Source organism: Roseibium algicola, assembly GCF_001999245.1.
GTDB lineage: Bacteria > Pseudomonadota > Alphaproteobacteria > Rhizobiales > Stappiaceae > Roseibium > Roseibium algicola.
The window spans coordinates 5,769,150-5,826,820 of record NZ_CP019630.1; the positions used below are offsets into that span (position 1 = coordinate 5,769,150).

A 57,671-nucleotide genomic window follows, 5' to 3' on the forward strand; every position below is an offset into this window, starting at 1 on the left:
TTGGCATCACGGTTCTTGCGACCGACAGCGACATCACTGACACGGTATCCTACTCGGTAGACGATAACCGTTTCACGGTGGACGAAAACGGCGTTGTCCGCGTTGCAGATGGTGCTTCTTTCGACTTTGAAAGCGAACCCAACATCACTCTGACGGTGACCGCGACGTCTTCCGACGGCTCCACGTCTTCGGATGCATTCTCGGTTTCAGTAACCGACGTTGCTGAAGACTATCAGCTCGAAGACGGCGGCCAGACCTTCACCGATGTTTCTGTCGCTGAAACCAGCATCACTGGCGGCTCCGGTGACGATACCATTGTGGCACACGCCGACGGTGGCAACGTCGATGGCGCAGATGGCAACGACACGATTTCCGGAATCAATGCTGCCGATACTCTTGCAGGTGGTGCGGGTGACGACACGATCGAAGGTGGCGCCGGGAATGACACGATCTATGGTGAAAATGCACCTGTGTCCGGCACCTGGCACTACCAGGTTTATGACCACAACTTCAGTGGCGATGCCGGCCAGACTGTCGACATCTCCTCAGGCACGTTGATCGACGAGGGAACGACGGATGCGTTCGACCTGGACACAATTGTCCAGGGTGCGCGCGGGTCAACTGATAATCCTGAAGATTTTGGTGTCATTCTGACGTCCAACTTCACCGCCACAGATGGCGGCACCTATCGTTTCTCCACCCGCTCGGACGATGGATCCACCATCGAGATCTTCGATGCCTATGGCAACCGACTGACGTTCACCAACCAGAACGGTACGCAGACCGACTATCTCGACAATGATTACCACCAATCAGCGACCACCCGCTGGGCGGACGTTGATCTGGAACCGGGTGAGATCTACACCATTGTCGTCAAGGTCTGGGAGAACCAGGGAGAAGAGGTTCTCGATGCAACGGTAACGCCTCCAGGCGGAACGTCAGTAGACCTGTTCACCTCCGATTTTGTCAGTGCGGCCGCGGTTATCCCGGGGGACGACACGCTGACGGGTGGTGCCGGCGACGATATGATCGACGGCGGGCTAGGTACTGACACAGCGGTCTACAGCGGCAATTTCGCTGACTACACCATTACCGAGAACGAAGGCATCTTTACCGTTACGGACAATCGTCCAGGTTCTCCCGATGGTACCGACACCGTCGTGAATGTTGAAAACTTCCGGTTTGCCGATGGCGATGTTCTTTCGGGCGATTTGATCGCGCAGGATATTTCTACCGTTACCGACAAGGACAGCAGCGCAAACACGGTTGCGGAAGACGCTACTGCAGGAACGGCTGTCGGCGTCACCGCGTTCGCTGAAGATGGAAACACGTCTGATACTGTGTCCTACACCGTAGATGACGATCGCTTTGTCGTGGACGAAAACGGCGTTGTCCGGGTTGCGGATGAGGCCAGCTTCGACGCGGAAACCGAAGGTTCCATCGACATCGTTGTAACCGCCACGTCTTCCGATGGCTCGGCTTCCGAAGAGACATTCACGATTGCCGTGTCCGACGTTAACGAATACGACGTCTCAGCCGTTTCCGACACCGACGCCGCGACGAACACGATTTCCGAAGACGCATCTTCCGGGACACAGGTTGGCATTACAGCACACGCGAGTGACGCGGATATCACCGCGTCTGTGAGCTATTCCGTCGATGACAGCCGCTTTACTGTCGATGCGAATGGCGTCGTCCGTGTTGCCGATGGCGCCAGCTTCGATGCAGAAACCGAAGGTTCCATCGACATTGTCGTGACTGCCACCTCCTCTGACGGTTCCACGTCGCAGGAGACCTTCTCGATTGCCGTTTCCGACGTCAACGAGGGCGCCGTTTCAAACGTCACCGATACGGACACCTCTGATAACACGATTTCGGAAGCAGCAACTGCCGGCACTCAGGTTGGCATCACGGCCCTGGCAACAGATGCAGATGCCTCTGACACGGTTTCTTACGCTGTTGATGACACGCGCTTCACAATCGATGAAAACGGTGTGGTTCGTGTTGCCGATGGTGCCAGCTTCGACGCAGAGACCGAAGGGTCCATCAACGTAACCGTGACCGCGACGTCTTCTGACGGCTCGACTTCAACGGAAACCTTTACCGTAGCGGTGTCTGATGTCGACGAATTCGACATTTCCAGCGTGTCTGACGCAGACATCTCGGCAAACACAATCGCAGAAGATGCGGCCGCAGGCACACAGGTTGGTATCACGGCGTCGGCAAGCGATGCCGATGTCTCTGATACGGTTTCCTATGCTGTCAACGACAGCCGCTTCACCGTGGACGAAAACGGCGTGGTTCGGGTAGCGGAAGGTGCGAGCTTTGATGCGGAAACCGAAGGGTCAATCGACATCATCGTGACGGCAACTTCAACCGATGGCTCAACCTCGGAAGAAACCTTCACGATCGCCGTTTCCGATGTCAATGAAGTTGCCGTATCCGCGGTGACCGACATCGATGCGACGGCCAATGGCTTCGCGGAAAATGCCGGAGAAGGCACCGCAGTCGGTATTACTGTTCAGGCAACGGACAGTGATGTGACCGACACAGTAACCTATACGGTGTCCGATAACCGGTTCACCGTTGGCGACGATGGCCTGGTAACGGTAGCCGCCGGAGCAACGTTTGACTACGAGAGCGAACCGACCATCAACCTGACGGTGACCGCGACGTCTTCTGACGGCTCCACGTCTCAGGAAACCTTTGCTCTTTCGGTTGCCGACGTCGCTGAAGCCTATCAGATGGCGGAAGGTCAAACTACCTTCACCGATACCGGCGTCGCCGAAACATCCATCACCGGCAACGACAGTGCCGACACGATTACCGCTCATGACGACGGCAGCACCATCTACAGCGGTGCGGGCGACGACACGATCTATGGCGGCGCAGGCAATGACACCATCATGTTCGGCGAAGGCAACGACGTCGTTTACGGCGGTGCGGGCGACGATTTCATCGATGATGAGCGTGGCACCCAGCCGAACACCGGTGACAACTACCTGGATGGCGGCGAAGGTAACGACACTATCTTTGGCGGCAGCGGGAACGACACACTGATCGGTGGCGCAGGCAACGATAGCCTGTCCGGCGAAAATGACGACGACACCCTTCAGGGCGGCTCAGGCAGCGACAAGCTGTACGGCGGCGCCGGAAACGACACGCTCGAAGGTGGGGCCGGCAACGACTATATCGACGGCGGAAGCGGTACGGACACCGCAATCTATTCCGGTAACCGTTCCGACTATACCGTTACCGAAAACGCGAACGGCACCTACACGGTCGTCGACAACCGCTCCGGCTCGCCGGACGGAACCGACACTGTCGTCGGAGTTGAGAATTTCCGCTTCGCGGATGGCGACATTCTTGCAGGCGATCTTGTCGCGAAAGATATTTCTGCGGTTTCGGATACGGACGCTGCCGACAATACCGTCAACGAAAGTGCAAGTGCAGGATCAACCGTTGGCATTAAGGCATTTGCAGATGACGCAAACGCGTCCGACACCGTTTCCTATACTGTCAACGACAGTCGTTTTACAGTAGATGCGGACGGAACGGTTCGCGTCGCGTCCGGCGCCAGCTTTGACTACGAGAGCGAACCGCAAATCAGCATCACCGTAACCGCGACGTCGACGGACGGGTCCTCTTCGAACAAGAGCTTCACCCTGACTGTTTCCGATGCTGCAGAAAATCTGCAGCTCGCCAATGGCGGTGTGACCTTTACCGATACCGGCGTTGCTGAAACTTCTGTCACTGGTGGCACGGGCGACGATTCAATCACCGCTCATAGCAATGGTGGCAATATAGACGGCGGAGAAGGCAACGACGTTCTCACCGGCTCTTCTGGAAGCGACAAGCTGCAGGGTGGTGCCGGAAACGATACGCTGACAGGTGGTGCTGGCGCAGACCTTCTTCAGGGTGGCGAGGGAGATGATACGTTCCAGATGGGCGGTGACGGCACTTGGTCCGGCTATTCGGCGGTCAACACAGTTACTGGCGAAACTGTTTCGATTGCAGGTCGCACAATGAACTCGGACGTCTTCCAAGGTGGAGACGGTACAGACACGCTGCTGGGCACCGAAAGCTCCGATGCAATTTTCCTGGACGACACTTTTTCAGGCATGCACTCAGAAGCTTCCGGGCCACGTATTGACAGCATCGAAAGCGTAAATCTGGGCGCCGGTGACGACATACTGGACATGACCAGCGACACCTACACTTATACCACCGATATGACGATTGACGGTGGGACTGGAAACGACGTCATCTGGGCAGGAGCAGGCAACGACACCATACTTGGTGGCGAAGGCAACGATACTCTTTTCGGTGGTGCTGGCAACGACAGCCTCGACGGTGGCACTGGAACGGATACCGCCATCTATTCCGGTAACTGGGAAGACTATAACATCGTCCAGAACGAGGATGGCAGCTACACGATTTCCGATCTTCGCTCCGGCGCTCCTGACGGTATCGATACGGTGTCCAACGTCGAGAACTTCAGGTTTGCCGACGGAGAAATCCAATCGGAACATCTGATCGATCGCCCAATTAGTGATGTGACCGATACCAACGCGTCCGCCAACACAATCCACGAACTGGATGGTGCCGGCACACAGGTTGGGATCACCGCTTTTGCCGACGACCCGAACGGCGATGCAGTTACCTACACTCTGAGTGACGACCGCTTCGAGATCGATGCCGACGGCAATGTCACAATTGCAGACCATGCGTTCTTCGACAGCGAGATTGAAAATTCGATCGATCTGACGATCACCGCAACTTCCGCGGATGGATCCCAGTCGAGTGAATCCTTCTCGATTGCCGTTACCGGCGAATATGACGTCACCTACAACGATACTGACGAAAGCAATACCGGCAGCGGTGCAGGCTACGACTATACGTACCACCTTGACGGCGCCGGTGGTGATGACGTTATCGAAGGCGGTTCAAACAACGACAGGATCGAAGGCGGCACCGGTAATGACAACATTTCGGCAGGTGACGGCCGCGACCTTATCTTCGGTGGCGACGGGCACGACAACATCAGCGGTGGCGCTGGAGATGATGTGATCATCGGTGGTCTTGGCAACGACAACCTGAGCGGTGGTGACGGGTCAGACCTGTTCATGTACGGCCTGGGCGACGGCAGTGACACCATCAACGCAGGCATGGGGGCCGGTTGGACAGACGTTATCGATCTGGGTGGTGGTCCAGGGATCACTGCCGCCGGCGAATACGGTACGGACTGGACAGTGACGATCACCAACGGCTCGATCGAGACAACAGACCTTGAAGGCGGCAGGCTCGACCTTTCCCAGGATGCCGACGGCTACATCGACTTTGCAGACGGCAGCCGTGTCAACTTCAACGATGTTGAGGAAATCCGCTGGTAGCTGATGTCACCGGACAGCGGTGACTGACGAAAAGCCCCGCCGGAAACGGCGGGGCTTTTCATTTATCTGCCAGTGACAGAATTCGGAAAATGGGATTTGGATATGACCCGGCTCAACGTTCGCTGAGCGGATCTCCGATTGCGCGGGTGACCGGCTTCAACATGTACTGGAGCACGGACTTGGACCCTGTGACGATCTTTGCGTCAACGACCATGCCTGGCGAGATTGTTTCAGCGCGCGCACCCTGCCCGATCGTGTTGGTTTTCAGCGGGATCATGGCCTTGAAATAGTAGTTGCCGTATTCATCCCGAAAACTTGACGCCGAGATCACGGAAACTTCCCCCTTCAAGGTACCTTCGATATTCGGGTCGAAGGTCGTAACGGCGATTTCTGCCTCGTCACCGACATCCACATGGCCGATATCGCGCGGTGAAACACGAACCTCGGCAACAAGATCGCTATCGCTCGGCACAATTTCAGCAACCACATCGCCAGGCGCCAGTACACTGCCCGAACCTTTGAGATAAAGCGCCTTGATGTGCCCGCTGACCGGAGCTCGCACGAACAGTCGGTCGTACCGGTCTTTCTGTTTATCGGCTTCGAAAGTCAGCTCACTGCGCTCCTGCGCAACCCGGCTGCGCTCTACGGCCTGCTCCTCTTCGGCTACGGCAATCGAACGTTCCAGGCTGGCGGTTGCCTCCGTCAACTGTGCTCGAACGCTGCCGCTCATACCGTTCAGTTCGCTCAAAAGGCTCTGGGCATTCTGAAGAGACGACTTGGCTTCCAGAAAGCGCCGCTTGGATGTGTAACCCTGTTCGAAGAGGTTTTCCTGGATCTTGTACTGTTCCTGCTGGATCTCGATCTGGGTTTCCTGCAGGGCTATCCGTTCCAGAATACTGGCTAGCTCTGCCTGCTTTTCGCTCACCCTCGCCTTCAAGGCCTGCTGTTCTTTTTCCAGTGCCAGGCGTTGCGCGTCATAGGCAGCCTGTTGCGCTTCGCTGAAGCCTGCATCGGCACCTAGTCTCAGGCCGTTGGCGGCGCTGCCAAGACCCGGATTTCCGAGCCGCTGCTCTTCGGTCGCCAGAAACTTCAAGCGAGTCTGGACCTTCTCGAGATCACTCGACGCCGCGGTTTCCTGCAACCGAACGATGGGGGTGCCTATTTCAACCAGTTGGCCTTCCTGAACCAACACTTCTGCAACGATGCCACCTTCCAGGTGACCGACAGTCTGCACCTTGCCTGCCGGAACAATTTCCCCTGTCGCACTGGCGACTTCACGCACCTGTCCGATTGCCGCCCACGCTAGAAAAGCCGCCGCAGTCAGCGATAAAACCTGCAGAACGCGCCGGTACGCGACTGGCGGCGGGCCTTCCTCAAGTTCCAGAGGAATGTCCAACGAAAAATTGTCAGCGGTGGTTTTACGGATAAACATGTTGCCCTAGCGCTGGCCGAAACTGGGCTAACTATTGACGATTAAAGTAAATATCAGCTGAATCGGGCTGACCATATTTTAAGCGCCTTTTCTCACAAGAGTTGAAAAGCGGACGTGTTGCCAGTGGCGAACCGACCAAAGTGATTTGGCGTACCGGAAAACTGCATTCTGCCTTTGACCAGAACGTTTCGTCGTGCATTAATGTCACAACATTATCGTTTTTCATGCAAAAGGTGTGATGCTTTGGGAGGGGCGCATGACAGACCGTGATACTGTGCTCGCTGAACAGCGGGATGGCTGTCTTTTTCTAACACTCAACAGACCGGACCGGCTCAATGCCTTCAACGAAGCCATGCATCATGCGCTTCGCAAGCATTTGACCACCGCAACGGAAGACAGCTCAATCAGGGCTGTGCTGCTGACCGGGGCCGGCCGCGCTTTCTGCGCTGGTCAGGACCTTTCCGATCGCGACATGCGCGGAGGTGGCGAGGCACCTGATCTCGGCGTAACACTCGAGACACTTTACAATCCCCTGGTTCGGCAAATCAGGGCTCTCAGAAAGCCTGTCATCTGTGCGGTCAACGGCGTTGCCGCGGGTGCAGGCGCCAATGTAGCGCTTGCCTGCGATATCGTCCTCGCCGCCCAGTCTGCCCGTTTCATCCAGGCTTTCTCCAAGATCGGCCTGGTTCCCGATTCGGGCGGCACATGGTTGCTGCCACGCCTGATTGGAGAAGCCCGTGCGAAGGCACTCGCCATGACGGGCGAACCGTTGGGGGCCGAGACAGCTGCCTCTTGGGGCCTCATCTGGAAGGCAGTTCCGGATACGGACCTCATGACGGAGGCCGGGACGCTGGCAACGCAGCTGGCCGCGGGGGCAACCACCGGCCTTGCGCTTACCAAGGAACTGATACAATCGGCAGCAGACCAGTCACTCGATCGGCAACTGGACGCCGAGCGCGATAGCCAACGTCAGGCAGGACGCACGAATGATTATCGGGAGGGCGTCACCGCTTTCCTTGAAAAGCGGTCCGCCCGATTTACCGGCGCTTGAATGAGGCACAGAATGACACCGGATGAATTTGCGCGCGCCTGCGCCGATCGCATGTGGTCGCAGGATACGGCGACACAGCACCTGGACATGAAACTTGAAGATGTACGTGCCGGACATTCGTCGATGGCGATGACGGTTACGAAGGCCATGACCAACGGCCACGGCATTTGCCACGGCGGCTATATCTTCACGCTCGCCGACAGTGCCTTCGCTTTTGCCTGCAACACGTACAACCAGGTTACGGTTGCCCAGCATTGCGACATCACGTTTCTGGCACCGGCCCATCTCGGAGACCGCTTGACGGCTACGGCCAGCGAGAAATCGCGTACCGGCCGATCCGGCCTCTACGACGTGACGGTGGCCAACCAGAATGGCACTGTCATTGCCGAATTCCGCGGCAATTCCAGAACGACCAAAGGTACAATCTTGCCGGAATGACGGCGAGCGGCCAGACGGGCTGCTCAAGGGAGGAAAATATGGAAAATCTGGCTCCGCGACCGGGAGATCTTGAGCCTATTGAAACAGCCAGCCGGGACGAATTGTCGGCCCTGCAGCTGAAGAGACTGCAATGGTCCCTCACCCATTCGTATGAAAACGTTCCGCTTTTCAAGCAACGCTTCGACGAGAAAGGCGTACACCCTTCCGACCTGAAGACCCTCTCGGACCTGTCGAAATTTCCGTTTACGACCAAGAGCGATCTCCGGGACAATTATCCGTTCGGTTTGTTCGCTGTCCCGCGCGACAAGATCGTACGCGTACACGCCTCCTCGGGCACGACCGGCAAACCGACGGTGGTTGGCTACACAGCCAACGACATCGACATGTGGGCCGGTCTCGTCGCTCGCTCCATTCGAGCCTCTGGTGGCCGTCCGGGTGACATCATCCATGTTGCTTATGGCTACGGTCTCTTTACCGGCGGACTGGGCGCCCACTACGGCGCAGAAAAGCTAGGCTGCACGGTTGTTCCGGTCTCCGGTGGCATGACGGAACGCCAGGTGACACTTATCCAGGACTTCAAACCGCGCATCATCATGGTGACGCCGTCCTACCTCCTGTCCATTCTGGATGAATTCCGGCGGCAAGGCATCGATCCTCGGGAAACGTCGCTTGCGACGGGGATCTTCGGCGCCGAACCCTGGACCAACGCAATGCGCAAGGAAATCGAAGACGCGTTCGACATGCATGCTGTCGACATCTACGGCTTGTCGGAAGTGCTTGGACCGGGCGTTGCCAACGAATGCGTTGAAACGAAGGATGGTCTCCACATCTGGGAAGACCACTTCTACCCGGAAATCATTGATCCGGTGACCGGCGACGTTCTACCGGACGGCGAAATTGGAGAGCTGGTCTTCACCACGCTTACCAAGGAAGGCCTGCCAATGGTCCGCTACCGCACGCGCGACCTGACCAGGCTACTGCCCGGCACGGCCCGGTCCATGCGGCGAATGGAAAAAATCACCGGTCGATCTGACGACATGATCATTCTGCGCGGCGTCAACGTATTCCCGACCCAGATCGAAGAACAGATCCTGAAATGCGAAGGCCTGTCGCCGCATTTCCAGATAGAGCTTTCCCGGTCCAACCGCCTGGACGTCATGACAGTGCACGTCGAAGCCCTGCCGACAGCAGCAACAAGTGACGCACGTCAGGCATCGGCGAAGGAACTCTCTCATCACATCAAGAGCGTGGTCGGCGTATCCGCAAGGATCGATGTTGCCGAGCCCGGCAAAGTGGAACGTTCCGCCGGCAAGGCAAAGCGGGTCGTCGACAACAGACCCAAGGAATAAGGAAACACGCAGGCCAGGTGTCCGGAGGACGTTTCTCCAAGACATCAAAATCAGCCGGTCCTTTCCAGACCTTTCGCCAAAGAAAAAGGCCACCTGATCAGGTGGCCTTTTTCATTTGGATATGTGGTCGGCTTACGCAGACATCGGCCATTCCTTGGCGACCAATGTCAGAACGTCGTACTGGGCAACAGCTTCATCATTCTGGTTGGTCACAAGACAATCCCACCGCACTTCGCCATAGTCTGCTGAAATACGCGGCGAAATCTCCTTGGCGGTCAACTGAACCTTGAGTGCATCACCTGCGTTCACCGGCGTCATGAAACGCAGATTGTCAACGCCGTAATTCGCCAGCACCGGACCTTCATCAGGATCGACGAACAGACCCGCTGCGAAGGAAACAATCAGATAGCCATGTGCCACGCGGCCTTCGAAGAACGGGTTCCGTATCGCGGCGGCTTCATCCATATGCGCATAGAAGGTGTCGCCGGTGAACTTGGCAAAATGCTCGATATCTTCCAGGGAAACTTCCCGTGCCCCGGTGTTCAGCTGATCGCCGATCTTGAGGTCGGCCAATGACTTGCGGAACGGGTGCCGGCTGTCTTCCTGACCTGGTGCACCGGAAATCCAGCGGCCGGTCACTGCGCCCAGCAAGGCGGGCGTTCCCTGGACCGCCGTCCGTTGCATGTAATGTTTGACCGAGCGCAGGCCGCCAAGTTCTTCGCCACCACCTGCCCGGCCCGGTCCGCCGTGCACAAGCATGGGCAAGGGAGAACCATGTCCGGTTGAAGACTTTGCACTCTTCCGATTGCCGATCATGACGCGTCCATGGAAAGGAGCCATGCCGAGAACGGCTTCCTCGGCAACCAAGGGGTCGTTTGTAAACAGCGAGGCAACAAGAGAGCCCTTGCCCTTGTGGGTGAGTTCGACCGCTTCCTCCAGCTCGTCGTAGGGCATCAATGTCGCAACCGGTCCGAACGCTTCAACCGAGTGAACCGCTTCTGCGCTCATCGGGTTGGCGCAATGCAAAAGTACGGGAGCCGCGAACGCGCCGGTTGCGGGGCTTGAGCCTGCAAGATCGGAAACGATCTCAGCTTCCACCTTCAGATCACTTACGCGCGCAAGCACTTCCTCACGCTGACCGGCTGAAGCGAGTGGCCCCATCGACACCGCTTCGTCTCGCGGATCTCCGATCACGGCCTTCCCAAGCCTCTTGCCGAGCGCATCAGCAACCGCATCGGACAATTTACGCGGCACGATGACCCGGCGGATCGCAGTGCACTTCTGCCCTGCCTTCACGGTCATTTCCCGGGCAACTTCCTTGATGAAGAGGTCAAATTCGGGATCTTCGGGGCTGACATCCGGGCCCAGAACCGCAGCATTGAGGCTGTCGGCCTCCATGGAGAAGCGAACGGAATTCTGCACGATTGCCGGGTTCCGACGCAGCATTTGTCCGGTGGCGGCGGATCCGGTGAAGGTAACAACATCCTGTCCCGTGACATGGTCGATCAGATCACCCGCCGACCCGCAAAGAAGCTGAAGCGAGCCTTCAGGAAGAATGCCGGTCGCCAGTATGTGGCGAACCATCAGCTCGGTCAGATAAGCAGTCTGGCTGGCAGGCTTGACCAGGCAGGGTACGCCCGCGATCAGGGCGGGGGCGATCTTTTCCAGCATTCCCCAGCAGGGGAAGTTGAAAGCGTTGATATGAACGGCAATACCGCGCAGTGGTGTCAGCACATGCTGCCCTGAAAAACTATTGTCCCGCGACAGTGGCTCCACTGCACCTTCGACGAACACCCGGGTGTTCGGCATCTCGCGACGGGCCTTGGAGGAATAGGCGAACATGGTGCCAATGCCGCCTTCAATATCGATCCAGCTGTCCTTGCGCGTTGCCCCGGTGGCAAAACTCTCCTGGTAGAAGATTTCCTTTTGCTCGGTCAGCGCCTGCGCCAGGGTTTTCAGCATCAAGGCGCGCTCGTGGTAGGTCATCTTGCGCAAGGCCTTGCCACCGGTGTCACGCCCCCAGGCAAGGGCCTCGGCAAGGTCCAGACCGGATGCGTCAATCGCGGCGACAGGCGCACCGGTTGCAGCGTCAAGCAGCGGCTTTCCCTCGGCCTTGCCTTGCCTCCAGCTGCCAGCGAGATAACTTTCCAACACGCGGACTTTTTGCGGATGAACGGTCATTTTGAATTCCAGTTCTTGAAACGGAATGGTCTCAGGCGTCGTAAGTCACGACGAGGCGTTTGCTCAGCGGCCGCGACTGGCATGTCAGAACGTAGCCATCCCGAATTTCGTCGTCTTCCAGAGCATGATTGGCCGCCATTTCGACCTCACCTTCCAGCACCTTGCCGCGGCATGTGGAACACACGCCTGCACAGCAGGAATATGGTGCATCGATGTTGTGACGATGCGCTGCTTCCAGAATGGTCTCGCCCGGTTCCATGTGGATTTCCCGCGTGGTGCCGTCGATGGTCAACCGAAGATCGGCCTCTTTCGCTGAACCATCAATGACCTCCGGCCGCAGCCGGGCCGGCAAGCGTCCCGGCTGATCGGACTTGAACAGTTCCTGCCGTATCTTGTCCGCCGCGACACCGCGCGCTTCCAGGCTGCCACGAACGGTTTCCATCATGCCGTGAGGTCCGCAAAGAAAAGCAATATCAATGTCCTGAGGATCGATCAGTGTATCGAAGAGATCGTTCAGCTTCTGCTCATCGACGCGGCCGGAAAACAGCTCGGTGTCCTGCGCATCGCTTTTGAGAATGTGGATCACTTGCAGGCGACCGAGATACCGGTTTTTCAGATCCTCCAGTTCCTCTCGGAACATGATCGAGGATATCTGCCGGTTGGCATAGACCAGTGTGAATTGAGAATTCGGCTCGCGTGCCAGTACTGTCTTCAGGATCGACAGGATCGGCGTGATGCCAGACCCGCCGGCGAAACCGACATAAAAACGCGCGAGATCCGGTTCGATCGGGGCGTTGAAGCTGCCGAGTGGCGGCATGGCCTCGACCATGTCTCCCGGCCGCATGCTTTCATGCGCCCAGCAGGAAAAAGCCCCTCCGTCGACGCGCTTGATCCCGACCTTCAGGGCACCGTCTTCGGTCCCGGCACAGATTGAGTAGCAACGGCGCACCTCGTGTCCGTCGAAGTCACGCCGGAAGGTCAGATATTGCCCCTGCTCGAAACGGAACAAATCCTGTTCCTCCGACTGCGGCTGAAGGGTCACAACGACCGAATCTCTTGTATCCGGCGTTACGTCAGTCACTGTCAGCGCATGAAACCGCGACATGCATGTCCTCCCGAAACATGATCTGCTGCACCCTGCCTATATCGGCAAAAACGGATGCCAAAAAACTCAGGACGGCCTATGGAAGCTTTTCACCTTCCCTGGCGACCCGACTAATTGCAGTGCCCTCTCAGTGGCACTTGAAGTAATCGAATGGCTCCAGGCACGACCGGCAGCGATAAGCCGCCTTGCAGGGCGTGGAGCCAAACTGGCTGACCTTTTCCGTGTTTTCCGAACCACAGCGTGGACAGGCGACCTGAAAGCTCCCCTGACCCGTCAGCCGCGCGACCCTTCCGGCTGCCGAACCGTCCGAGCGGGTTCCGTCTACCGGCGGCGCAATGCCGTAGGCACGCAATTTCGCCCGGCCTTCCTGCGTCAGCCAATCGGTTGTCCAAGGCGGACTGAGCTGCTGCTCAAGACGCACCTTGGTAACGCCGCATTCCAGCAACTTGGTTTCGATGTCCAGATTGATCACCGCAGTTGCCGGGCAGCCGCTGTAGGTCGGCGTGACGGTTACAACAAGCGTTTCGTCTTGCCAGGAGACATCACGAATGACGCCCAGGTCCGTCAGGGACAGAACCGGGATTTCCGGATCAGGGATCTCGGAAAGCCATTGCCAGACCGTGTCCATGGAAACAGGCATCGGATCACCAGGTTGCGCCGGGATATGCCCGCTGCAGGAACTGCATTTCTGCCAGCATGTGCCCCAGGTGTTCCGAATGACGACCGGTCAAGCCGCCCATATGGGCGAAATCGCTTTCCGGAAGGGTAAGCGTAGCTTCATCCAGAACAGCTTCGATTGTTTCTTTCCATTCCGCTTTCAGGGAGGCGGCATCTGGAGCAAGCCCAGCTTCCGACATCGCAGTGTCGATGGCATCACTGGCGAACATTTCACCGGTGTAGGACCACAACGCATCAAGAGCCTGCTGCATCCGGCGATGGCTCTCTTCAGTACCGTCTCCTAGACGGATCACGAGGTCCGCGGATCGGTCGAGATGGTAGGCAACCTCCTTGCCAGCCTTCGCTGCAATGGCAGCGATCCGCTCGTCTTTCGAGCTTTTCAGAGCCTCGAGCAACGGCACCTGATAGGCATCGATCAGGAACTGCCTCATCAACGTCTGGCCAAAATCACCATTTGGCTGTTCGGCCAGCAGGAAGTTGCGAAAGTCCCAGGCATCACGTAGGTAAGCCAGCTCATTTTCGCCGCGCCCCTTGCCTTCGACTTCACCGGCAAGCCCCAGCCACATGCGCGCTTGTCCGATTAGATCGAGCGCGACATTGGCGAGTGCGATATCTTCTTCCAGGACAGGAGAATGCCCGCACCATTCCGAAACGCGGTGCCCCAGAACAAGCGCCGTATCGCCTCTGCGCAGCAGCCATTCGAAGAGAGTGTCGCGTGCGATTAGTTCGTCTTTTCTGGTCATCACATTTTTCCGACTTCATCCGGAATGTCGTAAAAACTTGGGTGACGATAGATCTTGTCCATGGACGGCTCGAACAAGGCATCCTTCGCACCCGGATCAGAAGCAGTGATCTGTGCCGACGGCACGACCCAGATCGAAACGCCTTCCTTGCGGCGCGTATAGACGTCGCGCGCATTCTTGATTGCCATTTCAGCGTCCGGTGCATGCAGCGACCCTACATGGCGATGATTGAGACCATGCTGGCCGCGAATAAAGACCTCCCAGAGGGGCCATTCCTTTTTCATGATTTCCTCCGAAATGTCAGGCTGCAGAACTTGAGCATCGTGCCGACCGCCACAGATTGGCGTCTTTCACATGCTCCCAGCCGAAAGCAAGATCCGTTGACCCGTGCTCGTTCAAATAGTCGAGCTTCTGCCAAGCTTCTTCGAGCGTTGGCACATGGCCAGCGGCGACCGGCCACATGACAAAATGCATGCGCTCCATCACTTCAAACCATTCCGCCCGTCGGTCGTAGATGCGTTTGTGAACGGTCTTGAACACGAAGTTTTCCAGAGACCCGACGTCCGTCCATACCGAAAGGTTCGGGATGACCAACGGGTCGCTTTCGCGCGTCATGGAAACCGCGTTGCCGGCCTCATCCTTCAAGCGCCAGACAAAACCGTTGCTGCGTTCGGCGGCGGCGTTTACCCGGTTCAGATTGTTGACGAAATCGGCAATCCGCGGATCGTTGATATCGTAACGGAGCCGAGCCACATTCAATTCGGCCAGATGAGTTTCGGTCATAGCGCTTACTCGGCCGCGGTTCTGGCAGCAACCCGCTTGTCAGCATGCGCCATCAACCCGTCACGCACCCAGGCACCATCTTCCCATGCCGTCACCCGGGCTTCCATGCGTTCCCGGTTGCAAGGACCGTTGCCCTTGAGAACTTCGAAAAACTCGCTCCAGTCCGGTTCGGAAAAATCGTAACCGCCCTTTTCCTCGTTCCACCTGAGGTTGTCGTCAGGCACTGTCAGCCCGAGATACTCAGCCTGGGGAACGGTCTGATCGACAAACTTCTGGCGCAGCTCGTCGTTGGTGTTGATCTTGATCTTCCAGGCCATCGACTGGGCGGAATGGACAGAGTCCTTGTCGGAAGGACCGAACATCATCAACGACGGATACCAGAACCTGTTCAAGGCATCCTGCGCCATGCGGCGCTGCGCTTCCGAACCCTTCGCCATCTTCATCATGATGTCGTAGCCTTGGCGCTGATGGAAGCTTTCTTCCTTGCAGATACGGATCATCGCCCGCGAGTACGGCCCGAAGGACGTCCGCTGCAACGGCACCTGGTTCATGATCGCCGCGCCGTCCACCAACCATCCGACGGCACCGATATCGGCCCACGTCAGGGTTGGGTAATTGAAGATCGAGGAATATTTCATTTTGCCGGCATGGAGCAGCTCGATCAACTCGTCCCGGCTGACGCCGAGGGTTTCAGCTGCACAGTAGAGGTAAAGGCCATGGCCTGCCTCATCCTGAACCTTTGCGAGCAGGATCGCCTTGCGCTCGAGTGTAGGCGCACGGGTTATCCAATTGCCTTCCGGCAACTGGCCGACGATTTCCGAATGAGCATGCTGACCGATCTGACGGATCAGGGTCTTGCGATAGCCTTCCGGCATCCAGTCCGTGGGTTCGATTTTCTCACCACGGTCAATGCGTTCCTGAAAGGCTCTTTCCTCGTCAGTCATCTCCGCGAGAGAGAGAACTTTGGTCGAGTCGGTTTTTACCATCTGGGCATACATGACGCCTCCTTTCGTCATGTTGAATTTCCAAAAGGATACCTCACAACACATCACAGAAAAAGCATGAAATTAATTATTTTTGTGATGTTTTGTCGCCTGTTTCAGATGATTTCCGAAACACACTATAATTCAATCGGTTAGGGAAAGTGACCGCATACGTTCCTGCACTGCATCCGGTGTGGCCGGTAGTGGACCGTCCTGATTCAACAGGTTCCGACCGATGTAACTGTCGGCTGCCGGAGAAAGGCCTGCGTAGAGCGCTGCGAATAACGAACGCGCTTCATATCCGGCCCAGTCTGCCGGCAAGACCGAGCGTGGCAGGCGGGGATCCCGCAGGCGAATGCCGCGATAGGCATGCACCAATGCCAGTCGGAACAACAGTGCTGACGGAGGCGCAACACCATCTGCGATCAGGTTCTGCATGGGTTTGAAGTGGGAGACAAAGCCTGTGTAGTCCCGAGCCAGCAGTTCCAGTCCGAATGAGGAAGCAGCTATTTTTTCCAGTTCACCTGATTTCAGGTTCAAAGCCGACGCGCGAAACGCGGTACCAAGGATGGGGCGTCCCGGCCTGTCAGCGCCGATGTAGACATTCCCCTCAAGTGACGCGAAACCAAACCGCATCAGAACGGCCTGATCCGCGGCTTCCGTACAACGGGTCAACAGCCAGCCACAATCCGGATCCTCAGGGCCATAGAACAAGTCTGCCGCCAGGTGATATTCTTCCCGGGCATCCGGTGTCAGAGCATAAAAGCTGCGCCTGCCTTCCCGCTCACCTATCAACTGACCTTTTGAAACCAGACGGGACACCGCTGTCCTGACAAGCGATTCATTAACGCTGAAGCCGGCGCAAAGGCTGATCAGGTCTCCCATCCACAGCACACCGCCACGCGGTTCAACGATGTCGCCGTAGATGGTCACGATCAGCTGCGCAGCCTTGGGCGGAAAGGGCCGCAGGAAACTGTCAGCAAGTATTTCGGTTCCGGTGTGCATGAAGCTTCTGATCCGTCAGCATTTTTCTAAAGCTTATCTGTACGGCGGCTGCAAACCAAGATGTTCACGGATGCTCTCGACAACATTCCGGCGAAAGTGGACTTGAAAACCCGATTTTTGAACGTTATAAAATTACACGTTATAAAATTACATCATCCTGAAGGCCTACCTATGCCCCTCACCTTCTCCGCCATCAAGAACAGCGCCTGCAGGTCACTTTATCTGACGGCTCCCGCCGCAGCAGCACTAGTGACCCTGACAGTGAATGCGCACGCCGACGCCCCCAGTGTCGTCACGTCCATCAAACCGATCCATTCCATCGCGTCGGCTGTTATGGAAGGTGTCGGGACGCCCTATGTCCTTGTCGACGGCGCCTCCTCTCCTCATGGCTATGCGCTGAAACCGTCGCAGGCATTTCTACTTCAGGGAGCCGATGTGGTGTTCTGGGTTGGGCCAGAACTGGCTCCCTCGCTGAAGAAGCCAATCGAAACCATGGCCAAGAATGCTGTAACGGTCGAACTGATCGATGCGTCTGGAATTCATCAACTCGACATTCGAGAAGGTGCCAGCTTCGACGCCCATGATCACGATCACGACGATGGGCACAGTGGCGAAGAGCATGCGCATGATCATGCAGAAGAAGAAGAAGATGACCACGACCACGCTGGCGGCGAACATGATCACGAAGAGGGCGCACATGAACATGCCGGCCACGAACATGATGACGACGACAGCCACGCCGATGCCCATGACCACTCGGGTCACGACCACGACGCAGAGCATCAGCACGCGGCACATGAGGCTGTCGATCCGCATATCTGGCTGAACCCGGAAAACGGCATCGAGATCGCAAAAATCATGGCAGATACCCTAGCGAAACAGGATCCTGCCAACGCCGAAATCTATAAAAAGAATGCAGCGGCGTTTTCCAAGCGGATCGCGTCACTCGATCAGGACATTTCCGCTGAACTGGCTCCGTTTGCAGACAAAAAGTTCATCGTCTTCCACGATGCCTATCATCATTTCGAACATCACTATGAAATCGAGGCCAGTGGATCGGTTACCGTTTCTCCGGAAGCTCTGGCGAGTGCAGACCGAATTCAGGAAATCCAGGGCAAGATCAGGGACCTCGGCGTAAGCTGCGTTTTTCAGGAACCGCAATTTGACGCAAAGCTGGTTTCGGTTGTTCTGGAAGGCAGCAGCGCTCGGTCAGGTACGCTTGACCCGCTGGGCACCGATCTTGAAAATGGCCCGGACCTTTATCCGCAACTTCTGAAGGGGCTCTCAAGCTCTCTGAAGGAATGCCTCGGCGGCGCCTCCTGAAATTGCCTCTTCGCGAGGGCAAACAAAAAAAGCCGCCGGAGGTCACCCCTTCGGCGGCTTTTGTTGTTCTGCTATCCCAGATCAGGACGTTCTGACTTTTTCCCGCTCTGCTTCGGTTTTCTCGATGGCCTTCAACAGATGCATGTCCCGATCGTAGACGTCGGTATAGAAGGCAACCGTCCCGTCCAGTTCAGGCCACGCCGTAAAGTAGGACACATAAACCGGAATATCGCCGGTCACCTGTTCTTGCTGGTTCTGACCGCCCGAAATACGCGAGCTCACGTAATCCTTGGATTTGCCGAGAACCGCAGCGGCCATGGCCTTCGGATCCTGCAGACGGATGCAGCCATGGCTGTATGCGCGCATATCCTTGTTGAAGAGGTTCTTTGACGGCGTATCGTGCATGTAGATGTGATGCCTGTTCGGGAACAGGATCTTGACTTCGCCAAGCGCGTTTGAGCTGCCCGGATACTGGCGGACGTTGACCGATTGCTGTTTGGAAGCAACCGCGTACCAGTCGACCGCGGAAGACGAAACCTGCCGGCCGCCTGGTGTCGTTACTTCATAACCGGCGCGGTCGAGATAACTCGGGTCGTTGGCCAGTTTCGGCAGCATTTCATTGACAATGATCGAATACGGCACGCCCCAATAGGGATTGTATTCAACGATTTCGATCTTGTCGTAGAAGAAGTTGGTCTGATTGGACTTCTTGCCGACAACCACCCGCATGCTCAATGGAGCTTCGTCAGGCGCGGTATAGGTCGCGGTGAAGGCAGCCTGGTTGATGAAAACCTTGCGTTCGCCGAGCTCTTCGGGAAGCCAGCGGCTGCGCTCCATGGCCAGTTCGACCTTGGCGATCTTCGCCGCGTTGGTTTCGCCGACCATCGCGTTGATGGTGTTCTTGCCGATGATACCATCCGGCGTGAGCTTGGCTTCCTTCTGGAAAGCCTTCACCAGCTCAACGAGTTCCGGAGAATAAAGTTCAGCGCCATCATAGGCAGTCAGCGTCTCTTCATGAGCCGACTTGAGTTCCTGCGAGCCGTTCTTGGCGATCGCGGCGACGATGTTCTTCATTTCCGGGCTGGACTTGCCAGCCTTCAGGAATGTGCCGGGCGCGATGACGATCTGGTCGGCATCTTCATCTTCTGCTCGCAGGCGAGCCAACTCTTCGGTCAGCTTGCGGAAATGTTCACTCTGAGGCTGCGCTTTGGTAACTGCTGTTTCGGCATTGGCCGCTGCCTTGAAGCCTTCCAGGGCTGCAACCAGATCGACTTCATGCCTCGGAAGATCGTGGTATTCGGAAATCCGGTTCGGATCGACTCGTCCGCGCCTGGAATCCAGAACATATGTCAGAACGGCTGCACTCATCTCCATCTCGAACCGCATCGTGGCGGCATCGAGTGCCTCACCTTCAAGACCTTCAGTTACGGGAAGATCGACGACATAGTCTTCCGGGTTCAGCGCAAATTTGCCTGTATCAGCGAGACTGCTACGGACCGCGATTGCCTTTTCTGTCGGCTTACCGTCTTTCACCCAGACGAAATCGGGATGCTCACGATAGAATGAAATGACTGCAGAACCCACTTCCGGAAGGACGGTGAGCGACATGTCTTTCAATGCCGGACGCGCCGTGTCGAATGCGGTCAGAACGACCGGAGCCTGTGGCAGGCTATCGCTTTCGGTGCTCGGGGCATCCGTCGTTTCAACGGGCTGGACATCAGGCTTCACCTCGGCGGACTTGATCTCCGACAACTCAGCCAGCGAAACCTTCTTCCAGCTGTCGGCCGTGTAATTGAGGTAGCGCGGCGCAGAGACCTTTGCGGTAACGACCTTCTTGCTAAGATCCTGTTGGCGCTCACGCTCCTGCTGTCGGCGATGCGCTTCCGGATTGAACAGACGCTGGAACAACCCCTGCGCGGAAGCAGGCTCTACCGAGACCAGGTTAAAACCGGAAAAAAGCACCGTCGCCATCAAGCCAGCCCTGAGGGACGTCCCCAGGACAGAACGTTTCGGTTTTTTCCTGGTACATTCGCTCAGTGCCATTGCATTCGCTCGCATTGTCTAAACCCGCTTATTTTAAATCTTTTCGAACCTGACGCCTTGCCCAAGTCACCAGGGTTTTATTGCGTCCCTGCAAGGATCGAAGGCTGTTCGGCATATCCGCCGAGGATGTTCTACATCCGAGCGTGATATGGCAACGCAGTTACCGTGCAACCGGGCCCCGCGACCCGATTCCCGGAAACTGCGCCCGTAAACCGTTTGATACTATAACAGGGTTCATCAGATGGTTAAGGGGCGCCGTCCTACACAGGTTTGAAATCAGCCGACTGTGACGATTTTGCCTCGTTGCTGACAGTACAGCTGCCCACCATCACGGTGCCAGAAACGGCAGAACTGCGGCTGTTTGGAAAAACAACCTCGCGTGATTGGCATCACGCCACCTTCTTCATCATAGGCGTATCTACGGCTTCACGAGTACGTGAGACATTACCGGAGAGCCAAATGCCGTTTCAATTCAATGTTGGTGACCATTCGTCACCGATCTGGAAATACACAAGTTTCAACTCTTCCCAGTATTCAAAGCTGAAGTGGGCCAGAAACAAGCTTTTCAAAATGGTCAAGAACAACCCGGGATGTAATGCCTATTTCCGGACGCTACCCAAGGGGCGAAGCTTGTCGGACATGATCAACGACAGCTCGATTTGGGTGAATTACGGACCGACCATTTCACCGCTACATGGGGAAATCCACGTTCCTTCCGGGGAAATCGCGGTTGGTGACCGGGCCTTTAAAATGGGCAGGTGGATGGTGCTGGCCACCATCATTCATGAATTCGCGCATCACAACGGCGCCCCGATTACGGGTGGCGACACACGCGCAGAAGAAGCCGTCTATCACTGTGGTCTCGGCAGTGCGAAGGAATATTACGACGGCGTTGATGACCCGAACACGCCTTACGACCCAAACGTCGGCGGTTGATCAACATACCCTGGTGCGCGGCCCCAAAGCATGGGACCGCACCCGGTAGGGCAGTAAAAGGTCAGAACGGAATTTCGTCGTCCATGGGGCCGCCACCGCCACCGGACGGACCGCCGTAACCGCCACCGCTGCTGGAACCGCCGCCATAGCCACCACCAAAATTCCCGCCGGAACCGGAACCGCCGCCGCCGAAGCCACCTCCGCCGCCGCCTTGTGAGTCATTGCCGTAATCGGGAAGACCGCCGGATGCACCGCCACCTTCGCCGCGACCGTCAAGCATGGTCAGGTTGGAGTTGAAGCCCTGCAGCACGATCTCGGTGGAGTACCGGTCCTGACCGGACTGATCCTGCCATTTGCGGGTCTGAAGCTGGCCTTCGAGATAAACCTTTGATCCCTTGCGCAGATATTGCTCCGCAACTTTGCAAAGACCGTCGTTGAAGATCACGACGCGGTGCCACTCCGTCTTTTCACGACGCTCACCGGTGTTGCGGTCGCGCCAGGATTCCGACGTCGCAATCCGGAGATTGGCGATCGGGCGGCCATCCTGCGTACGGCGGATTTCCGGGTCTGCTCCCAGATTGCCGACCAAAATTACTTTGTTGACGCTGCCCGCCATACTGAACTCCTGTTTGTTTTTCGTTGACCCCGCCGACGATGTTCGTGTGCTTCTCCGGCACGTGTCGATAAACGGTCAACGTTGCAAGCTTTGCTGCTAGAAACCAGAACCCTAACGGCACGCCAACAGCTTCGCCGCTATTTTCGCCAGGCTTCACTCATTTTCCACAAGGCAACTCACAAACTGCCGCCTGGTTCATCCGCCTAAAATTCGAGCAAAATCGACAGACACAATCCTTGATTGCGCCAAGTTACAATTTGCTCCACTTTTGTTCCAATCAAGCCCCGATTTTTCTGTCAGGACATTATCTCATGAACTGCGAGGTTTCGGTCACCTATTTCTGCTCGGCTCCTGACGCGGCAATCGTCAATGTACTTGTTTTGTTCTTATCATTTCTGTAAAAGCGATTCAATCAGGCATCGCATCGACAAGTGCCTCAGGCACGATATTGAAAATGCCTCACTGGAAGCTCCGCCCGAAACTGCTATATCGGGGCAAACAGACATCATCGGCAATGGACCATCTTAGCGTATGCGCGAGCAACAATCGGCTTTGTGCGACGCATGCGGTCAGGAAGAACGACAATGAAGACAGCCAAGGGATCGCAGTCGGAAGAAGCCTGGAAGGCGGACCCAACACGGGTCATCAGCATCCGTGGCGCACGGGAGCATAACCTCAAGGGCGTCGACCTGGACCTGCCCCGCGACAAGTTGATTGTCATGACCGGCCTGTCCGGCTCAGGCAAGTCGTCCCTCGCCTTCGACACCATATATGCAGAAGGTCAGCGGCGGTACGTGGAAAGCCTGTCCGCCTACGCGCGTCAGTTCCTGGAAATGATGCAGAAACCGGACGTCGACCAGATCGACGGACTGTCGCCGGCAATCTCCATCGAACAGAAGACCACGTCCCGCAATCCGCGCTCCACGGTCGGAACGGTTACGGAAATCTACGATTACATGCGCCTTTTGTTTGCGCGTGTCGGCGTTCCCTATTCCCCCGCCACCGGTCTGCCGATCGAAAGCCAGACCGTCAGCCAGATGGTCGATCGCATTCTGGAGCTGGAAGAAGGTGCCCGCCTCTACCTGCTTGCGCCGATGGTTCGCGGCCGCAAGGGCGAGTATCGCAAGGAACTTGCCGAGCTGATGAAGAAGGGTTTCCAGCGCGTCAAGATCGACGGAACCTTCCATGAGATTTCCGAGGCCCCTGCCCTCGACAAGAAATTCAAGCACGATATCGACGTCGTCGTGGACCGTATCGTCGTGCGTGACGATATCTCCGGTCGGCTTGCCGATTCACTGGAAACGGCGCTGAAACTTGCCGATGGCATTGCAATTGCCGAATTTGCCGACAAGACCGACGAGAACGGCAACCCGGAACGGATGATCTTTTCCGAAAAATTTGCCTGCCCGGTATCCGGCTTCACCATTCCGGAGATCGAGCCGCGTTTGTTCTCGTTCAACAATCCCTTCGGTGCCTGCCCCACTTGTGATGGCCTTGGAACGACACTCGCCTTTGAAGAAGACCTGGTTGTTCCTGACCACTCGCTTTCCCTGCGCGAAGGAGCTGTCCTGCCGTGGGCGAAGACAGGGTCGACATCACCTTATTATGCCCAGACGCTGGAAGCACTCTGCAGTCATTTCAAGGTGTCCATGGCAACGCCCTGGAAGGATCTTCCTTCGGAAGTGCGCGAGGCAATCCTTCATGGAACCGGCAATGCGAAGATTGAATTCGTCTATGATGACGGCGTCCGCAGCTACCGGACAGAAAAGACCTTTGAAGGTGTAATCGGCAATATCGAGCGGCGCTGGCGCGAGACAGAATCCACCTGGGTTCGCGAGGAACTGGCAAGGTTTCAATCCGATCATGCCTGCCCGGCTTGCAGCGGGTTCCGTCTGAAGCCGGAAGCGCTTGCCGTCAAGATCGCCGGCAGGCATATCGGTCAGATCACCGAACATTCCATTCGCGATGCAAGCCTCTGGTTTGAAGCCCTGCCGGAGCAACTGAACGACAAACAGAGCGAAATCGCAGGCCGCATCCTGAAGGAAATTCGCGAGCGGCTGAAGTTCCTGAATGACGTTGGCCTTGAATATCTCACCTTGTCCCGCTCTTCCGGAACACTGTCAGGTGGCGAAAGCCAGCGTATCCGCCTCGCCTCGCAGATCGGCTCGGGGCTGACAGGAGTTCTCTATGTACTGGATGAGCCGTCCATCGGCCTTCATCAGCGCGACAACGCCCGTCTTCTGGAAACGCTGAAACACCTGCGCGATCTCGGCAATACGGTGATTGTGGTCGAGCATGATGAAGACGCGGTGCTGACTGCCGATTACGTTGTCGACGTCGGACCAGGAGCGGGTGTCCATGGTGGGCAGATCGTCGCCAAGGGCACTCCCTCCGAAATCATGGCCAATCCCAATTCGTTGACGGGGCAGTACCTGTCTGGATCCATGATGGTTTCGCGCAACGACGAGCGCAGAAAAATCAACAAGAAGCGGAAGATCTCCGTTCGCGGCGCCCGCGGCAACAATCTCAAGGACATTGACGTCGACGTGCCGCTCAGCACGTTTACCTGTGTCACCGGTGTGTCGGGGGGCGGCAAGTCCACGTTCCTGATCGATACGCTCTACAAGGCCGCGGCTCGTCGTCTCAATGGCGCGCGGGACAACCCTGCCCCGCACGATCGCATCGAAGGCCTGGAAGTGCTCGACAAGGTCATCGACATAGATCAGTCACCGATTGGCCGGACCCCCAGATCCAACCCTGCGACCTACACCGGTGCCTTTACCCCGATCCGTGAATGGTTCGCAGGAATGCCTGAAGCCAAGGCCAGAGGCTATCAGCCCGGCCGGTTCTCCTTCAACGTCAAGGGAGGCCGCTGCGAAGCCTGTCAGGGCGACGGCGTCATAAAGATCGAAATGCACTTCCTGCCGGATGTGTACGTCACTTGCGACGTATGCAAAGGCAAACGGTACAATCGGGAAACGCTCGAGGTCGAGTTCAAGGGCAAGTCGATTGCCGACGTGCTCGATATGACCGTGGATGAAGCCGCCGTGTTCTTCTCCGCAGTTCCCGCCGTGCGCGACAAGATGGAGACTCTGGCGCGTGTAGGTCTCGGCTACATCAAGGTCGGCCAACAGGCGACCACGCTCTCAGGTGGTGAAGCGCAGCGCGTAAAGCTTGCGAAGGAACTCTCCAAGCGCTCGACGGGCCGCACGCTTTACATTCTGGACGAACCCACGACAGGTCTGCATTTTCACGATGTCGCAAAGCTGCTGGAAGTGCTTCACGAACTGGTTGACCAGGGCAACACGGTTCTGGTGATCGAGCACAATCTTGAAGTCATCAAGACGGCAGACTGGATTATCGATCTGGGACCGGAAGGAGGCGACGGTGGCGGCACGGTGGTTGCAACCGGACGGCCTGAAGACGTTGCCGAGGTTTCGGAAAGCTACACGGGTCAATTCCTGCAGGAACTGCTGCAGCGACGTCCGCAACGGGCACACGACGCTGCGGAATAAGTCTTAACCAGTCTCCAGTTACGCGACGACAGACATGTGTGCACCGCACACATGTCTTTTTCATTTGTATTTCCGCACGTTCCACGAATCATCCCGATTCTGGCTGCGCAAGCTTTGCTGCATTGCATCAAACGCATGTCAGGCATGCAGAGATGGCACTTCTTTTATTTCGAGTGGTGAAATATATCATTTGACAACAACGGCGCGGAACGCACACGCGTTTCGATAATTAAGGAATAAGAAGATGTTTGACACCGTGCGCCAAAAGTACAGCAACTGGGTAAGCTACCGCCGTGCGGTTGACGAATTGTCCCGCCTTTCGGCCCGTGAGCTTGCCGACCTCGGCATCTGCCGCAGCGACATCAAATTTGTCGCGCGTCGTCAGATTGGCTGAATGAAATAAAGAGATCGCGTCCCTAGGCATCCTCCTCCCAGCCGACGGGCGTGTGACACGCAGGGCATCCTCCTCCCAGCCCTGTCACGTCGAAACGTCACCCGCCAGCACCTCCTCCCGCTGGCGGGCGTTCGTTTTTCTGGCGTCCTGATTTCCTCCCATCCCTGTCTGGTCAGGCAAGAGATTCCTCAAAATTCTGACACTCCAACGCCAAGTGCGATATCTGGATGTGCTCAACTGTCTCCAGGTCGATGTCTCTGCTCTTGCGGCGACAGCTCGCTCATTCCTCCAAGCGAAGCATTCCCTGTGAGAAAGCCCAAACGATGCAAGTCAGCACAAAATAGGTATTCACAAGCTGGGTCGTTACCCGGGCCGGGGGCGCATTCGGATAATTTTATGTCTTCGCTTGTTGCGATGCCATGTTTTCGATTGGGCTGGTAGATCGACAACCTGTCTTGTGAACTCAACCGTCTTCTCCGCTATCGCCGCCTGCCTTCCGTCAGCGCAGATCACTTGTGCGTACTAGGTCAGTCTAGAGTTTTCAGGCGAGACCAAATGACGGACTGATCCGTAGAAAGGAACCCTCCCGACTCCATTTCCATTTCGCACCTGCGAACACTCAAATCATGACAGCTATGCGAAGCATGCGGGTCGTTTTGCCATTTCAACCCCATTAAGGCTTTTTTAATCTGCATTTTTTGCATATCAGCTTCGCAATTTCCCCTCTACCTCGCACTGCACAAAACACCTATCTTCCAGCCTGTAAGAGATGAACGGGCCAGACGCCGATCCGCGGTGCCATGGCCATGAGATAGCGAAAGGCCTAAACCATGATCGATACTGTTGTTCGCAAATTCAATAACTGGAAACGCTTCCGTCAGACCTATGACGAGCTGTCCAACCTGTCCAACCGCGAACTGGACGACCTGGGCATTGCCCGCTCCGACATCGCTCGCTACGCGCGCATGTCTGCGAAATAACAAAGCTTCGCGGTCAGAAGGTATCCTCCTCCCAACCTGATGACCGCATCTTCCGCGCTCCATGCGTGGAACTCCAAAAGCGCCTGCCGGTACCTTCCTCCCACCGGCGGGCGTTTTTTTTGTTTTGTCGGCAATCATATCGGTGCCCGACATCAGACCATTCCGTCACATCGATATGGCGCACATTGCGGTTGCCCGACTTTGCCTGTAATCAGGGCGGCAAAGCAATTGTCCGGATCCACCTTGCCGCAAGTCGGTGACGAAAGGCGGCCGGAACAAGTCCCAGGGACACAAAATGACCCCCATCCATATCATCGGCGGCGGCCTTGCCGGTTCAGAGGCTGCCTGGCAGATCGCACAAGCCGGACTGCCCGTCGTCCTCCACGAAATGCGCCCTGTCCGCAAAACGGATGCTCATCAGACCGAAGGTCTTGCCGAACTTGTCTGCTCGAATTCTTTTCGTTCTGACGATTCCGAGCAAAACGCCGTTGGCCTGATACATCATGAACTGCGTCAGCTCGGTTCTCTCATCATGTCTTGCGCTGACGCGCATCAGGTACCTGCCGGCAGTGCACTTGCCGTGGATCGGGACGGATTCTCCAACGCTGTAACGACCGCACTTCAAAATCATCCAAATGTGACGATCTCGCGTGAGGAAGTCGCAGGTCTGCCCCCCTCTGACTGGGAAAAGGTCATCATTGCAACGGGACCGCTGACGTCACCGGCTCTCTCGGCGGCAATCCTGGAAAAAAGCGGGGAAGATGCTCTTGCATTCTTCGACGCTATTGCACCGATCGTCCACTTCGAAAGTGTTGATCTTTCCAAGGCCTGGTTCCAGTCCCGCTATGACAAGGTGGGGCCTGGCGGCACTGGCAAGGACTATCTCAACTGCCCGCTGGACAAGGTGCAATACGAAGCATTTATCGATGCGCTTCTTGAAGGTGAAACAGCGGACTTCAAGGAATGGGAAGAAAACACGCCCTACTTTGATGGCTGCCTACCAATTGAAGTCATGGCTGCCCGCGGCCGCGAAACACTTCGGCATGGCCCGATGAAGCCCATGGGACTGACCAACGCGCATAATCCGGAGGTGAAGGCCTACGCGGTTGTGCAATTGCGTCAGGACAATGCACTCGGCACGCTCTACAACATGGTCGGTTTCCAGACAAAGCTGAAATACGGTGCCCAGGCCGACATTTTCAGGATGATTCCAGGCCTTGAAAACGCACAATTTGCTCGCCTTGGCGGCCTTCACCGCAACACCTTCCTGAACTCGCCGAAGGTTCTCGATGGAACCTTACGGCTCAAAGCCGATCCTCGGCTGCGGTTTGCCGGTCAGATCACCGGCTGTGAGGGCTATGTGGAATCGGCGAGCGTCGGCTGCCTCGCCGGACTGTTTGCAGTCTTTGAAGCCCGCGGTCAGGAGATCGTCCCGCCACCCGCAACGACTGCCATGGGTGCGCTGCTCGGTCATATTACCGGCGGACATATCACACGGGACGAAGGTGCCGGCAAACCGGGCTCTTTCCAGCCGATGAATGTCAATTTCGGCCTCTTCCCCGAAGTGGACGCACCAAACAAGGATGAAAACGGCAAGCGACTGAAAGGCAAGGACAAGACCCGTGCAAAGAAGCTTGCGATGACCAATCGGGCGAAAACGGACTTCACGGGCTGGCAGGCCAAGTTGGGCCTTGTGAAACAGGCCGCCGAATAGTCGGTGCCGATTGGCCCCATGTTCAGGCATGTGCGGCCGGATCGAATGCATTTTCATGATTTTCAAACAGGCGCTTTTTCTCGCGGGAAAGCGCCTGTTTGCGTGTCTGGAAATCAGCCCATACGGGATCAGATGGCCTTCAGTACGTTCCCGGACGCTCGCCAGAGCATCCATTGCCGCCTGAGTTGAGACATCTCCGCGACCTGCTTCAACGGATCCAGGTCTTCCCGTTCCAGTTTTTTCAGGAATGGCTCCACAAGAACCAATGGCAGGTAGGCTGCCTGACAGGCAGTTGGTACTTCCTTCGACGCCTGACGCACACGGCCGATGTGGTGGCGGACATGGCCACGCATTTCAGCAAGCACAGCCCGAAGTTCAGCCGTCGTTTCTCCTCGAAACACTGACTGGACGTCAAGATTGTGCCGGTCACAGACGTCCTTCGGCAAATACATCTGCTGCCGCGACGCATGCCAAGGAAGTGCGCGCATCAAACCGGTCAGCGCATACGCCACGCCCGCGTGCCCTGCGGCCGTTGCCGTGCCGGCTTCCTTGCCATCATTCAAGACAAGGCAAGCCAGCTGGATCACCCCAGAAACGGTTTCACCAGCGTAACCTTCCAGATCGTTGAGACTTGGCATCTGGTCGTTGTAGAGATCGTAAACCCTTGCCTCCGCCATCGCCACAAGGCTTTCTTTCGGCAATTCGTATCGGTCGATCGTCTGCAACAAGGCATTGGCAACTGGATTGGACGCAACAGCTCCATGTTCCGTGCCTTCGAGCAGGTCTCGCCACCATTGTAGCCGAACTTCACCCGGAAGCGGTTCCGACACCAGTTCTCGAATACGGGAAATCTCGGCGCTGTAGGCATAGAGCGCCATCAGTCCATTGCGATGGGCTTCTGGTGCCAGCAACGCACTGAGATAGCGGTCCTTGTCAAATTGACGAACCACATCGGCAGCATGTTCAAAATCGGTCGTCATAAAGCCCGATAGCCTTTGAGGTGCTTCAGTCGACAGCGATCAGTGCAGCAGCTACAGCCCGGTCTTCCGACAAAAGCACATTGAAGGTCCGAAGCGCGGCGCCTGTCGACATCGGGTCGGACAATATGCCCGCCTCCCGAAACAGCGTTTTCAGCTCTGCCGGCAAAGGTCGAAGTTCCTTGCCGGTTCCGACCAGAAGCACTTCAATGTCCGCCTGTTCCTCCAGAACCTTCTGAAAGGCTTCAGGAGTAAAGGCGGACGCATCGCTAACGTCCCAGCCGTAGATTCCGCTCGGAACGCATAACAAGGATCCGCGATGAGACATCCCGGCAAACCGGAAGCCGCCGTTGCCATAAGCTTCGAGCGGCGCCCGACCGGGAAAATGCGCATCGCGGATTTCCATCGTACCGTCCCTAAGCCGACGCTTTCGCCTTTGGAGCCTTTTCGCCATCGTCGTCCTTCGGAGACATGGCCTCCGCACGAAGATTGAACAGGATCAGGAAAGGAGCCGCCAGGAAGATCGACGAATAGGTGCCGATCACGATACCGAAGATCATTGCCAGGGTGAACGACTGGATGACCTCACCGCCGAAGATGTAAAGCGCGAAAAGCGCCAGCAGCGTCGTGAGAGACGTCATGGTCGTACGAGACAGCGTCTCGTTGATCGACATGTCGAGCACTTCCGTCAATGGCCGCTTCTTGTATTTGCGCAGGTTCTCGCGAATACGGTCATAAACGACCACGGTATCGTTGAGTGAGTAACCGATGATGGTCAGAACGGCCGCGATACTGGACAACGAGAAATCAAGCTGCAGCAGGACGAACAGGCCAATGGTTATGACCACGTCGTTGGCCGTTGTCAGAATGGCCCCAACTGCAAACTGCCACTCGAAGCGGAACCAGATGTAGAACAGGATCGCCAGCAACGAGGCGGCAACCGCGATTGCCCCTGCCTGAGCAAGCTCACCCGAAACACGCGGGCCCACAACTTCGACGCGGCGGAAATCCACTTCCTGACCTTCGAAAATGGTTCGCACCTTGCCGATAACGGCCTGCTGAGCAAGCTCGCCACCCGGCTGTTCTTCAACACGGATCAAAATGTCGTCCGACCCGCCGAATTCCTGCACCTGGACATCCCCAAGGTTCAGGGAAGACAGATCGGAACGGATCGAGGCAACATCGGCCGGACCATCGGTCTTGATTTCGATGATGGTACCGCCCTTGAAGTCGATGCCGTAGTTTAGCCCAACGGTGAAGAAGGCGGCGATTGATGCGATCACCAGTACGATGGACAGCGGAAAACTGACTTTCCGCAGCCACATGAATTTGATTTTGGTGTTGTCCGGAACAATTCTCAGCAACATTTGAAAGTCTCCCGGATCAAATCGGCAATTTCGACGGACGGCGGTGGCGGAGCCAAAGGGCTACCAGCAACCGGCTGAACGTGAATGCCGAGAACACTGTGGTGAAGATACCGATGGCCAATGTCACGGCGAAGCCCTTGACCGGACCCGAGCCGAGCTGGAACAGGATCACGGCGGCGATCAGAGTCGTGATGTTGGCATCCAGGATCGTACCGAGGGCACGGCTGAAGCCAGCATCCACCGCAGAAATGACAGATCTCCCTGCCCTTGCTTCTTCGCGAATACGCTCGAAAATCAGCACGTTCGCATCCACCGCCATACCGATCGTCAAAACGATACCTGCAATGCCGGGCAAGGTCAGTGTTGCCTGCAGCATTGTCAGCGCACCAAAGATCAGGAAGATGTTCACCATCAGAGCAAGGTCTGCAATGATGCCGAAGCGGCCATAGGCCAGGATCATGAAGACGATCACCAGACCGCCGCCGATGATAGACGCCAACTTGCCTGCTTCAATGGAGTCAGCGCCGAGGCCCGGACCGATAGAGCGTTCCTCGATGACGGTCAGCTTGGCCGGCAACGCACCGGCGCGCAACAGCACGGCAAGGTCGTTGGCGCCCTCCAGCGTGAAGCTGCCGGAAATCTGACCTGAACCACCGGTGATCGGCTCACGGATAACCGGCGCGGAAATGACTTCATTGTCGAGCACGATTGCGAACGGACGGTTGACATTCTGCTGCGTGATCTGGGCGAACTTGCGCGCGCCGGACTGATTGAAGCGGAAGTTCACAACCGGTTCGTTGTTGCGCTGGTCGAAGCTGACCTGAGCATCGACAAGGTCTTCGCCCGACAGGAGCGGCGCTTCCTCGAGAAGATAAGGAATGGGCGGATCATCAACCGAAGTCATGATGACAGTGCCTGCAGGCGGACGGTTCTGAAGCGCCTGTTCGCCGGACATGGACGTATCGACCATGTGGAAAGTGAGCTGCGCCGTCTGGCCGACGAGATCTTTCAAGCGTTCCGGATCATCTTCACCCGGCGCTTCGACCAGAATCCGGTCGGCGCCCTGGCGCTGGATGCTGGGTTCCGTAGTCCCCAGTTCATCGACACGACGCCGGATGACCTCGATGGATTGCTGGACGATATTCGTCATGCGATCCTCAAGGCCACGCTCGGAATAGGAAAATCGAACCAGACCGTCTTCCGTCACGGTCATGTCAAACTCATTGACCGCCTGACCGCCAAAAACACTGGAGGCCAGCGGGTTGACGAGTGGTTGCAGACGCTCTTCCGCATCGGCCAGCCGCGACAGATCGCGAATACGAACCTGAGCGGCGTCTCCCTGAACTCCGAGCCCCGTATACCCGATGCGCGGATCTTCGCGCAGGGTTGACCGGATATCGCCGACCAGCGCCTTCATGCGCTTCTGGACGTAATCCTGCTTGTCGATTTCATAAAGCAGATAAGCACCGCCCTGAAGGTCGAGACCGAGAACCATCTGGTTCTTCGGCAGGAAGTCCGGCCAGCTTTCAAGTTGTTTTTGGGAGAAGAAATTCGGCAGCGTGGTCAGGATGCCAGCGGCAACCACAAGCACGATCAGCGCGATTTTCCAGCGTGCGAAATAGAGCATGGTCAAGCCTTAAATGCAGCCAGGCCGATCTGAACCGGCCCGGCGGTATCATCGAAGCGGCGCGGATCGCGTTACGCGTTTTCCTTGGCCGGTTCGGTTTTGGAGCGCACTTCCTGCACCATGGAACGTACGAGACGAACCTTGACGCCCTCGGAAAGTTCGACCTGCACTTCACCGTCGTCTACGACTTTGGAAACCTTGCCGATCAGGCCACCGGTGGTCACGATGGTGTCACCACGGCGAAGGTTGGCAACCATGTCCTGATGCTTCTTCATGCGCTGACGCTGCGGGCGGATGATCAGGAAATACATGATTGCGAAGATCGCCACGAAAGGCAGGATCTGGATCAAGAAACCGGAAGCGCCTGCCGGACCGGCTGCCTGCGCGTAGGCTGGTGTGATAAACATTCACTTCTCCTAAGTGGCGTTTTTGGTGACCACCGACCCCTCTGTCGGGTCTTCGGCAAAAACGCTCTCATTCTGGTGGCGCGGACTATAACTGCGGCGCGCCTCATTTCAAGCTTTGCAAGCAGTTTCCAGCGTACCGGTATGGGAATAACTGACGTTTTCGTGTTTCCCGCACCGTGTTAATCCTGCCATCACTTAATTCAGGGCCTGACATGGGCCTTTTTGACAGGGCTTGCAAGAAGAATGAACGCTGAAAACGACCTCACCGCATTAAATGCAAAACTCGATTCCCTGATCGACCTTATCGCACGTGCGGTGCCAGCCCGTCCCGGCCGCCCGGATTTTTCGGTTGCTGACGCTTTCGTCTGGGCGCCTGATCCAGGTGAACTGCTACCGGTTCAAAAGGTCAATCGCGTCGATATCACGTTGCTTTGTGCGGTTTCCCATGTGCGTGATCTTCTTCTCGACAATACGCGCCGGTTTGCGAAGGGATTACCTGCAAACAACGCATTGCTCTGGGGCGCCAGAGGCATGGGCAAATCCTCACTGGTCAAGGCTGCCCATGCAGCGATCGCCGTCGAAAACGCTTCCGCCGGCTTGAAACTCATTGAAATTCATCGAGAAGACATCGAGTCGCTGCCCAAACTCATGAACCTCATCCGGGACGTTTCCTGCAGGTTCATCGTCTTTTGCGACGACTTGAGTTTCGACAATGACGACACCTCGTACAAGTCGCTCAAAGCCGTTCTTGAGGGCGGGATCGAGGGTCGGCCTGACAACGTCATTTTTTATGCCACTTCGAACCGCCGTCACCTTCTGCCAAGGGACATGATCGAGAACGAACGCTCGACAGCAATAAACCCCGCAGAAGCCGTTGAAGAAAAGGTTTCGCTGTCGGACCGGTTCGGGCTTTGGCTCGGGTTTCACAAGTGCAGCCAGGACGACTACCTGGATATGGTGCGCGGGTATGCCGCACACTTTGACCTGAAGATCGAAGCCGACGAATTGCGGGCAAAAGCGCTGGAATGGGCGACGACGCGCGGCAGCCGGTCGGGCCGTGTCGCCTTTCAGTTCATTCAGGATCTGGCCGGCAGGCTCGGCAAGACGATTTCCTGAAATGACAAAGCCCGGCGCAAGGGCCGGGCTGATTGACAAGGTTCACGGTTTTTGGCCACGGACTGCCTTTTCTCATCCGGCGGATCGCAAGGTCCCACCGGATACGAGAATTGTCAGCGTCAGCGTCGCGGCAGGTATTTCAGCGGATCGACGGGCTTGTTGCCCTGGCGCAGTTCGAAATGGAGCTGCGGCTGGTTGACTGACCCAGTCGCGCCCGCCAGCGCAACCACGTCGCCGCGGCGGATCGTATCGCCCCGCTTGACCTTCAACTCGCTGTTGTGTGCATAGGCAGAGACCCAGCCGTCATTGTGACGAACGAGGATCAGGTTACCGTAGCCCTTCAGTTCGTTGCCTGAATAGATCACGGAACCGTCGTCAGCAGCATGAACAGGTGTTCCTTCAGGAACAGCAAGATTCACACCCTCGTTCTTTCCACCACCCGGCTTTGCGCCGAAGTCGGAGATGATACGGCCACGAACAGGCCACCGGAACTTGGCATCCGCGCTGTCGTCTTCCTGAACCTTGGCAACGACAGTTGGCGTCTTGATCGGTTCTGTGGGCCGGGCTTCCTGCGTGAGAGCGGGCTGTGGCAGCTTGGTTTTCTCTACCGTTCCCGACGGTGCCGCAGCAACGGGTTGCGAAGCGGCGGATGAAGTCTCTGGCTGACGGCGCGGTGTTGGCACGCTTGAGGAAGACGATCCGGACGAAATGGAAGCTGTCGTCAGAGTTTGATCGGATCCACCAGGCTTGCGCCTCGGCAAGGTGCTGACGCGGACAACGTCGACCTTGCCCTGGCTGATATCAGCAAATGTCGGCTGCTGACCGTTCTTCTGATCAGGCCTCGGCATCGTCCCGACAGACGTCGGCACGGAGCCAGTGACAACATTATCGCTTCGTCCAGCTGTCGGCAGTTTGACCTTGCCGCTTTCGCCTTCAGTCGTGCTCGTTGAACCGTTTCGTTCAGCGTAAACGTAAGTCGGGATGATGACGCTCTGGCCCGGCTGTACCTTTGCCGGGTCGTCGATGCCATTGACAGCAACAATAGCCTGGATCGGAACACCATACCGGCGTGCCATGGAATTGATGGAATCACCCTGACGCATTTGCACCCGGGTTCCGCCGGCAGATGTCCACCCTTTCCAACTCCTCACATTCCCGGCCGATGCCACCGCTTCAGGTGCGGGCTGTGTCGCAACTGGTGCTGTGCGGACAGGTGCAGGACGCTGAGCCGTCGTCACCGGCGCCGGCAACGGCGCAGACTGGACAGATGGTGCTCTGTTCGGGATGGACCCCGTCGTCACCGGCTGGGATGAACTCTGTGGAAGCCCTGCGGCGGTCCCTCCAGGCCCATTCACGATATCCTGGTATGTCGGCTGCTTCTGGCCGCCGTTGAGAATATCCCGCTGATTCTGGGTATTGCCCGTATAATAGGGTGGTTCACCAAATCGCTCGACCGCGCTGGAACATCCCGCGAGAGCAACAGCAACCAGCGACACTGTCGCTACCTTGCCCATCAGATCCCTGCGGAGGGTACGCTTCCGCTTCATCATCGCCTTAACTCTAACCGCTGACTGTGGCTGTTATGGTTAAGAGTAGACGGCAGTAAGGTTTATAAAGGCTAAAGACGGTTGACGCTTTCGCTGAAAAACAACGATTTCTCAGTATTGAAGCAAACCAGAAAGCCAGCAATCGCGCCGATTATAGTAAATTTGAACAGGCAAGTGGTCGAGTAAGCTCAACGAATGCATGGGCCAAAGAATCGGAATGAAACACCGTTCTAGAGCTTCTTGGCGATTCCCGGCTGCAACATGACCGTCCGCACCATCATCAGCGTTTCCGCAGTCACAACACTCTCGGTTTTCTGGAACTTGATCAACGGCTGGGCCTTTTTTGCCTGACCGACCGGCGCGATCAGGATACCTCCCGGTTTCAGCTGCTGCAGCCAAGGATCTGGCACTTCTTCCACTGCCGCGTTGACGACAATCCTGTCGTAGGGGCCTTTCTGGCGAAACTCGCTCAAACCGTCGGCCTGCCGGGCTTTCACGTTCGTCAGTTTGAGCGCCTCAAAACGACGTGTCGCCAGATCCGTCAATGTGGCGAACCTGTCGAGCGTTTCCACCTGGGCGGCCAGATGGGACATAACGGCTGCCTGATAGCCGGAACCGGTCCCTATCTCCAGAACCACGTGACTGGAGTCGATTGCTAGCGCCTGTACCGTGAAGGCAACGATCGAAGGTGCTGAAACGATCTGCCCGCATTCGATCGGCAGCATTGCGTCTTCATAGGCAAGACTGTGATGGCGTGCGGACAGGAAAAGGCGCCGGGGGACGCGTTCAATTGCAGCCAGTACGTTCCTCGCCCCGACACCGCGCTGTCGCAGTGCCAGAACCAATGCAGCGCGGGCTTCCGCTTCATCCGGCAAAGCGGACGCCATCGTCCTGTTTTCCTTGCCGGGCAATTGACCGGCCATGAACCGTTCCCCCTCAGGGTTTACCCCAAAGCCTCCGCCAAGTGTGTCACCAGGTCGTGGGCTGTCAGATCTATGCGTAGCGGCGAAACGGAAACATATCCATCCGCAATTGCCTGCAGATCGGAATTATCAAGTACGGATTTGCCGCGATCCTGAAAACGCAGCCAGTAATAGGGATAACCACGCCCGTCCGAACGCTCGTCGATGGACAGTCCGCTTTGTTCATGGTGCCCCTGTACGGTAACCTTGATCCCCTTCACGTCCTTGGCGTCACAGGCCGGAAAGTTGACATTCAACAACGTATATTGCGGAAGTTCGAAATCGATCAGCCTGCGGAAGAGCGCTGGTGCGTGGGCTTCAGCGGTCGAATAGTCCGGCTCGGCACGCACATCCCAGTTGTAAGCCTGGGAAACGGCGATCGACCTGATCCCGAGGATGGCACCTTCCATCGCCCCGGCAACGGTTCCGGAATAGGTCACGTCTTCAGCGAGGTTCTGGCCCCTGTTAATTCCCGACAGCACTAGATCCGGTAAACCGGGAAGCACCTTGCGCACGCCCATGATCACGCAATCGGTTGGTGTCCCTTTCAAGGCGTAGTGCCGGTCATCGAGCTTACGAAGGCGCAGCGGGTCGCTCAGTGTCAGGGAATGGGCAACACCACTCTGGTCGGTTTCAGGAGCGATTACCCAGACATCATCGGAAAGTGTCCTGGCAATGTTTTCCAGAACCGTCAGCCCGGGAGACTGAATTCCGTCGTCATTGGTGATGAGGATACGCATCTCGATCTTTGCTCCGTTTTCCCACAAGCTCTTCTGACTTCAGGTCCGAAGAGCCCCAAATGAAGATGGACGGCAAACTTGCGCGGTTGCCGTCCATTGCAATCAAAATTCCGGCAGTATGCTGCGACTGAACGCCAGCGCTCACGATCCACGCAATGCCGATCAGGCCGCCGTTCCCGCCGGTCCCGATCAGCCGATCTTTTCCAGACCACCCATGTAAGGTCGCAGAACGTCGGGAACGGTGATCGTGCCATCGCCATTTTGATAGTTTTCCAAAACGGCAATCAGAGCCCGGCCAACTGCGATACCCGATCCGTTGAGGGTGTGCACGTGGAGCGGTTGCTTGGAGTCGGCGGGCCGGAACCTTGCATTCATGCGGCGCGCCTGAAAGTCGCCGCAAACGGAACAGGACGAAATCTCGCGGTAGGTATCCTGTCCGGGCAGCCAGACCTCGATGTCGTAGGTCTTGCGTGCGCCAAAGCCCATGTCGCCGCTGCACAAGGTCATCACCCGGTAATGCAGGCCGAGTTTCTGCAGTACCTTCTCCGCGCAACCCAACATGCGTTCCAGTTCGTTGAGCGAGTCTTCCGGCTTGGTAACGGAAACGAGTTCGCATTTCTGGAACTGATGCTGGCGCAGCATTCCACGCGTATCACGCCCGGCAGACCCGGCCTCGGACCGGAAACAATAGGTAAGCGCAGTCACACGAAGCGGCAGTTGATCTTCTGGGAGAATCTCACCGGCAACCAGATTGGTCAGCGGTATTTCGGCCGTCGGGATCAGATAGTGATCCGTAGTGGTCTTGAAGAGGTCTTCCTCGAATTTCGGCAGCTGACCGGTCCCGTAGAGCGGATCGCTATGAACCAGAAGCGGCGGCGAAACCTCGGTGTAGCCATTTTCCTGGGTGTGCAGGTCAATCATGAACTGGCCAAGAGCACGTTCCAGCCGGGCTATCTGCCCCTTGAGGATCACGAAGCGCGAACCAGACAGCTTGGCCGCAGCGGCAAAGTCCATGCCGCCGAGGTCTTCGCCCAGCTCATAGTGTTCTTTCGGAGCTTCATTGAACGTGAAGACCGGTTTTTCACCGTGCGTCTTCAGAAGCACGTTGCCGGCTTCATCCTCGCCCACAGGAACATCGTCATGCGGCAGATTGGGGATGACGGCCATGGCCGCTTCCAGATCGGCAATGAGCTTACGCTCTTCTTCTTCACCCGACTGAATGAAAGCCTTGATCTGTGCGACTTCGTCAATCAGCTCCTGCGCACGCGCGTCATCGCCCGAACCCTTGGCCTTGCCGATTTCCTTGGAGGCGGCGTTGCGCCGTTCCTGGGCTTCCTGAAGTTTGGTGATATGGGAGCGACGGGAATCGTCCAGTGCGATCAGCTTGGCTGCGGAAGCTTCATAACCCCGTTTAGCCAAAGCCCGGTCAAAGGCGACTGCGTTTTCCCGTATCCATCTAATATCAAACATCTTCGCTTCCCGAACGACGGTCGTTTCAATCAATTCCGTCTGTCAATCCGGGAAGCGCAGCGTTCAAAGCATCAAGCGGCCGCATCCTCGGCTTCGCGTTGAGCCTCCCTTTCGGCACGCTGGCGTTCCACCAGTTTGACGGACAGAATGGAGACTTCGTAGAGAAGCAGCGTAGGCAGCGCAAGACCGATCTGCGAGATCGGGTCGGGTGGTGTCAAAATTGCAGCAGCAGCAAAGGCACCAACAATCGCATATTTGCGTTTCTGGCGAAGCGTATCGGAGCTCACCAGGCCAGCCCTGCCGAGCAAGGTCAGCACCACCGGCAACTGGAACACCAGGCCGAAGGCGAAGATCAGGATCATGATCAGGCCCAGGTATTCACTCACCTTGGCAAGATGCTGAATGGCAACCTTACCGGTGGCCGCAGCCTGTTCCTGAGACAGGAAGAAGCCCATGGCCATGGGCATGACCAGGAAATAGACGAGACAGGCACCGATCAGGAACAGAACAGGCGTTGCGACCAGAAACGGCAGGAACGCGCCACGCTCATGCTTGTAGAGCCCGGGCGCCACGAACATGTAGATCTGGCTGGCCACGACAGGAAAAGCCAGAAAGAGCGCGCCGAAAAGCGCGAGCTTCAACTGGGTGAAAAACCATTCCTGCGGCGCGGTGAAGATCATTTCCACCGGGTGGCCCTCTCCTGCAGCACGCAGGTAAGGCACAGTCAGGATGTTGTAGATATCCGTGGCGAAATAGAAGCAGATAACGAACATCACGAGGATCGCACCGATCGACCACATAAGTCGTTGGCGCAGTTCGATCAGATGTTCGATCAGTGGCGCCTTCGAGGCGTCGATTTCGTCCTGGCTCATGCCTTTACATCTTCCGTCACCGGCGCGGTTTTCGGCTTGGCCTCGGTTTCAGCCTGGGCTGTTTCCGTAGGAGAAACCTTGTCCGCATTTGCGCTGTCTGCCGGCGGCGACGCCGGTTCGCTGGCTGCCACTTTTGGCTTGTCGGCTTTCTTGGTCGCGTCTTCTTCGATGGATTTTTTCAAATCACCCAACGGATTGAAGTTGGCGGCCGATTCGACCTGCTTCTTCATGTCAGCGATATCGGCCTGTTGTTCGGCCTCACGCAGCGCGTCGTTGAAGGTCGACTGGAACTCACGCGAAAGCTTTCGCATCTTCCCAATCGTCTGGCCAAGTGTGCGCAGCATGCGCGGCAAATCCTTTGGCCCCACGACGATGATCGCCACACAGGCGATCACCAATAGTTCGGTCCACCCGATATCGAACATGAGATGTATCGTCCCTTAAGGAGACGCGATGCAGATTGAGATCAGCTCGCTTTGGTCTGATCTTCGGCGTTCACGGACGATGCCGTTTCGCTGCTCTTGTGGTCGATGGTCTTCGGAGAGTCGGCTACGTCGTCTTCGGCCATGCCCTTCTTGAAGCTTTTGATTCCCTTTGCAACATCACCCATGAGATCGGAAATCTTGCCACGTCCGAACAGCAGAACAACGACCACTGCGATGATCAAGATCTGCCAAATACTAATGCCCATACGCCAAACTCCTGATAATCGGCTTTAAAAGCCCTTAGGCCCTTCTTACAAAAACGGCCCACTCCCTGCAACATGCCAGTCTATTTGATTTCGATCACTTAGACGGAATGATAAGTTGCCCTCCCCTTAGACTTGGGAAGGTGAACGCGGAAAAACAAGCACGTCTTTCGGATCAGTCGTGACGGCGACGTCCATTCCACGCTCCCAGGGACTGCCCGCACGAACCCTTGCCTGAAGGGGATGATTGAGCCCGTCTATTGCAATAGACAACAAATCGACCTCGCCGACGAATCGTTTCGAACGAATTCTGCCGGGAACACCGCACAATCCGGCATTGTTTAAAACAACGCCTTGTGGCCGAACGCAAACATCAACCTTCTGCCCCGGCGACAAACCCTCCGATGACAAGACGCCGACCGGCGTTTCGACACCTGCCGGGGTCACAACACCTTCCAACTGGTTCAGTTCCGAAAAGAACCTGGCGGCAAATAGGTCGACGGGCGCCTTGTAGAGGTCTGCAGCCGTGCCGTGCTGAACCAGGCGGCCCTGGCGCATCAGCGCGATCTTGTCGCCCATGCGCATGGCTTCTTCCGGATCGTGGGTCACAATGATGCAGGTGGCGCGCGTTTCGCGAATAACCGCGAGCGTTTCATCGCGCACATTGTCACGGAGACGTTTGTCGAGCCCCGAGAATGGTTCGTCCATCAGGAGAATGCCGGGCCGGGGAACCAGTGCACGGGCCAGCGCGACACGCTGCTGTTCACCACCGGAAAGCGCGTGAGGATAGTCGGCTGCATAGTCCGCCAGACCGACGCGGCCGAGAGCACTCAGGGCGGCGGTCTGGGCTTCCCGCCTTGGCATGTTGGTCAGGCCGAACATTACATTCGCCAGAATGCTCATATGCGGAAAAAGCGCGTAATCCTGGAACATCAGGCCGACACCGCGTTTTTCGGGAGGCTGAAACAGTTCATCGCCGGCAATTTCCCGGCCGTTGATCAGCACCCTGCCCTTGCTCTGACGCTCAACACCTGCGGCAATACGCATCAATGTGGTCTTGCCGCAACCGGAATGACCAAGCAGACAAAGGATCTCGCCCGGTGCGATGGACAGGCTCAGGTCCTGAACCGATGTCACGCCATCATAATCGTGAGACACATTCTCAAAGACCAGACCTGCGGCGATGGTTGCGCCGGCTGTTCCGGGCGCACCCCAGCTCAGCGTATGGCCATTGCCATTGGTTGAAGTCGGCTTTTTGCGATCAGGCATCAGGATCCGGCGGTCTCGTCCGCGTCATCATCGTCAAACAGAGACCCGTCTTCTAGTGGATCCTCATCTTCCGTCAATGCGATATCGTCATTGGGTGTCGGCACAAGGAACGAGGCCGGCACGGCGCTGTCCAGAAGCCCAGCTCCCTTCAGCTCCTCAAGTCCCGGCAAGTCTCGGACATTCTCCAGGCCGAAGTGGATCAGGAAATGATCGGTGGTTCCGTAAGTGACGGGACGGCCGGGAGTTCTGCGGCGTCCTCGCATTCGTATCCATGTCGTTTCAAGCAGAACATCAAGCGTTCCCTTGGAGGTGGAAACGCCTCGAATTTCTTCAATCTCGGCGCGCGTGACCGGCTGATGATAGGCGATGATCGCAAGCGTCTCGAGTGCTGCGCGCGACAATTTGCGCTGCTCTTCGACGTTCCGGTGCATCAGATAGGCGAGATCCTCAGCCGTTCGGAAGCACCATTTCCCCGCGACCCTGACCAGATTGACGCCTCTCGAGGCATAGGTGTTCTGCAATTGCTCGAGAAGGGCCAGCACATCCGTGCCTTCAGGCAGACGTAGTGTCAGCTCTTCAAGCGACAGCGGTTCGGACGAGGCGAACAGCAACGCTTCGACCATGCGGAGGCCAGCCAGATCCAGAGGCTTTGATGGAGCGGTTTCCTCGTCGTTTTCCAACTGCAGAAGATCGAAATCAGACGCCATGATCCGGCTCCTTCATGACGGCACGGATATAGACCGGGGAAAAAGGTTCGCCCTGCCGGATTTCGACCTGACCTTCGCGCACCATCTCGAGACTGGCGCTGAAGGTGCTTGCGACAATCGTCGCCCAATCCTTGTTGTCGAAGAGATAATCGCGCAGATAGGCATTCATTGGGGCCCATTCACCGACACGGCCAACCAGTTTGGTGAGCAGTTCGCGCGCTTCCTGCAGCGACCATACCGTCCTGCGCAACACACGGACGGAGGTTACGGATTGCCTTTGGCGCTGCGTGGCATACGCAGACAGCAGATCGTAGATGGAAGCGTCCCAGATACTCTTGTGTTGCACCGACATGGTTTCAGGTTCACCACGATGGAACACGTCCCGCCCCTGTCTGTTCCGGGTCAGGAGTTTTTCGGAAACCTCCCGCATAGCCTCCAGACGCCGCAAACGGAAAGCGAGAGCCGCGGCAAGTTCCTCACCTGTCGGTTCGTCCTCATTCTTCTGCTCAGGCAGCAACAGTTTGGACTTCAGGAAGGCAAGCCATGCAGCCATGACCAGATAATCCGCGGCCAGCTCCAGCCTCATCCTGCGGGCTTCGGCCACGAATTCCAAATATTGTTCGACGAGTTCGAGAATGGAAATACGCGCAAGATCTACCTTTTGCGTTCGCGCCAGGCCTAACAGGAGATCGAGCGGGCCTTCGAAACCTTCCACATCGACAACAAGTTGCGGATCGGAACTCGCACGCTCCTCGGGAGTGCTGACAGAACTGAGAAGATCATAGGAACCATCCTGCTGTCTCTTCGAGCTGTTTTCCATTTCCGCCATTGCCGCTCCGGTCAAACGCCCTGCCAGCCGGTCAAGGAGTGAAACTCATCAAAGGCCGCAAGCCTGTCAAATTCCGGATCGGGAACCTGGAAACCGCTCAAGGCCGTCTCGCAACGCCGCCGGGCTTCACCCGAAAGCTCGGGCACCACCTTCGCGACTGCAATCATTTCATCCATATCACCATTGCAGTGCAAAACGATGTCGCATCCCGCCTCGATGATCTTGCCGGACCGATCCTCAAAGCTGCCTCCGAGCGCCTTCATGGAAATGTCGTCGCTCATCAGACAGCCGTCGAAGCCGATTTCACCCCTGATGATTTCCTGAATGACTTTCGCGCTCTGCGTTCCAGCCGTATTCGGATCGATCCTTTCGTACACAATATGGGCTGTCATCCCCAATGACACGTGAGAAAGGGCCTTGAAGGGCCGGAAATCCACGCTTTCCAAAGAAGAAATGGCCGCATTGACACGCGGCAGCTCCAAATGACTGTCGACACGTGCGCGTCCGTGGCCCGGAATATGTTTGATCACGGGCAACACGCCACCCGCCAAAGCACCTTCCGCCATCGCCTTGCCGAGTATTGCAACGACTTCCGGATCCTGTGAAATCGCCCTGTCTCCGATAGCATCGACAGTTTCGGGGAACCTGACATCCAGACAAGGCAGGCAATCGACCGTTATACCGACCTGGTAGAGATCATCTGCAATCAGCCGCCCGGCAAGCCAGGCAACTCTTTGTCCTGCTGCAGCGTCCCGGTCGTACAGATCACCGTATGCCTTCGGTGCCGGATACTTTGGCCAATGAGGTGGCTTCAACCGTTGCACCCGGCCACCTTCCTGATCCACCAGAACGGGTGCATCGCTCCGGCCTACAGCTTCCCGAAAAGCCGACGTGAGTATCCTGACCTGTTCCGGCGTTTCGATGTTGCGCGCGAACAGGATCAGTCCCCAAGGGTCTTCCTGTTGGAAAAAGTCGATTTCGGAACTTGTCAGGGTCGGTCCGGCACACCCGGATACAAAGGCTTTGGTCATTGATCCGGCTTAGCCGCAGCGCCGGGAGCCGTCAAGAAATGCAAGTGCTGCCTCTTGCACCCTTGTCACTATCTTGCAATCTAGACGACCTTCGTCCCAGATCTGATTGGAGCCCCCATGCGCGCGCGTCTCGACATTCCTGCCGGCACCCTGCACCGTTTTTCCCATAGATCTGAAATCCTTGGACGAAACCGGCTGGGAGACACGGCAACGCGCGAGATCCACGTCTATACCCCGCATGGTCATGACGGCAGCGGCTTGCCGCTTTTGGTGGATATCGTCGGATTTACCGCCGGCGGCCCGGCTCACACAAACTGGAAGAATTTCGGAGAGAACGTACCGGAGCGGCTCGACAGGCTCATCCATGACGGTGCCATGCCACCTGTTGCAGTCGCCTTTCCCGACTGTTTCACGCGTCTTGGCGGGAACCAATACATAGACAGCGACGCAATGGGGCCCTGGGCAACCTGGCTGACAACCGAAATGCTGGAAGATGTTGAAAATCGCTTCAAGTGCGGCGGCTCCGGCAAGCGCGGTATCTTCGGAAAATCCTCAGGCGGCTACGGCGCCATCATTCACGCGATGAAACACTCAGACGTCTGGTCTGCCGCCGCCTGCCATTCCGGTGACATGGCGTTTGAACTTTGTTACCTGCCCGAAATGCCAAGCGCATTGAGGGCAATTGCAAAAGCGGGTTCAATCGAAGCCTTCGTCCGGGATTTTGAAAAGGGTCCGAAATATCCGGGCAACTCACTTCATGACCTGATGACCTTTGCCATGGCTGCAACCTACGATCCGGATCCCGATCCGGAGGTCTTTTGCGGCATCCGGCTGCCTGTCGATCTGGAAACATGCGAACTCATTGAAGAACGCTGGAATGCCTGGCTGAAGTGGGACCCTGTGCACATCGTAGGTGATCACATTGATGCGCTGAAATCCTTGAAGGGACTTTGGATCGAATGCGGTGAAGTCGATCAATACAACCTGGTCTATGGTGCGCGCCGCCTGCACAGGAAACTGAGCGAAGCCAGTGTTGACCACGTCTATCAGGAATTCAGCGATAATCATTCCTCAGTGGACTACCGGCTGGATGAGAGCCTGCCGTTTCTGGCAGAAAAGCTCAGTCATTGACCTTTGGCGCCAGGCATCTCAGGAAGCCTGGCGGAACTTTCTGAAAGGGTTCGGCAGGGTCAGAATAGCACCTCCCGCCACAATCAGAACGGCCCCAAAGACAGCAACGCGAGTGGGAATTTCTCCCCAGACTGCAAAACCGAAAACAGCCGACATCACCACTGTGCCGTAATACACGGGGGCAAGTGTTGCCGCCCCTGCTCTTCTGTAGGCGGAAATATTCATGGTCTGGCCGACAATTGCCAGTGGACCCATCCAAGCAAAAATCAGCAGATCGCTCCAGGAAACTCCCTCTTTGACGATCAGCCAAAGGACCGGCCCACTCAACAGCACCGCGGCAAAGACATTGACATATGCCAGGATGGTGACGGTGTCCTCGCGCTGGGCAATATAGCGCATGATCAGGGCTTCACAGGCCATGAACACGGCGCCCATGAGCGCTGACATGACGCCAGCCAACGCAAGCTCGTCATAACCCGCAGCACTTTCCGCAGACCGGACCACGAGATACGCACCTGCAGCGCACAACACACCTGCGACCCAATGACGACCGGTGATCACCTCCTTGAGAATAAGACCAGCCAACACGATGGCGATGATACCTTTTGTGAGGCCTATTGCGGTTGCGTCCGCCAAGGGCAGAACGCTGGCGGCGTAGATGGAGCAGGCAAGTCCACCAACACCACAAAACGCTCGCATGAGGTGCAGTTTCCAGAGCGGGCTGACACGTGTGAACACCGGAACACGCTTGACGGCCGCAACACTCACGATCGTTGCAGCTCCCCCAATGAACCGAAGCCAAACCAGCACAGCAACCGGCAACAAACCTCCAGACAGTTTGCCTGCGGCAAATATCGGTGTGAAAGCAGCCATGCCGGCAAGTGCAAGCAACAGGGCGAGCAACGTGTTATCCGGGCGGTGATAGACGGAGTTCTGTGACATCCAACGGTTCCAGGTAATTTCAAGAGAGTCTTATCACTGCTCTGGCAGCCAAATCAGTCGTGAAAACCCCATAACGGGTATGCGTATACGCATCACGTTGCTCCTCGCCTTGTATATTGGTATAACCTGCCCATGAACTGGGATGATCTGAAACTGGTTGATGCGGCTGCCCGCATGCGCTCTCTCTCCGGGGCGGCAAAGGCACTGGACATCAGCCAACCGCAACTGAGCCGCCGCCTGAAGAGCTTTGAAGACCGGATAGGCGCAAGACTGTTCGACCGCACGCCGACAGGACTGAAACCGACGGATGCCGGGCTGCGGCTGATCCCACTTGCAGATGACATGCGCAAGAAGGCGGAGGCGGCCGCACGGATCCTGCCCGATCTGTCCGGATCGGCACTGAAGGTTGTTCGTGTCGCCGTGGACGAAGTTCGTGCGCGGGTTCTGACTGACCGGTTTGAATTGCTGACGGGCCTGCTCGACGGTGTTGAGCTTGAACTGATATCAAGCCACCAGCATGTCAATCACCAGTCACGCAGTATTGAGCTGCAGATCCGCAATTGCCTTCCGGAAACCGACACGTTGATTGCACGGAAAATCGGTGAATTGGCCTACGCGGTTTACGGTTCGGCCGATTACGTCGCAAAACACCCTGCTGCCAGAACACCGGACCGTTACAAACTCTGTACATGGCTTGGCTTTGCTCCAGACGACCTCTGGTATCCCTCGCAGATGCGCTGGCTGGAAACCCGGCTGGCTCAGATGCCGAAACTGCGTTCCAATACCATGACGACTCTCATGAACATGACCGCATCGGGAGCCGGATTGTGTCTCTTGCCGGTTTTCATGGGCGACAGTAACCGTGAGCTCGTCAGATTGACTGAGCCGCTTGCGGAACTCACGAACGTCGAACACATCATCGTTCACCGGGACTTGCGCCGGGAACCCGCCGTGCGTCAGGCCATGGATGCCATCGCCGAGGTCTTCCGTCACATGGGACCGCAGTTGCGCGGCAGCTCGTTGAACGAGCCCGTCGCAGCAGCAGAATAAAACGGCCGGGAATACCCGACCGTCTCACTTACGCTTTTCGATTGTGTAGTCCGTCGTCAGGGCTGTCTGCGAACGAAGCAGTCGCCACCGGCTGCCTGGAGGCTTTCGCACAAGCTTATTGCTTCATCGCGCGACCCGGTCGGGATCCGCGCCCTGTAGAACACACCCCTGTCTTCAACAGTCGCTGCAACGATCACTGCGTTCCGGTTACCCAATACGGCCGGGAACCGCCGTTGCAGTCCCGAGTATGCGTCGCTAGCAGCAGCTTCAGAACGTTGAGACGTTACCTGAACAATATAGGTTCCAGACGGGATGCTGCCGCCGGAGGTGCTGGCAACTGGCGCCGGTGCTGCGGGCGCAGTTGTTGCCGGGGCAGCAGGCTGTTGCGTCAGGTTAAGCGGACTATCGCTCTGCTGGGCCTGCGCCGGCGTCGTGACGACGGCTGGAGCACTGGCAACCTGAACAGGAGCATCCGGCTTCTTGCGAGGCACAACAGACGGCACCGGTGCAGCAGGTTCACTTGCAGCTGGCTCCGGTGCTACGTCAGCACCGGTTACGATTGCGGGTGTATCGGGTTGAGCCGGTTCCGGTGCAGTGGCTGACGGATCTGCAGGCGCGACATCCGCACCGGTCACGACGGGCGACGTGGAAACAACCCGCGAACCGTTTTCGCCGGCAGCCGCATCAGGCTCCGCAGGTACCGCCGGCTGAGGCTGTGCCGGTGTCGCTACGGCAGGTTCTTCACCTTCAGGAATGATGGTTCCGTCCGGTCGCACGACCACAGTTCTTACCCGTTTCGGAGTTCCGGGAACGAGATCGGCGTCGCCATTGGTGCCTGCAGGTGCCGGCGGCAGCTCTGCGGGTTGCGGAGATTCTGTCGGGATAAGCCTGTCTGGTCCGGCTACACCAGTGCCGTCGACCCGATCATAAATAAGCTTTCCGGCCTGATCGTTTGCCGAAGCCTGGCTCTGCTCCGGATATACCTTGAGCGGCTCCTGCAGACCGCTGATGACCGGTGGCGGACCACTGGGTACAGGAACGGCGTCGCTATCGAACAGAAAGAAGCTTGCGCCGCCCAGGACAGCAACGCCAAGCACTCCAGCTGCAACGAACAAGCCTTTCCGGGATTTTTCGCCCGCATGCGGTATTGCGTTGCGTTCGGCTGCCGAGTGAGGCGGCAGGACGCCAGCACCGGTAAGGCTTGGATCGCTCTCCTGCATTGCCCGTGCAACCGCATCAAGGTCATAGCCTTCCGGCGGTGGCGGCGTTTCGTCGTCTTCCGATTGAGGAACCGCTGCAGCTGCAGCCGGCCAAGCCATATCGTCCAGATCCGGCTCTGTTGACGGAGTGTCCTGCGACGATGGGTCGATCGAGCCACCAACAGGCTTTCGAGACGTAGGAGCCGGGAAGTCAAGATCGGCAAAAAGGGCGTCAATGCCGGCAGGATCTCCTGCCTGTTCCGGCGCGGCTTCCACCTTTTGCGCAGCCGGTTCGGACTGAACCGGGTTCAGCGCAGCAAAGAAGTCATTCTCATCAATCTGCGGACGTTGCCCGGTTACCGGCTGCTGGTAGCTGGAGGTTTCGAATACCTCCTCATCTCCAGCAACTGCCTCAACCGGTTCATCGTGTTGCACGCCGCCAATCCGGTAGTCGTCCGAGGGACGCGGCGCATCAATTGGCGTCGAGGTGCCGGATGTTGTCGTCCCAATGGAACGAGAAACGGACGGTGTGCTCGGCACCTGGGTTGCGCGGGTCAAGCTGTCAGAAACGGCAAAATCCGTTTTGTCGCGGGAATATGAAGATGCCGTTGGCATCACAGGAATTGAGGGAGTTTGAGGAGCAGCCTCTTCCACCTCGTCTGCATATCCCATATCGGGCGCGCTTGCCGGATGTGTCTCGTCAACGGACTGACGCAAGGCGCCGATCAACTCGTCTTCCAGTTCTGCCGTAAGATTCTGTTCGAGATCCATGGCAACGGAAGGTGCGAGATAGGACTTGTCGTTTGCGCCCTCCGGCTCAGCCTGCACTGCGGCAGCCTGCGGCGTGCGAAACTGCACGACATGATCCACCGGAGCATGTGACACGCCAACCGGCGGAGCGACTGGTTGTACAGGTTCTGCGGCCTGCTCCGGCTCGCTCGGCCAAAGCGAAGAAACGTGTGAAGAAGGTGTCACAGGGGCTGTTTGAACCGGCTCTTCCAGCTGGGAAGACTGCTCGAAGCTGGACGGCGGTGTCGCCGCGTAGAAATCATTCCTGGAGGCGCTGTATGTTCCTTCAGGTTCTTCGGCAAAGTCCGCGCCAGCAGTGGCCTCAGGCGTATTCGACACCGGACGTAGATTTGAAAACGAAGGTTCGATGCGCGACGGCGCCGGGGTGGATTGTGCAGGCGCATCGCCTGCCACATCGTCCAACCCCGCAAAATAATCTGTACTACCAACGCGGCCGCTGCTCACATTTGCCCCCGATTGCTTGTTCTTGTGGACAATCCGGGCCAATTCAACCAGCGGATCCTCCGCGGCCGGCCGTTCGCCGCCCGCCTCGTTTTGCGAGGCGCGCAAATCTGATCGCTTTGTTTCGTAGTCTTGTGACATGAGCTTTACGAAAACCGGTCCACTTCAAGTCGCTGGCGAGCCATTTAGTCGTTCCCAGCGGCCATTAAAACTAGCGCATTTCTTCAGGAGCATTCACGCCGAGAATCGTTAGACCTGAAGCGAGCACCAAAGATACTGCACGAACCAAAGCAAGACGCGCTAGGGTTAATTTCAAGTTACCGGCCTGAATAAAACGTAAATGAGGCAATTCGTAGCCTTTATTCCAGTGGCCATGCAAAGAACTAGCGAGTTCATGTAGATAAAACGCAATTCTGTGCGGCTCATGTGTTTCTGCAGCTGCTTCGACCACTTTCGGCCATTCCGCCATCTTGGCGATAAGCTCCTGCTCGCCGATATCATCCAGCAAGGTGAAATCGGCCCCGGCAAGATCATCAACCGCATACCCGGCTTCCTTGAGCTCATCGGCCGCCTGCCGCAACACCGAACAGCAACGCGCATGGCCGTATTGAACATAGAAGACCGGATTGTCTTTCGATTGTTCCGTAACCTTTTTGAAGTCGAAGTCCAGCGGTGCATCATTCTTGCGGAACAGCATCATGAAGCGAACCGGGTCCGGCCCGACTTCATCCACGACATCGCGCAGTGTGATGAAATCGCCGGAGCGTTTGGACATCTTGACCGGTTCGCCGTCACGCATCAGCTTCACAAGCTGGCAGAACCGGACGATAACTTCCGTCTTGCCGTCGGAAATCGCCTTCCCGACTGCCTGAAGGCGTTTGGCGTAACCGCCGTGATCGGCACCAAGCACGTAGATCGTTTCGGAAAAACCCCGTTCGAACTTGTCCTGGAAATAGGCGACGTCGGCAGCGAAATACGTGTAGGAACCATCGGACTTCTTGAGCGCCCGGTCGGTATCGTCACCAAAGTCGCTTGCGCGAAACAGAGTTTGCTCGCGGTCTTCCCAGTCATCAGGAACCTGACCCTTGGGTGGCGGAAGCGTGCCTTCGTAAATCAGCCCCTTGTGCCGGAGAGTTTCGAGCATGTGATCGATCTTCGAACCGTTGCCCGAACCGCGATCATGCAAGGTTCTTTCGGAATAGAACACCTCGTGTTCCACACCGAGCGCTGCCAGGTCCTGCCGGATCAACTCGAGCATGGCGGCAATCGCGCGTTCCTTTACCAGCGGCAGCCAGTCGCTTTCTTCCTTGCTTACCAGCGACGGACCGAACTCCGCTTTGAGTTTTTCACCGACGGGCTTCAGGTAGTCTCCCGGATAAAGGCCAGCCGGAATGTCGCCGATGTCCTCGCCAAGTGCCTCGCGGTAACGCAGGAAGGCGCTACGAGCCAGTGTATCGATCTGCGAGCCAGCATCGTTGATGTAATATTCCTTGACCACGTCATTGCCGGCGAATGCCAGAATGTTCGCAAGAGCATCACCCACGACCGCTCCACGAATATGGCCGACGTGCATCGGACCTGTCGGGTTGGCGGAGACGTATTCGACGTTGACCTTCGGAGCAGGAGAACGTTCTTGAGCTCCGAAGCGGATACCCTGATCCAATACGCTGGCCAGAACCTTGTGCCAGACCCCCTGGGCGACACGCAGGTTGATGAAACCAGGGCCGGCGATCGTTGTCTCGGTAATTTCAGGGTCAGTGTTGAGCTTGGCAACAAGCTGCTCGGCAAGATCGCGCGGCTTCATGCCGAGTGGTTTTGCAAGCACCATTGCAGCATTGGTGGCAAGATCGCCATGTGCCGGATCACGCGGGGCTTCCACGACGACTCGCGAAAGATCCGGGGCATCTCCATTTGAATCTTTTAGATCAAGGCCTTGGAGAGCGTCTTTGACGCGCAGCGTGAAGTCCGCGAAGATATTCATAGAACACCGGTCTGGTTTTGGTTTTCAAACACAAAGCCCCCGCGCGCTGCGAAGGAAAAGCCTTCGGCGCCACGGGGCTGTAAAGTCGCCTCTGCGCCTACCCCAAATCAGGAGTGTCGTCAAACAGTCTGCGGTGCTCTTCGATGGCGTATCGGTCGGTCATTCCGGCGATATAGTCGCAAACCAGTCGCGCGACTTCCGCTTCACCCAGATTGCCAAGACCACTGTTCCATGGTTTCGGCATGAGGTCCGGCTCCGCAAGGAACCTTGTGAACAGGTCCCGCACAACCCGGGCAACCAGCTTTCGAACTGCAAGAACATCTTCATGCCGGTAGACACGGGCGAACAGGAACCGTTTCACTTCCTTTTCCGCAGCGGTCATGTCCGCAGAGAAACCGACGAGACAACGCCCCGCCATGCGAATCTCCTGGACGCTTTGCGGAGCAACGTCATTCAGATTACGCACCGCTTCGCGAATGACATCCTCGACCATGCGCGTGATCGATCGCCTGACGATCTCGTGGATACGTCGGCTCTCTTCGAGACCCGGATATTTGCCATCGACCTCGGCAAGGATGTCGGCCAGGAACGGCACATCGCGCATGTCTTCGATCGCAAACAGCCCTGCCCTCAATCCGTCATCGAGATCATGCGCGTCATAGGCAATATCATCGGCAATGGCAGCGGCCTGTGCCTCTGCACCAGGCCAGGTGTGCAACAGGAGGTCCTGTTTCCTGGCATAGTCGCGGATCGCAAACGGCAACTGGCTGTCCTTGAACTTTCCGAGCGGCGCACCGCTGGCATCAATCAAGGGGCCGTTGTGCTTGACCAACCCTTCCAGAGTTTCCCACGCCAGATTCAGACCGTCGAATTCGGCATACCGCTGCTCCAGATGGGTCACGACCCTCAGTGATTGCGCGTTGTGGTCGAACCCGCCGAAGGGTGCCATGCACTCATGCATGACGTCTTCGCCTTCATGCCCAAACGGCGTGTGACCGAGATCATGTGACAAGGCCAGGCATTCCGCCAGATCTTCATCAAGCCGCAAAGCGCGTGCCAGCGAGCGCGCGATTTGCGATACCTCGATGGTGTGGGTCAACCGTGTGCGAAAATGGTCACCTTCGTGATAAACGAAAACCTGCGTCTTGTGCTTGAGCCTGCGAAACGCGGAAGAATGAATAATCCTGTCCCGATCCCGCTGGAAGGGTGTCCGCGTCGGGCTGTCAGGCTCGGGGAAGAGCCTTCCCCGGCTTTCCAGAGGGTTTTCCGCGTAGATTGCGCGGGATTGTCCCCCAAATCCGATATCCGCTTTCATCAGTTTCCAGCCATCCTTCACAGAACCGGTCCGCGTTTGCTGTTGCTCGGGCCGCGGGCAACACATTGACGCGGGCGGTCGCAAAACATACTTATCTGAACAAATCAGGTTTAACGTTCCCGCACATTGCCGGAACTAAGCGAGTCGGTGAAAGATGACCGAAACACTTGAAATTGGCGTAACAGTCAGCGACCGCGCTGCCAAGCGCATTGCATCGATTTTGTCCAAGGAACCGGGCGGCAGCATGCTGCGTATCAGCGTGGAAGGTGGCGGCTGTTCCGGACTGCAGTACAAATATGACGTGGTCGACAGCCGCGAAGACGACGACCTGGTGATTGAAAAGCCGGGGGCAACGGTTCTGATCGATTCCATTTCCCTTCAATATATGAGCGGATCGGAAATCGATTTCGTCGATGATCTGATTGGCCAGTCTTTTCAGATCAACAACCCGAATGCGGTCGCCGGATGTGGCTGCGGAACCAGTTTCACGATCTGACACTGTTGCGATACCGCATTGACGCCGGTTGCCCCGGCAGTTTCGAACAATTGAGGCAACCGCGCTCATGAAAATTGCGACCTGGAACATAAACGGCGTCAAGGCACGTATCGACACTGTCCTTGAGTGGCTCAAGGAAGCGTCTCCGGATGTCGCCTGCCTTCAGGAAATCAAGTCCGTCGACGAGAACTTTCCCCGTCAACCGTTTGAAGACCTCGGTTACGTGGTCGAAACGCACGGCCAGAAGGGTTTCAACGGCGTGGCGCTTCTGTCCAAGACGCCGCTGACTGATATTCAGCGCGGCTTGCCCGGAAACGATGCGGACGAACAGGCCCGTTATATTGAAGGCAGTCTGTCGACGGGTAGCGGCCAGGTTCGAATCGGCTGTCTCTATCTTCCCAACGGCAATCCGCTGGGAACAGAAAAATTTCCGTACAAGCTCGAGTGGATGGACCGCTTGATTGCGCATGCTCAAATGCGTCTTTCAGAGGAAACGCCATTCCTGTTGCTGGGAGACTACAATGTGATCCCCGATCCCGTGGATGCCAAGAACCCGCAGAACTGGCTGGAAGACGCTCTTTTTCAGCCTGAGAGCCGGCAACGCTTCCGTGCCCTCACCCACCTCGGCTTGACCGAAGCAGTCCGGTCCTGCAGCGAAGCGCCGGAAACCTTCACGTTCTGGGACTATCAGGCAGGTGCCTGGCAAAAAAACAATGGCATTCGGATCGATCATATTCTGATGTCTCCGCAGGCCACAGATCGGTTCTCAGGCTGCGGTATCGACAAGCATGTGCGCGGCTGGGAAAAGCCGTCGGATCATGTGCCAGTCTGGGTGAAGCTGGCTGCTTGAGACTGAAACTGCCTCCAGAAATCCAACTCCATTGCTGATGCAGGCGTGAAGCGCGGTGCGTGCCCGGAAACCGGGCTTGCAGTCGGCTGACGTCATGGTAAGCTTTTTTCCATCATGGGATGACGCTCAGCCGACCAACATCCGCGACGGCGACATGCGGAACAGACACACCGGTAACGACTTCGATTGCCGGTCGTTCGGTCTTTACTGTTACCGCATGGTTGTTTTTCGGACTGATTTTGGGTCTGGTTCTTGGGTCAGGCAGCGCGGCTCGGGCGCAAGACGTCTCTTGTACCTGCCGATACCAGGGCGAGAAATACGGCGTAGGTGAATCTATCTGCCTGAAGAGCCCATCCGGGCTGCGAATGGCGACATGTGAAATGGTGCTGAACAACACGTCCTGGCAGATCAGCAACGCGCCTTGCCCACTGACCCAAATTCAAAGCCCTGCGATCGATAAATTCACGACCAAGCGTCCCACAAAACCAACTTATCCGTCAGGTTGAAGATCACTCGCCAGATAACGCAGATTTTCTGAAACCCTGGCACGCTCCTGCTTCGAACCGGAGCAGAGTTGGCACGGCATGTGCGAGAGCCATTGAAGACGGACGATCACACCCACATGGTGTTCAGATCGGTCTCTATGAGCTTGAGGTTATTGTGCGGGCAACTGCTGTGCGGTGAGCACGTCCGGGCGATTTTGCTTCAACCATCCGTCAGCCATTGATCTGGCCATCTGCCTGACAGGCTCGGGCGAAACCGCGAAATACTGCTCGTGCATGGAATGGATCCAGCTGGCATCCGTTCCCTTGGCCTGTTCCCGGGCAACGGTCATCCACATCAGGCCGCGAGCTTTTTTCTTGTCCGACGTACCGAGTGCATAGAGCGTTTCACCAAGGCGTGCCTGGGCACCCACGTGCCCCTTGAGCGCGGCAAGATTGTACCAACGAACGGCCATGCGGCTGTTGTTTTCCTGGTACATGCGGCCAAGTTCATACTGGGCATCGGCATCGCCGAAATAGGACGCGGCATGCGTGAAGATCTGACGGGCACGTGATTCATTCTTGGGCACAGCGCCGTCGATGCCGTTCAGATAGTAGGAACCGAGCGCAACGAAAGCGCTTGAGACGAAGGGAGCATCCGGTGCATCGGGGCGATCTTCCCCGTGCTCACGAACGATCTGACTGTAATATTCGAACGCCTTGAGGTCGTCTTCCTTGACGCCGTCGCCGGAGGCATACATTTCGCCCAGCTTCCAGGCGGCCATGGGCTGACCGTTTTCGGCGGCATACTGCAGCGACCCAAGCGCAGCGGCCTTGTCGCCGGAATAATATTGGCGGGCACCGGCCCGCAGTGCTTCAGACGGGGAAAGATCGTTCGGACCGATCGCCCGTGCAGGCGCCGGCTGACCGTCAAAGGCGGCCACGGGCCCTGTCAGGCCGATCAGGATCAACGCACCGAGCACGGTTCCGGCTCTTCCCATGCGTTGAAGCTTTGTGCTGTTCTTAGGCATCCCAGTCACACTATTATCCGTCGGCAACGAAACAGATCCCCGACGGACTTTCTTGTTTTTTGTCCGCGCCAAGCGCATTTGCTGTCTCTTTGGTCCCAAAAGCATATGCCTGCGGGACCCACTGTTTCGGAGTGGCCTAAATTGGCCGATCATTTCGTCTTAAGTTGGGCCATACGACGCCGAAATAAGACCATTTCCTGACACTTTTGTCCGGACTGTGAACCACTTCAGGAGTTGATCCCGATCTGGTCGTCCCAGACATTAGCGTAACGGGTGACGGGCAAACATGGCCGAACAGGGGCAACGGCGGCAAACCGGGGCCCTGCAAATGACTCTGTCAGTAACTGTTGCGGAATTGGCACATATTGTGACCGCCCCTCTCCCATTCAAGACCCTTATTTCAACACAGGCGGGTTGATGATGTGTTTCCAGATCGGTTTTTTGGGCCCCTGGCTGTTGAAAACGGGGGCTTTTGGCCAATTACCTTTGCCGTTCTATCTTTGTCCTTCAAACTGAGACATGATTCGGTGTAGGTAACAGCGCTGAGTTTGTAGAAACTATGACCCAAGACCCATCAGGCGATACGGAATGAGCGCAAAAGACGATCTGTTTGCAGGCAACGCGGCGGTCTCTGCCCCAATGATACGAGATGAGCCCGCCCCAGCTCCGCAAAAGCCGCGTCCCGTTGCGCCTGTCGCGGTCAGCGACGATTATTCGGCGGCCGACATCGAGGTTCTCGAGGGGCTCGAGCCGGTTCGGCGCCGGCCAGGCATGTATATCGGCGGCACTGACGAAAAGGCGCTGCATCACCTCTTTGCCGAAGTGATCGACAACTCCATGGATGAGGCGGTTGCCGGCCATGCGACGTGGATCGACGTGTCGCTTTCCAGCGATGGCTATCTGACGATCACCGACAACGGCCGCGGTATTCCTGTCGACCCTCACCCGAAGTTCAAGGACAAGTCCGCACTCGAAGTGATCATGACGACGCTGCATGCGGGCGGCAAGTTCGACAGCAAGGTCTATGAGACCTCTGGCGGTCTGCACGGTGTCGGCATTTCCGTGGTCAATGCGCTGTCAGAGGAACTGATTGTAGAGGTCGCACGCAGCCGCAAGCTCTATCGCCAGATTTTCCGCCGCGGTCACGCCCAGGGTCCTCTCGAGCTGGTTGGCGATACCCAGAACAGACGCGGGACCCAGGTCAGCTTCAAACCAGACGATCAAATCTTCGGCAAAGGCGCCAAATTTGTCCCGGCGCGCCTTTTGAAGATGGCACGGTCCAAGGCCTATCTCTTTGGCGGTGTCGAGATCCGCTGGCACTGCGCACCTGAATTGCTGTCTGAAAAGGACGAGACACCGGCTGAGGCCGTGTTTCACTTCCCCGGCGGTCTTCGCGACTTTCTCAACGAGAGACTGACCAAGGAACGCCGTGTCGTCGACGACGTGTTCTTCGGCCGCACCGACAACGCCGGCAAACACGGGTCCGTGGAATGGGCAGTGAGCTGGTTTGCCGGCGACGGCTTTGTCAGTTCCTACTGCAACACCGTGCCGACACCGGAAGGCGGAACTCACGAAGCGGGTTTTCGATATGCCCTGCTGCGCGGCCTCAAGGCATATGGCGAACTGACAAACAACAAGAAGGCATCCATCATCACCGGCGATGATGTGATGA

Annotated in this window: 48 protein-coding genes (2 of these 48 cut by a window edge); 16 read left to right on the plus strand and 32 right to left on the minus strand. The window is 57.0% G+C overall.

The genetic code is table 11. The features are described 5' to 3' along the window. A protein-coding gene (locus tag B0E33_RS26740) for a cadherin domain-containing protein (RefSeq protein ID WP_077292891.1) crosses the window boundary here: on the plus strand, window positions 1–5,393 show its 3' portion. The gene continues 4,303 nt to the left of window position 1, outside the view; 5,393 of the gene's 9,696 nt are visible here — the last part of the coding sequence; its start codon lies beyond the left edge, outside the window; it ends in the stop codon at window positions 5,391–5,393. A 112-nt stretch (window positions 5,394–5,505) separates the two neighbouring features. On the opposite strand, the gene B0E33_RS26745 is transcribed toward B0E33_RS26740, so the two are convergent. Then, the gene (locus B0E33_RS26745; protein ID WP_075284772.1) at window positions 5,506–6,825 is read right to left on the minus strand and encodes an HlyD family type I secretion periplasmic adaptor subunit; all 1,320 of its coding nucleotides are present in this window, start codon (window positions 6,823–6,825) and stop codon (window positions 5,506–5,508) included. A gap of 256 nt (window positions 6,826–7,081) precedes the next feature. Between B0E33_RS26745 and paaG the strand changes: the two genes are divergently transcribed. From paaG to paaK, 3 genes are read left to right on the plus strand one after another with little or no spacing between them, the layout of a single operon-like run. After that, window positions 7,082–7,876, plus strand: a complete 795-nt coding sequence (paaG, locus tag B0E33_RS26750) for a 2-(1,2-epoxy-1,2-dihydrophenyl)acetyl-CoA isomerase PaaG (protein WP_022998693.1) — start codon at window positions 7,082–7,084, stop codon at window positions 7,874–7,876. Window positions 7,877–7,888: 12 nt separating this feature from the next. After that, complete coding sequence (gene paaI / locus B0E33_RS26755) at window positions 7,889–8,314, plus strand: hydroxyphenylacetyl-CoA thioesterase PaaI (protein WP_152510828.1); 426 nt, start codon at window positions 7,889–7,891, stop codon at window positions 8,312–8,314. Between the two features lie 38 nt (window positions 8,315–8,352). After that, on the plus strand, window positions 8,353–9,663 hold the full coding sequence (gene paaK, locus B0E33_RS26760; protein WP_077292893.1) for a phenylacetate--CoA ligase PaaK: 1,311 nt from the start codon (window positions 8,353–8,355) through the stop codon (window positions 9,661–9,663). Window positions 9,664–9,795: 132 nt separating this feature from the next. Here paaK and paaZ read toward each other — a convergent pair whose 3' ends face one another. The 8 genes from paaZ to B0E33_RS26800 all read right to left on the minus strand — a co-directional run bounded on the left by paaZ (window position 9,796) and on the right by B0E33_RS26800 (window position 17,141). Beyond that, window positions 9,796–11,844 (minus strand): phenylacetic acid degradation bifunctional protein PaaZ, encoded by a 2,049-nt coding sequence (paaZ, locus tag B0E33_RS26765; protein WP_077292894.1) that lies wholly within the window; start codon window positions 11,842–11,844, stop codon window positions 9,796–9,798. A gap of 31 nt (window positions 11,845–11,875) precedes the next feature. Further along, complete coding sequence (gene paaE / locus B0E33_RS26770) at window positions 11,876–12,949, minus strand: 1,2-phenylacetyl-CoA epoxidase subunit PaaE (RefSeq protein WP_077292895.1); 1,074 nt, start codon at window positions 12,947–12,949, stop codon at window positions 11,876–11,878. Between the two features lie 127 nt (window positions 12,950–13,076). Continuing rightward, window positions 13,077–13,589 (minus strand): 1,2-phenylacetyl-CoA epoxidase subunit PaaD, encoded by a 513-nt coding sequence (gene paaD, locus B0E33_RS26775; protein ID WP_077292896.1) that lies wholly within the window; start codon window positions 13,587–13,589, stop codon window positions 13,077–13,079. Window positions 13,590–13,593: 4 nt separating this feature from the next. Next, window positions 13,594–14,370 carry a 1,2-phenylacetyl-CoA epoxidase subunit PaaC gene (paaC, locus tag B0E33_RS26780; protein WP_206051396.1) on the minus strand — a complete coding sequence of 259 codons (777 nt, stop codon included), beginning with the start codon at window positions 14,368–14,370 and terminating at the stop codon, window positions 13,594–13,596. After that, window positions 14,370–14,654: a 1,2-phenylacetyl-CoA epoxidase subunit PaaB gene (gene paaB, locus B0E33_RS26785; protein ID WP_006933303.1), complete on the minus strand. Its 285-nt coding sequence runs from the start codon at window positions 14,652–14,654 to the stop codon at window positions 14,370–14,372. Before paaB ends, paaC begins: the two co-directional genes overlap by 1 nt. Before the next feature lie 16 nt (window positions 14,655–14,670). Next, window positions 14,671–15,153, minus strand: coding sequence for a DUF3291 domain-containing protein (locus tag B0E33_RS26790; protein ID WP_022998700.1), 483 nt, complete (start codon window positions 15,151–15,153; stop codon window positions 14,671–14,673). Window positions 15,154–15,158: 5 nt separating this feature from the next. Beyond that, a complete protein-coding gene (gene paaA / locus B0E33_RS26795; RefSeq protein WP_077293713.1) occupies window positions 15,159–16,151 on the minus strand; it encodes a 1,2-phenylacetyl-CoA epoxidase subunit PaaA in 993 nt (330 codons plus the stop codon). A gap of 129 nt (window positions 16,152–16,280) precedes the next feature. Further along, the gene (locus tag B0E33_RS26800; protein WP_077292897.1) at window positions 16,281–17,141 is read right to left on the minus strand and encodes a PaaX family transcriptional regulator; all 861 of its coding nucleotides are present in this window, start codon (window positions 17,139–17,141) and stop codon (window positions 16,281–16,283) included. Window positions 17,142–17,312: 171 nt separating this feature from the next. Between B0E33_RS26800 and B0E33_RS26805 the strand changes: the two genes are divergently transcribed. Then, entirely contained in the window at window positions 17,313–18,464 is a 1,152-nt protein-coding gene (locus B0E33_RS26805) for a zinc ABC transporter substrate-binding protein (protein WP_077292898.1), read from the plus strand. An 81-nt stretch (window positions 18,465–18,545) separates the two neighbouring features. Here the strand turns inward: B0E33_RS26805 and B0E33_RS26810 are convergent, their stop codons facing one another. Continuing rightward, window positions 18,546–20,435: a L,D-transpeptidase family protein gene (locus B0E33_RS26810; RefSeq protein ID WP_208997719.1), complete on the minus strand. Its 1,890-nt coding sequence runs from the start codon at window positions 20,433–20,435 to the stop codon at window positions 18,546–18,548. A 531-nt stretch (window positions 20,436–20,966) separates the two neighbouring features. Between B0E33_RS26810 and B0E33_RS26815 the strand changes: the two genes are divergently transcribed. Next, complete coding sequence (locus B0E33_RS26815; RefSeq protein WP_022998705.1) at window positions 20,967–21,443, plus strand: hypothetical protein; 477 nt, start codon at window positions 20,967–20,969, stop codon at window positions 21,441–21,443. A gap of 61 nt (window positions 21,444–21,504) precedes the next feature. Here the strand turns inward: B0E33_RS26815 and B0E33_RS26820 are convergent, their stop codons facing one another. After that, a complete protein-coding gene (locus B0E33_RS26820; RefSeq protein ID WP_055654172.1) occupies window positions 21,505–22,059 on the minus strand; it encodes a single-stranded DNA-binding protein in 555 nt (184 codons plus the stop codon). A 584-nt stretch (window positions 22,060–22,643) separates the two neighbouring features. Here B0E33_RS26820 and uvrA point away from each other — a divergent pair. From uvrA to trmFO, 4 genes are all read left to right on the plus strand, one after another. Beyond that, a complete protein-coding gene (uvrA, locus tag B0E33_RS26825; protein ID WP_077292899.1) occupies window positions 22,644–25,574 on the plus strand; it encodes an excinuclease ABC subunit UvrA in 2,931 nt (976 codons plus the stop codon). Window positions 25,575–25,818: 244 nt separating this feature from the next. Next, on the plus strand, window positions 25,819–25,968 hold the full coding sequence (locus B0E33_RS26830; protein WP_006933294.1) for a DUF1127 domain-containing protein: 150 nt from the start codon (window positions 25,819–25,821) through the stop codon (window positions 25,966–25,968). Between the two features lie 830 nt (window positions 25,969–26,798). After that, the gene (locus B0E33_RS26835; RefSeq protein ID WP_006933293.1) at window positions 26,799–26,948 is read left to right on the plus strand and encodes a DUF1127 domain-containing protein; all 150 of its coding nucleotides are present in this window, start codon (window positions 26,799–26,801) and stop codon (window positions 26,946–26,948) included. Between the two features lie 295 nt (window positions 26,949–27,243). Next, window positions 27,244–28,662 (plus strand): methylenetetrahydrofolate--tRNA-(uracil(54)-C(5))-methyltransferase (FADH(2)-oxidizing) TrmFO, encoded by a 1,419-nt coding sequence (gene trmFO, locus B0E33_RS26840; RefSeq protein ID WP_197923276.1) that lies wholly within the window; start codon window positions 27,244–27,246, stop codon window positions 28,660–28,662. A 128-nt stretch (window positions 28,663–28,790) separates the two neighbouring features. On the opposite strand, the gene B0E33_RS26845 is transcribed toward trmFO, so the two are convergent. From B0E33_RS26845 to yajC, 5 genes are all read right to left on the minus strand, one after another. Then, window positions 28,791–29,642: a phytoene/squalene synthase family protein gene (locus B0E33_RS26845; protein WP_077292900.1), complete on the minus strand. Its 852-nt coding sequence runs from the start codon at window positions 29,640–29,642 to the stop codon at window positions 28,791–28,793. Between the two features lie 25 nt (window positions 29,643–29,667). Next, window positions 29,668–30,045, minus strand: coding sequence for an Mth938-like domain-containing protein (locus tag B0E33_RS26850; RefSeq protein WP_022998711.1), 378 nt, complete (start codon window positions 30,043–30,045; stop codon window positions 29,668–29,670). A 10-nt stretch (window positions 30,046–30,055) separates the two neighbouring features. Next, window positions 30,056–31,006, minus strand: coding sequence for a protein translocase subunit SecF (gene secF, locus B0E33_RS31450; protein ID WP_077292902.1), 951 nt, complete (start codon window positions 31,004–31,006; stop codon window positions 30,056–30,058). A 16-nt stretch (window positions 31,007–31,022) separates the two neighbouring features. After that, window positions 31,023–32,633 (minus strand): protein translocase subunit SecD, encoded by a 1,611-nt coding sequence (secD, locus tag B0E33_RS31455; protein WP_077292903.1) that lies wholly within the window; start codon window positions 32,631–32,633, stop codon window positions 31,023–31,025. 71 nt (window positions 32,634–32,704) lie between these two features. Next, window positions 32,705–33,040 carry a preprotein translocase subunit YajC gene (yajC, locus tag B0E33_RS26865; RefSeq protein ID WP_022998714.1) on the minus strand — a complete coding sequence of 112 codons (336 nt, stop codon included), beginning with the start codon at window positions 33,038–33,040 and terminating at the stop codon, window positions 32,705–32,707. A gap of 243 nt (window positions 33,041–33,283) precedes the next feature. Here yajC and B0E33_RS26870 point away from each other — a divergent pair, with 243 nt between their 5' ends. Continuing rightward, complete coding sequence (locus tag B0E33_RS26870) at window positions 33,284–34,156, plus strand: ATP-binding protein (RefSeq protein WP_022998715.1); 873 nt, start codon at window positions 33,284–33,286, stop codon at window positions 34,154–34,156. Window positions 34,157–34,275: 119 nt separating this feature from the next. Here B0E33_RS26870 and B0E33_RS26875 read toward each other — a convergent pair whose 3' ends face one another. From B0E33_RS26875 to nagZ, 11 genes are all read right to left on the minus strand, one after another. Further along, entirely contained in the window at window positions 34,276–35,259 is a 984-nt protein-coding gene (locus tag B0E33_RS26875; RefSeq protein ID WP_208997720.1) for a peptidoglycan DD-metalloendopeptidase family protein, read from the minus strand. 674 nt (window positions 35,260–35,933) lie between these two features. Next, entirely contained in the window at window positions 35,934–36,626 is a 693-nt protein-coding gene (locus B0E33_RS26880) for a protein-L-isoaspartate(D-aspartate) O-methyltransferase (RefSeq protein WP_228148039.1), read from the minus strand. Window positions 36,627–36,646: 20 nt separating this feature from the next. Then, complete coding sequence (gene surE, locus B0E33_RS26885; RefSeq protein ID WP_022998718.1) at window positions 36,647–37,405, minus strand: 5'/3'-nucleotidase SurE; 759 nt, start codon at window positions 37,403–37,405, stop codon at window positions 36,647–36,649. Between the two features lie 189 nt (window positions 37,406–37,594). After that, window positions 37,595–38,875: a serine--tRNA ligase gene (serS, locus tag B0E33_RS26890; protein ID WP_077292905.1), complete on the minus strand. Its 1,281-nt coding sequence runs from the start codon at window positions 38,873–38,875 to the stop codon at window positions 37,595–37,597. Between the two features lie 71 nt (window positions 38,876–38,946). Further along, window positions 38,947–39,747 carry a twin-arginine translocase subunit TatC gene (gene tatC, locus B0E33_RS26895; RefSeq protein WP_022998720.1) on the minus strand — a complete coding sequence of 267 codons (801 nt, stop codon included), beginning with the start codon at window positions 39,745–39,747 and terminating at the stop codon, window positions 38,947–38,949. Then, entirely contained in the window at window positions 39,744–40,172 is a 429-nt protein-coding gene (gene tatB / locus B0E33_RS26900; protein WP_022998721.1) for a Sec-independent protein translocase protein TatB, read from the minus strand. Before tatB ends, tatC begins: the two co-directional genes overlap by 4 nt. A 41-nt stretch (window positions 40,173–40,213) precedes the next feature. Next, a complete protein-coding gene (locus B0E33_RS26905) occupies window positions 40,214–40,438 on the minus strand; it encodes a twin-arginine translocase TatA/TatE family subunit (protein ID WP_022998722.1) in 225 nt (74 codons plus the stop codon). Between the two features lie 126 nt (window positions 40,439–40,564). After that, window positions 40,565–41,704: an ABC transporter ATP-binding protein gene (locus B0E33_RS26910; RefSeq protein ID WP_055654167.1), complete on the minus strand. Its 1,140-nt coding sequence runs from the start codon at window positions 41,702–41,704 to the stop codon at window positions 40,565–40,567. Further along, window positions 41,704–42,411, minus strand: coding sequence for an SMC-Scp complex subunit ScpB (gene scpB / locus B0E33_RS26915; protein ID WP_077292906.1), 708 nt, complete (start codon window positions 42,409–42,411; stop codon window positions 41,704–41,706). Before scpB ends, B0E33_RS26910 begins: the two co-directional genes overlap by 1 nt. Continuing rightward, a complete protein-coding gene (locus tag B0E33_RS26920) occupies window positions 42,401–43,240 on the minus strand; it encodes a segregation and condensation protein A (protein ID WP_156912492.1) in 840 nt (279 codons plus the stop codon). The genes scpB and B0E33_RS26920 overlap by 11 nt, the downstream gene beginning before the upstream one ends. Window positions 43,241–43,251: 11 nt before the next feature. Further along, a complete protein-coding gene (gene nagZ, locus B0E33_RS26925) occupies window positions 43,252–44,271 on the minus strand; it encodes a beta-N-acetylhexosaminidase (RefSeq protein WP_077292907.1) in 1,020 nt (339 codons plus the stop codon). A gap of 117 nt (window positions 44,272–44,388) precedes the next feature. On the opposite strand from nagZ, the gene B0E33_RS26930 reads away from it, so the two are divergent. Next, a complete protein-coding gene (locus B0E33_RS26930) occupies window positions 44,389–45,402 on the plus strand; it encodes an alpha/beta hydrolase (protein ID WP_077292908.1) in 1,014 nt (337 codons plus the stop codon). A gap of 18 nt (window positions 45,403–45,420) precedes the next feature. Here the strand turns inward: B0E33_RS26930 and B0E33_RS26935 are convergent, their stop codons facing one another. After that, window positions 45,421–46,344, minus strand: coding sequence for a DMT family transporter (locus tag B0E33_RS26935; protein ID WP_077292909.1), 924 nt, complete (start codon window positions 46,342–46,344; stop codon window positions 45,421–45,423). Window positions 46,345–46,476: 132 nt separating this feature from the next. Here B0E33_RS26935 and B0E33_RS26940 point away from each other — a divergent pair, with 132 nt between their 5' ends. Next, entirely contained in the window at window positions 46,477–47,394 is a 918-nt protein-coding gene (locus tag B0E33_RS26940; RefSeq protein WP_077292910.1) for a LysR family transcriptional regulator, read from the plus strand. 56 nt (window positions 47,395–47,450) lie between these two features. Here the strand turns inward: B0E33_RS26940 and B0E33_RS26945 are convergent, their stop codons facing one another. The 3 genes from B0E33_RS26945 to B0E33_RS26955 form a co-directional block, all read right to left on the minus strand. After that, the gene (locus tag B0E33_RS26945) at window positions 47,451–49,847 is read right to left on the minus strand and encodes an SPOR domain-containing protein (protein ID WP_167579603.1); all 2,397 of its coding nucleotides are present in this window, start codon (window positions 49,845–49,847) and stop codon (window positions 47,451–47,453) included. Window positions 49,848–50,055: 208 nt separating this feature from the next. After that, window positions 50,056–51,825 (minus strand): arginine--tRNA ligase, encoded by a 1,770-nt coding sequence (gene argS, locus B0E33_RS26950; RefSeq protein WP_077292912.1) that lies wholly within the window; start codon window positions 51,823–51,825, stop codon window positions 50,056–50,058. 97 nt (window positions 51,826–51,922) lie between these two features. Further along, window positions 51,923–53,140, minus strand: a complete 1,218-nt coding sequence (locus tag B0E33_RS26955) for a deoxyguanosinetriphosphate triphosphohydrolase (RefSeq protein ID WP_077293721.1) — start codon at window positions 53,138–53,140, stop codon at window positions 51,923–51,925. 154 nt (window positions 53,141–53,294) lie between these two features. Between B0E33_RS26955 and erpA the strand changes: the two genes are divergently transcribed. Beyond that, on the plus strand, window positions 53,295–53,636 hold the full coding sequence (gene erpA / locus B0E33_RS26960) for an iron-sulfur cluster insertion protein ErpA (protein WP_077292913.1): 342 nt from the start codon (window positions 53,295–53,297) through the stop codon (window positions 53,634–53,636). A 67-nt stretch (window positions 53,637–53,703) separates the two neighbouring features. Then, window positions 53,704–54,486, plus strand: a complete 783-nt coding sequence (gene xth / locus B0E33_RS26965) for an exodeoxyribonuclease III (protein WP_077292914.1) — start codon at window positions 53,704–53,706, stop codon at window positions 54,484–54,486. Window positions 54,487–55,141: 655 nt separating this feature from the next. Here xth and B0E33_RS26970 read toward each other — a convergent pair. Further along, window positions 55,142–55,999: a tetratricopeptide repeat protein gene (locus B0E33_RS26970; RefSeq protein WP_173013998.1), complete on the minus strand. Its 858-nt coding sequence runs from the start codon at window positions 55,997–55,999 to the stop codon at window positions 55,142–55,144. A 588-nt stretch (window positions 56,000–56,587) separates the two neighbouring features. Here B0E33_RS26970 and parE point away from each other — a divergent pair. Beyond that, window positions 56,588–57,671 carry the 5' portion of a DNA topoisomerase IV subunit B gene (gene parE, locus B0E33_RS26975; protein WP_077292915.1) on the plus strand. The gene runs 962 nt beyond the window's last position, so 1,084 of the gene's 2,046 nt are visible here — the first part of the coding sequence; its start codon is at window positions 56,588–56,590; its stop codon lies off the right edge, out of view.

What these genes read in the sequence shown, in the direction of transcription:
- B0E33_RS26745 (WP_075284772.1), bottom strand. Translation starts at nt 6,825, where the DNA reads ATGTTTATCCGTAAAACCACCGCTGACAATTTTTCGTTGGACATTCCT.
- paaG (WP_022998693.1), top strand. Translation starts at nt 7,082, where the DNA reads ATGACAGACCGTGATACTGTGCTCGCTGAACAGCGGGATGGCTGTCTT.
- paaI (WP_152510828.1), top strand. Translation starts at nt 7,889, where the DNA reads ATGACACCGGATGAATTTGCGCGCGCCTGCGCCGATCGCATGTGGTCG.
- paaK (WP_077292893.1), top strand. Translation starts at nt 8,353, where the DNA reads ATGGAAAATCTGGCTCCGCGACCGGGAGATCTTGAGCCTATTGAAACA.
- paaZ (WP_077292894.1), bottom strand. Translation starts at nt 11,844, where the DNA reads ATGACCGTTCATCCGCAAAAAGTCCGCGTGTTGGAAAGTTATCTCGCT.
- paaE (WP_077292895.1), bottom strand. Translation starts at nt 12,949, where the DNA reads ATGTCGCGGTTTCATGCGCTGACAGTGACTGACGTAACGCCGGATACA.
- paaD (WP_077292896.1), bottom strand. Translation starts at nt 13,589, where the DNA reads ATGCCTGTTTCCATGGACACGGTCTGGCAATGGCTTTCCGAGATCCCT.
- paaC (WP_206051396.1), bottom strand. Translation starts at nt 14,370, where the DNA reads ATGACCAGAAAAGACGAACTAATCGCACGCGACACTCTCTTCGAATGG.
- paaB (WP_006933303.1), bottom strand. Translation starts at nt 14,654, where the DNA reads ATGAAAAAGGAATGGCCCCTCTGGGAGGTCTTTATTCGCGGCCAGCAT.
- B0E33_RS26790 (WP_022998700.1), bottom strand. Translation starts at nt 15,153, where the DNA reads ATGACCGAAACTCATCTGGCCGAATTGAATGTGGCTCGGCTCCGTTAC.
- paaA (WP_077293713.1), bottom strand. Translation starts at nt 16,151, where the DNA reads ATGTATGCCCAGATGGTAAAAACCGACTCGACCAAAGTTCTCTCTCTC.
- B0E33_RS26800 (WP_077292897.1), bottom strand. Translation starts at nt 17,141, where the DNA reads ATGCACACCGGAACCGAAATACTTGCTGACAGTTTCCTGCGGCCCTTT.
- B0E33_RS26805 (WP_077292898.1), top strand. Translation starts at nt 17,313, where the DNA reads ATGCCCCTCACCTTCTCCGCCATCAAGAACAGCGCCTGCAGGTCACTT.
- B0E33_RS26810 (WP_208997719.1), bottom strand. Translation starts at nt 20,435, where the DNA reads ATGGCGACGGTGCTTTTTTCCGGTTTTAACCTGGTCTCGGTAGAGCCT.
- B0E33_RS26815 (WP_022998705.1), top strand. Translation starts at nt 20,967, where the DNA reads ATGCCGTTTCAATTCAATGTTGGTGACCATTCGTCACCGATCTGGAAA.
- B0E33_RS26820 (WP_055654172.1), bottom strand. Translation starts at nt 22,059, where the DNA reads ATGGCGGGCAGCGTCAACAAAGTAATTTTGGTCGGCAATCTGGGAGCA.
- uvrA (WP_077292899.1), top strand. Translation starts at nt 22,644, where the DNA reads ATGAAGACAGCCAAGGGATCGCAGTCGGAAGAAGCCTGGAAGGCGGAC.
- B0E33_RS26830 (WP_006933294.1), top strand. Translation starts at nt 25,819, where the DNA reads ATGTTTGACACCGTGCGCCAAAAGTACAGCAACTGGGTAAGCTACCGC.
- B0E33_RS26835 (WP_006933293.1), top strand. Translation starts at nt 26,799, where the DNA reads ATGATCGATACTGTTGTTCGCAAATTCAATAACTGGAAACGCTTCCGT.
- trmFO (WP_197923276.1), top strand. Translation starts at nt 27,244, where the DNA reads ATGACCCCCATCCATATCATCGGCGGCGGCCTTGCCGGTTCAGAGGCT.
- B0E33_RS26845 (WP_077292900.1), bottom strand. Translation starts at nt 29,642, where the DNA reads ATGACGACCGATTTTGAACATGCTGCCGATGTGGTTCGTCAATTTGAC.
- B0E33_RS26850 (WP_022998711.1), bottom strand. Translation starts at nt 30,045, where the DNA reads ATGGAAATCCGCGATGCGCATTTTCCCGGTCGGGCGCCGCTCGAAGCT.
- secF (WP_077292902.1), bottom strand. Translation starts at nt 31,006, where the DNA reads ATGTTGCTGAGAATTGTTCCGGACAACACCAAAATCAAATTCATGTGG.
- secD (WP_077292903.1), bottom strand. Translation starts at nt 32,633, where the DNA reads ATGCTCTATTTCGCACGCTGGAAAATCGCGCTGATCGTGCTTGTGGTT.
- yajC (WP_022998714.1), bottom strand. Translation starts at nt 33,040, where the DNA reads ATGTTTATCACACCAGCCTACGCGCAGGCAGCCGGTCCGGCAGGCGCT.
- B0E33_RS26870 (WP_022998715.1), top strand. Translation starts at nt 33,284, where the DNA reads ATGAACGCTGAAAACGACCTCACCGCATTAAATGCAAAACTCGATTCC.
- B0E33_RS26875 (WP_208997720.1), bottom strand. Translation starts at nt 35,259, where the DNA reads ATGCGTCAGGGTGATTCCATCAATTCCATGGCACGCCGGTATGGTGTT.
- B0E33_RS26880 (WP_228148039.1), bottom strand. Translation starts at nt 36,626, where the DNA reads ATGGCCGGTCAATTGCCCGGCAAGGAAAACAGGACGATGGCGTCCGCT.
- surE (WP_022998718.1), bottom strand. Translation starts at nt 37,405, where the DNA reads ATGCGTATCCTCATCACCAATGACGACGGAATTCAGTCTCCCGGGCTG.
- serS (WP_077292905.1), bottom strand. Translation starts at nt 38,875, where the DNA reads ATGTTTGATATTAGATGGATACGGGAAAACGCAGTCGCCTTTGACCGG.
- tatC (WP_022998720.1), bottom strand. Translation starts at nt 39,747, where the DNA reads ATGAGCCAGGACGAAATCGACGCCTCGAAGGCGCCACTGATCGAACAT.
- tatB (WP_022998721.1), bottom strand. Translation starts at nt 40,172, where the DNA reads ATGTTCGATATCGGGTGGACCGAACTATTGGTGATCGCCTGTGTGGCG.
- B0E33_RS26905 (WP_022998722.1), bottom strand. Translation starts at nt 40,438, where the DNA reads ATGGGCATTAGTATTTGGCAGATCTTGATCATCGCAGTGGTCGTTGTT.
- B0E33_RS26910 (WP_055654167.1), bottom strand. Translation starts at nt 41,704, where the DNA reads ATGCCTGATCGCAAAAAGCCGACTTCAACCAATGGCAATGGCCATACG.
- scpB (WP_077292906.1), bottom strand. Translation starts at nt 42,411, where the DNA reads ATGGCGTCTGATTTCGATCTTCTGCAGTTGGAAAACGACGAGGAAACC.
- B0E33_RS26920 (WP_156912492.1), bottom strand. Translation starts at nt 43,240, where the DNA reads ATGGCGGAAATGGAAAACAGCTCGAAGAGACAGCAGGATGGTTCCTAT.
- nagZ (WP_077292907.1), bottom strand. Translation starts at nt 44,271, where the DNA reads ATGACCAAAGCCTTTGTATCCGGGTGTGCCGGACCGACCCTGACAAGT.
- B0E33_RS26930 (WP_077292908.1), top strand. Translation starts at nt 44,389, where the DNA reads ATGCGCGCGCGTCTCGACATTCCTGCCGGCACCCTGCACCGTTTTTCC.
- B0E33_RS26935 (WP_077292909.1), bottom strand. Translation starts at nt 46,344, where the DNA reads ATGTCACAGAACTCCGTCTATCACCGCCCGGATAACACGTTGCTCGCC.
- B0E33_RS26940 (WP_077292910.1), top strand. Translation starts at nt 46,477, where the DNA reads ATGAACTGGGATGATCTGAAACTGGTTGATGCGGCTGCCCGCATGCGC.
- argS (WP_077292912.1), bottom strand. Translation starts at nt 51,825, where the DNA reads ATGAATATCTTCGCGGACTTCACGCTGCGCGTCAAAGACGCTCTCCAA.
- B0E33_RS26955 (WP_077293721.1), bottom strand. Translation starts at nt 53,140, where the DNA reads ATGAAAGCGGATATCGGATTTGGGGGACAATCCCGCGCAATCTACGCG.
- erpA (WP_077292913.1), top strand. Translation starts at nt 53,295, where the DNA reads ATGACCGAAACACTTGAAATTGGCGTAACAGTCAGCGACCGCGCTGCC.
- xth (WP_077292914.1), top strand. Translation starts at nt 53,704, where the DNA reads ATGAAAATTGCGACCTGGAACATAAACGGCGTCAAGGCACGTATCGAC.
- B0E33_RS26970 (WP_173013998.1), bottom strand. Translation starts at nt 55,999, where the DNA reads ATGCCTAAGAACAGCACAAAGCTTCAACGCATGGGAAGAGCCGGAACC.